General features: G+C 74.8%; 55 protein-coding genes, 1 pseudogene and 1 riboswitch (1 of these 57 running past the window's edge). Of the genes and pseudogenes, 34 read left to right on the top strand and 22 right to left on the bottom strand.

Annotated elements, in window-relative coordinates; all coding sequences use genetic code 11:
* Positions 1 to 397, top strand: the end of a protein-coding gene (locus tag ACIBH3_RS07855) for a hypothetical protein (RefSeq protein ID WP_396311030.1). Its footprint begins 1106 nt before the window's first position; only the last 397 of its 1503 coding nucleotides appear in the window; the start codon falls outside the window, past its left edge; the stop codon is at positions 395 to 397.
* Between the two features lie 106 nt (positions 398 to 503).
* The gene (locus ACIBH3_RS07850) at positions 504 to 1187 is read left to right on the top strand and encodes an AAA family ATPase (protein WP_396311029.1); all 684 of its coding nucleotides are present in this window, start codon (positions 504 to 506) and stop codon (positions 1185 to 1187) included.
* Positions 1188 to 1239: 52 nt separating this feature from the next.
* Here ACIBH3_RS07850 and ACIBH3_RS07845 read toward each other — a convergent pair whose 3' ends face one another.
* From ACIBH3_RS07845 to ACIBH3_RS07835, 3 genes and pseudogenes are all read right to left on the bottom strand, one after another.
* Positions 1240 to 2055 (bottom strand): methyltransferase domain-containing protein, encoded by an 816-nt coding sequence (locus ACIBH3_RS07845; RefSeq protein WP_396311028.1) that lies wholly within the window; start codon positions 2053 to 2055, stop codon positions 1240 to 1242.
* Positions 2052 to 2822 (bottom strand): DUF2064 domain-containing protein, encoded by a 771-nt coding sequence (locus ACIBH3_RS07840; protein ID WP_396311305.1) that lies wholly within the window; start codon positions 2820 to 2822, stop codon positions 2052 to 2054. Before ACIBH3_RS07840 ends, ACIBH3_RS07845 begins: the two co-directional genes overlap by 4 nt.
* A pseudogene (locus tag ACIBH3_RS07835) lies at positions 2796 to 3485 on the bottom strand (glycosyltransferase family 2 protein); the annotation flags it as partial. The pseudogene ACIBH3_RS07835 and the gene ACIBH3_RS07840, both read right to left, overlap by 27 nt.
* Before the next feature lie 222 nt (positions 3486 to 3707).
* Between ACIBH3_RS07835 and ACIBH3_RS07830 the strand changes: the two are divergent.
* Positions 3708 to 4505, top strand: a complete 798-nt coding sequence (locus tag ACIBH3_RS07830; protein WP_396311304.1) for a response regulator transcription factor — start codon at positions 3708 to 3710, stop codon at positions 4503 to 4505.
* Positions 4502 to 5659, top strand: coding sequence for a sensor histidine kinase (locus ACIBH3_RS07825; protein WP_396311027.1), 1158 nt, complete (start codon positions 4502 to 4504; stop codon positions 5657 to 5659). The genes ACIBH3_RS07830 and ACIBH3_RS07825 overlap by 4 nt, the downstream gene beginning before the upstream one ends.
* 506 nt (positions 5660 to 6165) lie before the next feature.
* On the opposite strand, the gene ACIBH3_RS07820 is transcribed toward ACIBH3_RS07825, so the two are convergent.
* Both ACIBH3_RS07820 and ACIBH3_RS07815 read right to left on the bottom strand, forming a co-directional pair.
* Positions 6166 to 7236, bottom strand: a complete 1071-nt coding sequence (locus ACIBH3_RS07820) for an NAD-dependent epimerase/dehydratase family protein (protein WP_396311026.1) — start codon at positions 7234 to 7236, stop codon at positions 6166 to 6168.
* A gap of 53 nt (positions 7237 to 7289) precedes the next feature.
* Entirely contained in the window at positions 7290 to 8909 is a 1620-nt protein-coding gene (locus ACIBH3_RS07815; protein WP_396311025.1) for an alpha/beta hydrolase, read from the bottom strand.
* Positions 8910 to 9021: 112 nt separating this feature from the next.
* Between ACIBH3_RS07815 and ACIBH3_RS07810 the strand changes: the two genes are divergently transcribed.
* Positions 9022 to 9849: a DNA-formamidopyrimidine glycosylase family protein gene (locus ACIBH3_RS07810; protein ID WP_396311024.1), complete on the top strand. Its 828-nt coding sequence runs from the start codon at positions 9022 to 9024 to the stop codon at positions 9847 to 9849.
* Between the two features lie 121 nt (positions 9850 to 9970).
* Here the strand turns inward: ACIBH3_RS07810 and ACIBH3_RS07805 are convergent, their stop codons facing one another.
* Both ACIBH3_RS07805 and ACIBH3_RS07800 read right to left on the bottom strand, forming a co-directional pair.
* The gene (locus ACIBH3_RS07805; protein ID WP_396311023.1) at positions 9971 to 10642 is read right to left on the bottom strand and encodes a uridine kinase; all 672 of its coding nucleotides are present in this window, start codon (positions 10640 to 10642) and stop codon (positions 9971 to 9973) included.
* Between the two features lie 152 nt (positions 10643 to 10794).
* Positions 10795 to 12075, bottom strand: a complete 1281-nt coding sequence (locus tag ACIBH3_RS07800; protein ID WP_396311022.1) for a PucR family transcriptional regulator — start codon at positions 12073 to 12075, stop codon at positions 10795 to 10797.
* A gap of 262 nt (positions 12076 to 12337) precedes the next feature.
* Between ACIBH3_RS07800 and ACIBH3_RS07795 the strand changes: the two genes are divergently transcribed.
* Positions 12338 to 13186, top strand: coding sequence for an esterase/lipase family protein (locus tag ACIBH3_RS07795; RefSeq protein ID WP_396311303.1), 849 nt, complete (start codon positions 12338 to 12340; stop codon positions 13184 to 13186).
* Positions 13187 to 13221: 35 nt separating this feature from the next.
* Here the strand turns inward: ACIBH3_RS07795 and ACIBH3_RS07790 are convergent, their stop codons facing one another.
* Both ACIBH3_RS07790 and ACIBH3_RS07785 read right to left on the bottom strand, forming a co-directional pair.
* A complete protein-coding gene (locus ACIBH3_RS07790) occupies positions 13222 to 13542 on the bottom strand; it encodes a DUF4326 domain-containing protein (RefSeq protein ID WP_396311021.1) in 321 nt (106 codons plus the stop codon).
* 22 nt (positions 13543 to 13564) lie between these two features.
* Positions 13565 to 14002, bottom strand: coding sequence for an RDD family protein (locus tag ACIBH3_RS07785; RefSeq protein WP_396311020.1), 438 nt, complete (start codon positions 14000 to 14002; stop codon positions 13565 to 13567).
* A 170-nt stretch (positions 14003 to 14172) separates the two neighbouring features.
* On the opposite strand from ACIBH3_RS07785, the gene ACIBH3_RS07780 reads away from it, so the two are divergent.
* The 7 genes from ACIBH3_RS07780 (at position 14173) to ACIBH3_RS07750 (ending at position 25097) form a co-directional block, all read left to right on the top strand.
* Positions 14173 to 16752, top strand: a complete 2580-nt coding sequence (locus tag ACIBH3_RS07780) for a SpoIIE family protein phosphatase (protein WP_396311019.1) — start codon at positions 14173 to 14175, stop codon at positions 16750 to 16752.
* Positions 16753 to 16761: 9 nt separating this feature from the next.
* Positions 16762 to 18441 (top strand): sensor histidine kinase, encoded by a 1680-nt coding sequence (locus ACIBH3_RS07775; protein WP_396311018.1) that lies wholly within the window; start codon positions 16762 to 16764, stop codon positions 18439 to 18441.
* Between the two features lie 36 nt (positions 18442 to 18477).
* Positions 18478 to 19146 (top strand): response regulator, encoded by a 669-nt coding sequence (locus tag ACIBH3_RS07770; RefSeq protein ID WP_396311017.1) that lies wholly within the window; start codon positions 18478 to 18480, stop codon positions 19144 to 19146.
* A gap of 258 nt (positions 19147 to 19404) precedes the next feature.
* Entirely contained in the window at positions 19405 to 20022 is a 618-nt protein-coding gene (locus ACIBH3_RS07765) for a TIGR03086 family metal-binding protein (protein ID WP_396311016.1), read from the top strand.
* Positions 20023 to 20241: 219 nt separating this feature from the next.
* Positions 20242 to 21240 (top strand): carbohydrate kinase family protein, encoded by a 999-nt coding sequence (locus ACIBH3_RS07760; protein ID WP_396311015.1) that lies wholly within the window; start codon positions 20242 to 20244, stop codon positions 21238 to 21240.
* Between the two features lie 191 nt (positions 21241 to 21431).
* Positions 21432 to 23648 (top strand): HAD-IIB family hydrolase, encoded by a 2217-nt coding sequence (locus tag ACIBH3_RS07755; RefSeq protein WP_396311014.1) that lies wholly within the window; start codon positions 21432 to 21434, stop codon positions 23646 to 23648.
* Positions 23649 to 23843: 195 nt separating this feature from the next.
* Complete coding sequence (locus tag ACIBH3_RS07750) at positions 23844 to 25097, top strand: MFS transporter (protein WP_396311013.1); 1254 nt, start codon at positions 23844 to 23846, stop codon at positions 25095 to 25097.
* Positions 25098 to 25355: 258 nt separating this feature from the next.
* Here ACIBH3_RS07750 and ACIBH3_RS07745 read toward each other — a convergent pair whose 3' ends face one another.
* Positions 25356 to 25631, bottom strand: coding sequence for a helix-turn-helix domain-containing protein (locus ACIBH3_RS07745; RefSeq protein ID WP_396311012.1), 276 nt, complete (start codon positions 25629 to 25631; stop codon positions 25356 to 25358).
* Between the two features lie 62 nt (positions 25632 to 25693).
* On the opposite strand from ACIBH3_RS07745, the gene map reads away from it, so the two are divergent.
* Together map and ACIBH3_RS07735 are read left to right on the top strand one after the other, a co-directional pair.
* A complete protein-coding gene (gene map / locus ACIBH3_RS07740) occupies positions 25694 to 26461 on the top strand; it encodes a type I methionyl aminopeptidase (protein ID WP_396311011.1) in 768 nt (255 codons plus the stop codon).
* A gap of 296 nt (positions 26462 to 26757) precedes the next feature.
* Positions 26758 to 27578, top strand: a protein-coding gene (locus tag ACIBH3_RS07735) for an IS5 family transposase (protein ID WP_396311010.1) whose coding sequence is annotated in 2 segments (ribosomal slippage) — positions 26758 to 27097 and positions 27097 to 27578 — 822 coding nt in all. Because the reading frame shifts where the segments join, the coding sequence is not laid out codon by codon here.
* 29 nt (positions 27579 to 27607) lie between these two features.
* Here ACIBH3_RS07735 and ACIBH3_RS07730 read toward each other — a convergent pair.
* The 3 genes from ACIBH3_RS07730 to ACIBH3_RS07720 form a co-directional block, all read right to left on the bottom strand.
* Positions 27608 to 28006, bottom strand: a complete 399-nt coding sequence (locus ACIBH3_RS07730) for a barstar family protein (RefSeq protein ID WP_396311009.1) — start codon at positions 28004 to 28006, stop codon at positions 27608 to 27610.
* 549 nt (positions 28007 to 28555) lie between these two features.
* Complete coding sequence (locus ACIBH3_RS07725; protein WP_396311008.1) at positions 28556 to 29788, bottom strand: MFS transporter; 1233 nt, start codon at positions 29786 to 29788, stop codon at positions 28556 to 28558.
* A 157-nt stretch (positions 29789 to 29945) separates the two neighbouring features.
* Positions 29946 to 30527 carry a TetR/AcrR family transcriptional regulator gene (locus ACIBH3_RS07720; protein ID WP_396311007.1) on the bottom strand — a complete coding sequence of 194 codons (582 nt, stop codon included), beginning with the start codon at positions 30525 to 30527 and terminating at the stop codon, positions 29946 to 29948.
* 165 nt (positions 30528 to 30692) lie between these two features.
* Between ACIBH3_RS07720 and ACIBH3_RS07715 the strand changes: the two genes are divergently transcribed.
* Together ACIBH3_RS07715 and ACIBH3_RS07710 are read left to right on the top strand one after the other, a co-directional pair.
* On the top strand, positions 30693 to 31619 hold the full coding sequence (locus ACIBH3_RS07715; protein ID WP_396311302.1) for an alpha/beta hydrolase: 927 nt from the start codon (positions 30693 to 30695) through the stop codon (positions 31617 to 31619).
* Positions 31620 to 32009: 390 nt separating this feature from the next.
* Complete coding sequence (locus tag ACIBH3_RS07710; RefSeq protein ID WP_396311006.1) at positions 32010 to 33065, top strand: IS630 family transposase; 1056 nt, start codon at positions 32010 to 32012, stop codon at positions 33063 to 33065.
* Between the two features lie 31 nt (positions 33066 to 33096).
* Here the strand turns inward: ACIBH3_RS07710 and ACIBH3_RS07705 are convergent, their stop codons facing one another.
* The 4 genes from ACIBH3_RS07705 to ACIBH3_RS07690 all read right to left on the bottom strand — a co-directional run bounded on the left by ACIBH3_RS07705 (position 33097) and on the right by ACIBH3_RS07690 (position 36567).
* Positions 33097 to 34341, bottom strand: coding sequence for an NAD(P)/FAD-dependent oxidoreductase (locus tag ACIBH3_RS07705; protein ID WP_396311005.1), 1245 nt, complete (start codon positions 34339 to 34341; stop codon positions 33097 to 33099).
* Positions 34342 to 34531: 190 nt separating this feature from the next.
* Complete coding sequence (locus tag ACIBH3_RS07700) at positions 34532 to 35335, bottom strand: MBL fold metallo-hydrolase (protein WP_396311004.1); 804 nt, start codon at positions 35333 to 35335, stop codon at positions 34532 to 34534.
* A gap of 10 nt (positions 35336 to 35345) precedes the next feature.
* Positions 35346 to 35774, bottom strand: coding sequence for a hypothetical protein (locus ACIBH3_RS07695; protein WP_396311003.1), 429 nt, complete (start codon positions 35772 to 35774; stop codon positions 35346 to 35348).
* A gap of 277 nt (positions 35775 to 36051) precedes the next feature.
* Positions 36052 to 36567 carry a MarR family winged helix-turn-helix transcriptional regulator gene (locus tag ACIBH3_RS07690; RefSeq protein WP_396311002.1) on the bottom strand — a complete coding sequence of 172 codons (516 nt, stop codon included), beginning with the start codon at positions 36565 to 36567 and terminating at the stop codon, positions 36052 to 36054.
* Positions 36568 to 36668: 101 nt separating this feature from the next.
* On the opposite strand from ACIBH3_RS07690, the gene ACIBH3_RS07685 reads away from it, so the two are divergent.
* The 5 genes from ACIBH3_RS07685 to ACIBH3_RS07665 all read left to right on the top strand — a co-directional run bounded on the left by ACIBH3_RS07685 (position 36669) and on the right by ACIBH3_RS07665 (position 40691).
* Entirely contained in the window at positions 36669 to 37043 is a 375-nt protein-coding gene (locus tag ACIBH3_RS07685) for a VOC family protein (protein ID WP_396311001.1), read from the top strand.
* Positions 37044 to 37099: 56 nt separating this feature from the next.
* Positions 37100 to 37984, top strand: a complete 885-nt coding sequence (locus ACIBH3_RS07680) for a PhzF family phenazine biosynthesis protein (RefSeq protein ID WP_396311000.1) — start codon at positions 37100 to 37102, stop codon at positions 37982 to 37984.
* Between the two features lie 42 nt (positions 37985 to 38026).
* Positions 38027 to 38779 carry a DUF427 domain-containing protein gene (locus tag ACIBH3_RS07675; RefSeq protein ID WP_396310999.1) on the top strand — a complete coding sequence of 251 codons (753 nt, stop codon included), beginning with the start codon at positions 38027 to 38029 and terminating at the stop codon, positions 38777 to 38779.
* Positions 38780 to 38868: 89 nt separating this feature from the next.
* A complete protein-coding gene (locus tag ACIBH3_RS07670; protein ID WP_396310998.1) occupies positions 38869 to 40137 on the top strand; it encodes an aminoglycoside phosphotransferase family protein in 1269 nt (422 codons plus the stop codon).
* Positions 40128 to 40691, top strand: a complete 564-nt coding sequence (locus ACIBH3_RS07665) for a GNAT family N-acetyltransferase (protein ID WP_396310997.1) — start codon at positions 40128 to 40130, stop codon at positions 40689 to 40691. The genes ACIBH3_RS07670 and ACIBH3_RS07665 overlap by 10 nt, the downstream gene beginning before the upstream one ends.
* A 63-nt stretch (positions 40692 to 40754) precedes the next feature.
* Here ACIBH3_RS07665 and ACIBH3_RS07660 read toward each other — a convergent pair whose 3' ends face one another.
* Together ACIBH3_RS07660 and ACIBH3_RS07655 are read right to left on the bottom strand one after the other, a co-directional pair.
* Positions 40755 to 40982, bottom strand: a complete 228-nt coding sequence (locus ACIBH3_RS07660) for a ferredoxin (RefSeq protein ID WP_396310996.1) — start codon at positions 40980 to 40982, stop codon at positions 40755 to 40757.
* Entirely contained in the window at positions 40979 to 42199 is a 1221-nt protein-coding gene (locus tag ACIBH3_RS07655) for a cytochrome P450 (protein WP_396310995.1), read from the bottom strand. Before ACIBH3_RS07655 ends, ACIBH3_RS07660 begins: the two co-directional genes overlap by 4 nt.
* 291 nt (positions 42200 to 42490) lie before the next feature.
* On the opposite strand from ACIBH3_RS07655, the gene ACIBH3_RS07650 reads away from it, so the two are divergent.
* The 7 genes from ACIBH3_RS07650 to ACIBH3_RS07620 all read left to right on the top strand — a co-directional run bounded on the left by ACIBH3_RS07650 (position 42491) and on the right by ACIBH3_RS07620 (position 47895).
* Complete coding sequence (locus ACIBH3_RS07650; RefSeq protein ID WP_396310994.1) at positions 42491 to 43576, top strand: S-(hydroxymethyl)mycothiol dehydrogenase; 1086 nt, start codon at positions 42491 to 42493, stop codon at positions 43574 to 43576.
* Entirely contained in the window at positions 43576 to 44205 is a 630-nt protein-coding gene (locus tag ACIBH3_RS07645; RefSeq protein WP_396311301.1) for an MBL fold metallo-hydrolase, read from the top strand. The genes ACIBH3_RS07650 and ACIBH3_RS07645 overlap by 1 nt, the downstream gene beginning before the upstream one ends.
* 103 nt (positions 44206 to 44308) lie before the next feature.
* Positions 44309 to 44710, top strand: a complete 402-nt coding sequence (locus ACIBH3_RS07640) for a pyridoxamine 5'-phosphate oxidase family protein (RefSeq protein ID WP_396310993.1) — start codon at positions 44309 to 44311, stop codon at positions 44708 to 44710.
* A 119-nt stretch (positions 44711 to 44829) separates the two neighbouring features.
* Entirely contained in the window at positions 44830 to 45042 is a 213-nt protein-coding gene (locus ACIBH3_RS07635) for a hypothetical protein (RefSeq protein ID WP_396310992.1), read from the top strand.
* Positions 45043 to 45306: 264 nt separating this feature from the next.
* Complete coding sequence (locus tag ACIBH3_RS07630; RefSeq protein ID WP_396310991.1) at positions 45307 to 45987, top strand: DUF6445 family protein; 681 nt, start codon at positions 45307 to 45309, stop codon at positions 45985 to 45987.
* Positions 45988 to 46142: 155 nt separating this feature from the next.
* Positions 46143 to 47114 (top strand): ATP-binding cassette domain-containing protein, encoded by a 972-nt coding sequence (locus ACIBH3_RS07625; RefSeq protein WP_396310990.1) that lies wholly within the window; start codon positions 46143 to 46145, stop codon positions 47112 to 47114.
* On the top strand, positions 47107 to 47895 hold the full coding sequence (locus tag ACIBH3_RS07620) for an ABC transporter permease (RefSeq protein WP_396310989.1): 789 nt from the start codon (positions 47107 to 47109) through the stop codon (positions 47893 to 47895). The genes ACIBH3_RS07625 and ACIBH3_RS07620 overlap by 8 nt, the downstream gene beginning before the upstream one ends.
* 77 nt (positions 47896 to 47972) lie before the next feature.
* On the opposite strand, the gene ACIBH3_RS07615 is transcribed toward ACIBH3_RS07620, so the two are convergent.
* The gene (locus tag ACIBH3_RS07615; RefSeq protein WP_396310988.1) at positions 47973 to 49196 is read right to left on the bottom strand and encodes a DUF5685 family protein; all 1224 of its coding nucleotides are present in this window, start codon (positions 49194 to 49196) and stop codon (positions 47973 to 47975) included.
* A gap of 254 nt (positions 49197 to 49450) precedes the next feature.
* Here ACIBH3_RS07615 and ACIBH3_RS07610 point away from each other — a divergent pair, with 254 nt between their 5' ends.
* Positions 49451 to 50179, top strand: coding sequence for an alpha/beta fold hydrolase (locus ACIBH3_RS07610; protein ID WP_396310987.1), 729 nt, complete (start codon positions 49451 to 49453; stop codon positions 50177 to 50179).
* A gap of 111 nt (positions 50180 to 50290) precedes the next feature.
* On the opposite strand, the gene ACIBH3_RS07605 is transcribed toward ACIBH3_RS07610, so the two are convergent.
* On the bottom strand, positions 50291 to 51772 hold the full coding sequence (locus tag ACIBH3_RS07605) for a DUF2252 domain-containing protein (RefSeq protein WP_396310986.1): 1482 nt from the start codon (positions 51770 to 51772) through the stop codon (positions 50291 to 50293).
* Positions 51773 to 52023: 251 nt separating this feature from the next.
* Between ACIBH3_RS07605 and ACIBH3_RS07600 the strand changes: the two genes are divergently transcribed.
* Entirely contained in the window at positions 52024 to 52425 is a 402-nt protein-coding gene (locus ACIBH3_RS07600) for a DUF2809 domain-containing protein (protein WP_396310985.1), read from the top strand.
* 197 nt (positions 52426 to 52622) lie between these two features.
* Entirely contained in the window at positions 52623 to 53480 is an 858-nt protein-coding gene (locus ACIBH3_RS07595; protein WP_396310984.1) for a hypothetical protein, read from the top strand.
* Between the two features lie 76 nt (positions 53481 to 53556).
* Here ACIBH3_RS07595 and ACIBH3_RS07590 read toward each other — a convergent pair whose 3' ends face one another.
* Entirely contained in the window at positions 53557 to 54132 is a 576-nt protein-coding gene (locus ACIBH3_RS07590; protein ID WP_396310983.1) for a histidine phosphatase family protein, read from the bottom strand.
* A 117-nt stretch (positions 54133 to 54249) separates the two neighbouring features.
* Positions 54250 to 54417, top strand: a riboswitch (cobalamin riboswitch).
* 29 nt (positions 54418 to 54446) lie between these two features.
* Between ACIBH3_RS07590 and ACIBH3_RS07585 the strand changes: the two genes are divergently transcribed.
* Positions 54447 to 54662 carry a CbtB domain-containing protein gene (locus ACIBH3_RS07585; protein ID WP_396310982.1) on the top strand — a complete coding sequence of 72 codons (216 nt, stop codon included), beginning with the start codon at positions 54447 to 54449 and terminating at the stop codon, positions 54660 to 54662.
* Between the two features lie 18 nt (positions 54663 to 54680).
* A complete protein-coding gene (locus tag ACIBH3_RS07580) occupies positions 54681 to 55451 on the top strand; it encodes a CbtA family protein (protein ID WP_396310981.1) in 771 nt (256 codons plus the stop codon).
* Positions 55452 to 55619 lie beyond the last annotated feature (168 nt).

Below are 55619 nucleotides of genomic sequence, written 5' to 3'. Positions count from 1 at the left end.
CCAGCAGCACATCACCCGCTTCGCCCTGCTGCGCCTGCTGCTGCCCGACCACCTGGCCCCGTACGCCGCGGCGGTGGTGCTGCTCGCGGTGGTGCTGTACGTGCTGCGCGCGGGGGACCCGCAGCGGCCGTGGCAGGGAGCGCTGCTGGTCACCGGTAGCGCGCTGCTGGTGACCTCGCCCGGCTACCCCTGGTACGGGCTGCTGGTGGTGGCGCTGGTCGCGCTGGACGGCCGCTGGGAGTGGCTAGCGGTGCCCGCCGCCGCGCAGGTGGTCTACCTGGGCCACGGTCAGGTGCTCCAGGGCGCCTACGCCGCCGCGCTCGCGCTCGTCCTGACGGCGGTGGTGCTGCGCCGCTCCGGGAACCGGCCGGGTGGTCCGCACCGTCCCGTTCTGTGAAAAGGAGTACGGCGGTACCCGTGCTGACCACTACTCTTTACTGTCTCTTTGAGCAGGCGGAGCAGGCCCGGGTAGTCAGCCGCACCGGGCTCCGGAGGGAGTGCTGGTGTCCGAGAGGACAGAGGTCGAGGCGTCGTCACCGCCGCGGGTGCCGCCCCGGGTCCCCACGCCCGGGCGGGCTCCCGCGGCGCCGGGCGCACCCCCGCTGCGCCCGCACGCGCTGCACGATCTACGGCGTGGCCGCGGCCCGGCGGTGCTGAACTACCCGCCGGGGGACGTGCTGGTGGTCGCGGGCCTGCCCGGCAGCGGCAAGAGCACCCTGCTGCGGCGGTGCGTGCAGGCCGCCCGGGTGATCGACTCCCAGCAGGTCCGCGCGGAGTACGCCGCCCGGGTGCCGGCCTGGCTGCCGTACGCCGTCTACCGGCCGTTCGTCAGGCTCGACCACTACCGGCGGCTGCGGCGGGCGCTGCTGGCCGGGGGCTCGCTGGCGGTGCACGACTGCGGGGCGCTGCCCTGGGTGCGGCAGTGGCTGGCCCGCACCGCGGCGCGGCAGGGGCGGCGGCTGCACCTGGTGCTGCTGGAGGCGAGCCCGCTGGAGGCGCGCGAAGGCCAGCTGGCCCGCGGACAGACCGTTTCGGCGTACGCCTTCGCCCGGCACCGCTCGGCGGCCCGCGCGCTGCGCCACCGGCTGGCGGGCAGCGGCGCGCCGCCGGACGGCTGCGCGTCCGCGGTGGTGCTCGACCGGGCCGGCGCCCGGGCGCTGCGCGAGATAGCGTTCCGCGCGGCCTGAGGGGCCGGCCCCATGGGCGGATCCGTCCGGCGAAGGCTCGGCCGGCGGAGGGTCAGCCCGGCGACTGCCGCTGGACGGCAGCGAACGGGACTGCGCCTGCGGTGCCGCTGCGGCACGCGACATCCCGGCCGCCGGACGGGAGCGGGAAGGCTCCGCACCCGGCCTCGGGCCGCCGTGGCCGGCCAGGGCGGCCCGGCCGGCCGGAGCGGCGCAGGGCGAGGAAGTGGCGGCCGTGGGCCGTCCAGCGGTCGGACTCGGTGAGGCCGGCCGGGGCCGCGTGGCGGGCGGTGGCGTCGGCGCCCAGCCGGGCCCAGGCGAAGGGCGGCCCCGAGCGGCCGGTGGCGTCCTCGATCCGGACCGTCAGCCGTTCGTCCACGTCCTGCGGTTCGACCTCCGCGAGCAGCAGGCCACCGGGTGCCAGCAGTTGGGCGATCCGGTGCAGCAGGGCGGACGGGTCGCCGCCGATGCCCAGGTTGCCGTCCGCGAGCAGGGCGCCGCCCCAGCGGCCCTCGCCGGGCAGTCGCTCGAAGACGGAACGGCACAGGGCCGGGCCGCCCAGCCCCCGGGTGCGGGTGACCGCCGCGTGGGTGACGTCCACGCCCAGCGCTGGCACGCCGAGAGCGAGCAGCCCGGCGACCAGCCGGCCGGGCCCGCAGCCGACGTCCAGCACCGGGTGGCCGAGCCGGACGCAGCGCTCCAGCAGGCTCAGGTCGGCGGCGTCCGGCGGGGCGCACCAGCGGTTGACGTCAAGGTGGTGGCGGTGCCCGTCCGGCCCGCGCAGCCAGAGCGGGCCCCGGCCGGAGCGGATCGCCTCGGTGAACGGATCGTCGATCCAGGGGCGGGCCGGCGTCCGGGCGAGGCCGCTCACCGGGCCTCCACCACCGGATCGGTGCGCCCCGGCGCGGCCGGCGCCGGGGCCGCCGACGCCTGCGGGCGCTGCGCCCGCGGTGCCGCCTGCGGCGCCGCCCGCAGGCCGGCGCCGAGGCTCCGCCAGCGGGCCGCGAAGGCGCCGGCCGGGGCCAGCGCGGCCGCGGCCGCCGCGTCCGGCGCGGTGTCCACATCGGTCAGCACCGGCAGGTGCCGGACCCGCAGGCCCGCCCCGGACAGCCGGGCGAGCAGCGCCGCGCCGGTGCCCGGGGTCGACATCGGTACGCCGACCAGCACCCGGCGGGCCAGCTCGGGCGTGGGCCGGGCCAGGCCCAGCGCCCAGAAGCCGCCGTCCGAGGCCGGGCCGTACCAGGCGTCCGTACCCGCTCTGGCGGCAGGGGCGAGCGGAGCGGCGAGGGTGGCGGCGCTCAGCTGCGGGGTGTCCATCCCGACCAGCAACGCCGGCACCTCGGCCGGGGCGTGCGCGAAGGCGGCGGCGAGGCGTACGTCCAGACCGCCGGCCACCTGCGGCAGGACCTCCCAGCCGGCCGGCAGCCAGCGCCCGGGAGCGCCGTCCAGTACCAGCAGCCGCCGGCCGGCGGGCACCGTGCCGAGCGTGCGCAGGGTGTCGGCGAGCGCGGCCTCGGCCAGTTCGGCGGCCTCCTCGGGGGTGTACGGCGGGGTCAGCCGGGTCTTGACCCGCCCGGGCACCGGCGACTTGGCGATCACCAGCAGGGTCGGCGGCGGCGACGCCAGCACGGCCCGCATGTCCTGCACCGCCTGCCGGGTGCCGCGCAGGGTGCCCGTCACCTTGGAGCGCCCGGCCCGCGGCCGGTAGTCGACGTCCCGCTCGGCGATCCGCATGCCCGCGGCGGACGCGGCGAGCACCATCTCCAGCGGGTAGCCCGAGCGGCGGTCGCCGAGGCCGAGCGCCAGCAGCCGCTCCCGCCGGGCCGCCCGCATCGGGCCCAGGTCGTGCAGCGGCGCGCCCGTCCTGGCGCGCAGCCTCCGGGCCAGCGCCCGGTTGGCGAGCCGGGCGTGGGCGGGCCAGGCGCCACGCGTGGTCGGCCGGCGCCGGCCGAGCACCAGATCGGCGGTGCCGTCCAGCACCGGCCCCACCACGTGGTGGAGCTGGGCGGGGTCGAGCGAGCCGTCGCAGTCCAGGAAGCAGACCGTCTCGGCCGTGGCGGCCAGCAGCCCGGCGTGGCAGGCGGCGCCGAAGCCGCGGCGCGGCTCCTCGACGACCAGCGCGCCCAGCCGGCGGGCCAGGTCGGTGGAGCCGTCGGTGGAGCCGTTGTCCACGACGATCGCGCGCCAGCCGGGCGGGATCCGGCCCAGCACCCAGGGCAGCGCGCGGGCCTCGTCAAGGCAGGGCAGCACCACGTCGACGGAGGGGAGAAGAGGAGGGGGAGTGGTGGTCACCCGCTGCACGCTACCCAGTGGAACCGGGACAAACAGGGCATCGCCACCTTACGGAAGTCATACGCGCGGCGCCTGGCGCCCGGATCACCCGCGGACCTTCCTATCCTCGAAGGCGTGACAGCCCCCGATCCCGGCCCCGCCCCGGCTCCAGCCCGCGGTGCCGCCCCAGCCCGCGCGTCCGGCCCCACCCCGGCGCCCGCGCCGGCCCCCGCCTCCGCCCCGGCGGCGGGCGTGCCCGCCGGCCGCATCCTGGTCGTCGACGACGACCCCACCGTCGCCGAGGTCGTCGCCGGCTACCTGCTGCGCGCCGGCTACCGCGTCGACCGCGCCGCCGACGGCCCGCAGGCCCTGGCCCGCGCCGCCGAGACCCGCCCCGACCTGGTGGTGCTCGACCTGATGCTGCCCGGAATCGACGGTCTGGAGGTCTGCCGGAGGCTGCGCGCCACCGAGGGCGGGGAGCGGCTCCCGGTGGTGATGCTCACCGCCAGGGGCGACGAGTCCGACCGGATCCTCGGCCTGGAGCTCGGGGCCGACGACTACGTCACCAAGCCCTTCAGCCCGCGTGAACTCGTCCTGCGGGTCCAGTCGGTGCTGCGCCGCTCCACGGCCACGGCCGCGGCCGCTGCCTCCGCCGCACCGGCCGCGCCCTCCGGCCTGCTGGCGGCGGGCGATCTCACCCTGGACCCGACGGCCCGCCGCGCCTTCCGCTCGGGGCGTGAACTCTCCCTCACCCTGAGGGAGTTCGACCTGCTGGCGTTCCTGCTGCGGCACCCCGGCACGGTGCTCGGACGGGAGGAGCTGATGCAGCGCGTCTGGGGCTGGGAGTTCGGCGACCTCTCGACCGTCACCGTGCACGTGCGGCGGCTTCGCGAGAAGGTCGAGGACGACCCCGCCGCGCCCGCCCTGATCACCACCGTCTGGGGCGTCGGCTACCGCTTCGACCCGGCCTCCCCACAGCCCCCCGCCGCGGGCCGCGCCGCCACCACCCCTCCCGGCCCCACCCCGCTCCAGGAAGGCCCGACCCTGTGAAGAGCCTGCTGCTCATCGCCGCCTTCGCCGCCCTGGGCGCGGGCGCGGCCGGACTGCTCGGCTGGCCGGCCGTACGGCTGCTGCGCCGCCGCTCGGTCGCGCTGTCGCTGTTCTGCGTCGCCGTCGTCACCGTCCTCGCCATGACGGCGGGGACGGTCTCGGTCGCGCAGGCGATGTTCCTCTCCAGCCACGACTTCGGCGTGGTGATCACGGTGACCTGCATGGCGGCCGTGGTCTCGCTGGTGATGGCCGCGCTGCTGGGCCGGCAGGTGGTGGCCGGCAGCCGGGCGCTCGCCGTGGCGGCGCGGACGGTCGGCAGCGACGACGGCTTCGCCGCGCCGGCCCAGCCGCTCGGCTCGGAGCTCGCCGCACTCAGCGCCGAACTCGCCGCCACCAGCGCCCGGCTCGCCGAGTCCCGCACGCGTGAGCAGACCCTGGAGGCGTCCAGGCGCGAGCTGATCGCCTGGATCTCGCACGACCTGCGCACCCCGCTGGCCGGCCTGCGCGCGATGGCGGAGGCGCTGGAGGACGGCGTCGCCGACGACCCGGGCCGCTACCACGCCCAGATCCGTACCGAGGTCGACCGCCTCACGGGCATGGTCGACGACCTCTTCGAGCTCTCCCGCATCCAGGCCGGCGCGCTCACCCTCTCGCTCTCCAGGGTCTCCGTCTACGACCTGGTCGGCGACGCCATCGCCGGCGCCGATCCGCTGGCGCGCGAGCGGGGGGTCCGCCTGTTCGGCGGCCAGGTCGAGCCCGCCCCCGTGGAGGTGGACGGCCGGGAGATGACCCGCGTACTGGGGAACCTGCTGGTCAACGCGATCCGCTGCACGCCGGCGGACGGAGTGGTGGCGGTGGCCGCGCGCCGCTCGGAGGACGAGGTGGTGCTCTCGGTGACCGACGGCTGCGGCGGGATCCCCGAGCCGGACCTGCCGCGGGTGTTCGAGACCGGCTGGCGCGGCGTCAGCGCCCGCACGCCGCAGGCCCCCGCCGGGGGCGGCTCGGACGGCCGACACGGCGACAGCGGCGCGGGCCTGGGCCTGGCCATCGTCCGGGGGATCGTCGAGGCCCACGCGGGCCGGGCGAGCGTGTACAACGTCAACGGCGGTTGCTGCTTCGAGATCGCCCTGCCGGCGGCCGCGGTGCTCGCCTAGCCCGGCGGTGCGGGCGGCCCGGCGGCCCGGCGCGCGGGGCGGGTGGCTCAGCAGTACACCTCGATGTACAGCAGGGCGCGCCCGTCCTCGCCGTGGAACTCGAACGCCTCGTGGAACGGCAGGTCGTGTGCGCCGAACCGGCTCTTGGCCTCCAGCCAGGCGGGGCCGGCCGGTCGGCCTCGGGGACGAACCGGGGGAGCCAGGTGTCCCGGTCCTCGTCGTAGGACATCTCGCCGGCGGACATCAGGTCCGCCGTGACCGCCAGCCGCTTGGCCCGCCGGGGGTCCAGCGGCCCGCGTACCAGCCGCCACTCGTGGCCCTCGCCGTCGGTGAACCCGCCCGCGGCGACCGGCGGCAGCACCGCCGGGCCCGACACCCCGCGGTCGGGCGGATCGCCCAGGGCCGCCACCACCTCGGCGAAGGTGGTCCGTTGCTGCTGCTTCTTCGCCATCGGGACAGGATGCCATGCGCGCCGCGGGCGGCTCCCGCCCCTCGTGGGAGGCCCGCTACCCGCGCTCGCCGCCGCGCAGCGGTGCCTTCGCGAACTCGGCCATCCCGGCGGCGAAGGAGACCTCCGGCCGCCAGGCCGACTCCGCCCGCAGCCGCGAGGAGTCGGCCGTGATGTGCCGGACGTCCCCGAGCCGGTACCGGCCCGTCACCACGGGTGCCGGCCCGCCGTACGCGGCCGCGAGCGCGACCGCCATCTCGCCGACCGTCCGGACCTCCCCGCTGCCGACGTTGTAGGCCCGGGCGCTGCCCGGCGGGCGGGCCGCCAGCGCGTCCAGCGCCGCCGTGTTGGCCGCCGCGACGTCCTCGACGTGCACGAAGTCCCGCCGCTGGCCGCCGTCCTCGTACACCCGGGGCGCCTCGCCCCTGGCCAGCGCCGATCGGAACAGCGAGGCGACCCCCGCGTACGGTGTGTCGCGCGGCATCCCCGGCCCGTACACGTTGTGATAGCGCAGCGTCAGCACCCGGCCGCCGCAGGCCCGCGCCCAGGCCGATGCCAGGTGCTCCTGGGCGAGCTTGGTCGCCGCGTACACGTTGCGCGGGTCCGCCGGGGCCTGCTCGCGGACCAGCCCGGGGGTCAGCGCGGCGCCGCACAGCGGGCAGGGCGGTTCGAACCGCCCGGCGTCCAGGTCGGCCGCCAGCCGCGGGCCCGGGGAGACCTCGCCGTGCTGCGCGCAGCGGTAGCGCCCCTCGCCGTACACCACCATCGAGCCCGCCAGCACCAGCTCCCGGACGCCGGCCCGGGCCATCGCGGCGAGCAGGACGGCGGTGCCCAGGTCGTTGCAGCCGACGTAGTCGGGCGCGTCGTCCAGGTCCAGGCCGAGGCCGACCATCGCCGCCTGGTGGCAGACCGCGTCGACGCCGCGCAGGGCACGCTCGACGCTCTCCCCGTCGCGGACGTCGCCGTGCACGAAGTCCACGCCGTCCGGCAGCCGGACGTCCCCGCGCCCGCCGGGGTGGACGGCGGGCAGCAGGGCGTCCAGCACCCGGACCCGGTGTCCGGCCCGGACGAGGCGGGCGGCGACGGCGGACCCGATGAACCCGGCACCGCCGGTGAGCAGAATCTCCATGCCCGCGACGCTAGCGCCGGCGCGACCCCGGGCGGGCCTGCTGCGGCGCACCGTCAGGACTCCGTAACACCCGGGCGGCCCGGCTCGGCGGGGCAGCTCACGTCGTGCCGCGGGCGGGCTCCGGTGACCAGGAAGTCGGTGACCAGCCGGTCGCCGCAGGCGTTGCCGTTGGCGCGGTACGCGTCGTGCCCGCCGGAGTCCACGGCGACCATCGTGGCCCGCTGCCCGAAGGCCTGGCGGAGCTTCAGGGCCCCGCTGTACGGGGTGGCCGGGTCACGGAGGTTCTGGATCAGCAGCACGTTGGACGGCCCGTCCGGGGTGATCCGCACCGGCGGCTCGGCCGGCCGGGCCGGCCAGTACGCGCACGGCATGACGTTCACCGGCATGCCCGCCGTGAGCGGGTACCGGGCCCGGTCGGCGGCGACGTCCTTGCGGAGCGCGGGGACGGAGCCGGGCCAGGTCACGTCGTTGCACAGGGTCGCGGCCGACACCGCGACGGTGTTCTGCAGCACGGCGTCGGGGACCGCGGGGGCCGCCGGCAGCGGCGCGGAGCCGCGCGCGGCGAGGACGAGCTGCGCCAGAGCGGGGAACCGCTGGTCGGAGTAGAGGCTGTCCAGCAGCGTCTGGCGCAGCACGTTGCCGTTCAGCACCGCCGGGTTGGCGCCCTCCCACGGGATCGGCTCGCGGTCCAGCCGTGCGGCGAGGTCCAGGAACATCGGGCGCACCTCGTCGGCGGTCCGGGCCAGCCGCAGCGGGTTGCCCGGCTCGGCCGCCCAGCGGGCGAAGTCGGGGAAGCGGTCCTCGACGCCCACCGAGAAGTTCGCCATCCAGCCGCGTGCCACCCGGGTGGGATCCGGGTCGTCGTTGCTGTCCAGCACCACCCGGTCGGTCCTCCCGGGGAACATCTGGGCGTACACGGCGCCCGCGTACGTCCCGTACGACACGCCCCAGGTGGAGATCCGTGTCTCGCCGAGCGCCCGGCGGATCCGGTCGATGTCCCGGGCCTCGTTGGCGGTGCTGATGCTGCGCAGCACCGGGCCGCCGTTGCGGGCGCAGGCGTCGGCGATCCGCCGGGCGGTGGCCAGATTGCCGTCGATGGAGCCGTCCGGCGCGGGCCACGGGCGGAGGTTCACCAGCGCCAGGTCCTCGTGCGCCAGCCCGCAGCTGACCGGGGTGCTGCGGCCCATGCCCCGGGGGTCGAAGCCGACCACGTCGTAGCGGTCGAGCACCTCCCCGGGGAGCTTCTTCGCCGCCGAGCTCGGCCCGTTGAGGCCGGAGCCGCCCGGGCCGCCCGGGATCATCAGCAGCACGCCCCGGCGGGCGCCGGGCTGCTGGCTACGGATCCGGGAGACCGCCAGGGTGATCTGCGGGCCGTGCGGGTCCTCGTGGTCCAGCGGGACGGCGACCGTCGCGCACTGCTGTCGCGGGTCGGCGCCCGGGCCGCAGTCCGTCCAGCGCAGCGCGGTGGGGCGGGAGGCGGCGGTGTCCGCCGAGGCGGAGGCGGTGAGCGGGGCGGTCACCGCCAGCGCGGCGGCCAGGGCCGCCGCGCCGAGCACGGTCCGGCCCCGCAGGGGCGCGTGCCGGGCGGAGCTACCCGCGGTGGAGTGCTGGGCGGTGCCGTGGCCCTGCCGGGTGCCGTGCTGCGGGCCGCTGCTGTGCTCGGGATTCGTCATGCCGTCAGTCTTGTCGGCGGGCAGGCGCGTTCCCATCCGGCCAGCAGGCCGGCCCCGGGTGGGGTTTGCCCCACCGCAGGCGGTCGGCCGGCCACCGGAGCAGGATGGAGACATGCCAGAGGGTGACTCCGTCTACCGCGCCGCGGCCCGCCTGCACGACACGCTCGCCGGTCGGGTACTGACCGTCGCCGACCTGCGGGTCCCCGCCCACGCCACCGCCGCCCTCACCGGCCTGCGGGTGCTGGACGTCACCCCGCGCGGCAAGCACCTGCTGACCCGGCTGGAGGGCGGCCTGACCCTGCACACCCACCTGCGGATGGACGGCCGCTGGGAGGTCGACCGCCCCGGCGAGCGCTGGTCGGGCGGCCCGGCCTGGCAGATCCGGGCCGTGCTCGGCACCGACGACGGCACGGCCGTCGGCTACCGCCTGCCCGTCGTCGAGCTGCTGCGCACCGCCGACGAGGGACGGGCGGTCGGCCATCTCGGCCCCGACCTGCTCGGCCCGGACTGGGACCCGGCCGAGGCGGTGCGCCGACTGGCCACGGACCCCGGCCGGCCACTCGCCGAGGCCCTGCTCGACCAGCGCAACCTGGCCGGGATCGGCAACGTCTACGCCAACGAGCTCTGCTTCCTGGCGGGTGTCACGCCCTGGACGCCGGTCGGTGACCTCCCCGCCCTGGACCGCCTGGTCGGGCGCGCCCGGCAGGTGCTGGAGGCCAACAAGCTGCGCGCCGGCCATGTCACCACCGGTGACACCCGGCCCGGGCGCGGCACCTGGGTGTACGGCCGGGCGGGCCGCCCCTGCGCTCGCTGCGGCACCCGGGTGCTGACGGCGAGCCAGGGCCGCCCGCCGCAGGACCGGGTGGCCTTCTGGTGCCCGTACTGCCAGCGCGGCCCGGCGCCCGAGGGTGCCACGGGCCGTCGCGCCGGCCGCCGCTGAGGGGCACACCGGGCGCCGGTGGCGCCGGGCCTCGCGCGCCCGAACGGCTGAGCGGGCGGCACGGCCCGTACGCGTCGGGCCCCGGCGGGTTGGCTCCGCCGGGGCCCCGGGGCCGCCCGGCTCAGCGCTCGACCAGGGCCGGGTGGCGGGGGTCGTCGACCCGGACGGTGAGGTCGGCGCCGTCGGCCGGCCCGGTCTCGGTCTCGTAGCGGGCGAAGGCCGGCAGGGTCCACTGCTCGTCGGGCGGTGTACGGCGGGCGAGCGCGGCCGGGGTCATCGCCAGATGGACGGTCAGGTCCACTGGCAGCCAGCGGCCGAGCAGCAGCGCGCCGTCCAGCAACAGCACCCCGCCGGGCGGCAGTTCGGTGTACGCGGCGCGGGTCGCGCGGTCGGCGTCGGCGTCCCAGAACGTCGGCAGCACCCGGCCGGTGCCGCCGGGCTCCAGCGGGTCGAGTACCTCGCGGGTCAGCGCGCCGTCGTCGAGCCAGAGGTCGTGGAAGGCGTCCGGGTCGTGCTTCCCGTACTCCAGCCGTACGGAGGCGGGGCGCAGGAAGTCGGCGGCGGACACCCGCAGTGCGGGCCGCCCGCGTAGCCGCAGCGGTTCGACCAGCGCGTCCGCGAGGGCGCCCGGCCGGGCGGCGGGCGCGCCGTCCACGGCGACGCGCAGCCGGCGGGCGCCCGCCGCCGGGGCGCCGGGGTGGGGCGCGGAGCCCGGGGTTTCGGCGGCGAGGTCCAGGACACGGTCGGCGATCAACTCGGCGAGCCGCTCGGGCGAGATGGGACGTATCTGCACAGGGCCATCCTGCCGTGCCGGCGGCCGGGCGGTCGTCCGGGTTGACAGGTTGGGCCGGAGCTCCCACCGGCCACGGCCGCCGAACGGCACGCGCCGGTACCGGCGCGGCGCCGGCCCGGCTCGACCCGGGCCCCGCCCGGGCCCGGCGCCGGTCAGCCGACGGCGGTGCCCTCGCGGGCCGCGAGCGCCGCGGTGATCCGCAGCAGGTCGCCCGGGCGGCCCGGGTCGAGCCCGGTGAGGGCGGCGATGCGGCGCAGCCGGTAGTCGACGGTGTTGGGGTGCAGGTGCAGTGCGCGCGCGGTGTGCCGGCGGTCGAGGCCGCCGGCCAGGTGGGTGCGCAGCGTGGTGAGCAGTTCGGCGTTGCCCTCCAGCGGTGTGAGCAGCGCGGCCAGCGGCCCGCGTGCCTGGCTGGGCCGGGAGAGCTGGTACTCCAGCAGCAGGTCCTCCAGCCGGTACAGTCCGGCCGGGCGTCCGCAGGCCCGGGCCACCTCGCCGATCTCATGGGCGAGCGCCGCGGCGGCGGGCACCCCGGCGGGTTCGGCGGCTCCGGCGCCGGCCCAGACGGCCACCCCGACGGCCTGCGCGGTGCGCGCGACGAGGTCGGCGAGCCGTTGCCAGTCGGTTGGGGTGAGGTCGCCGGGCCGACTGCCGGAGGGGATCAGGATCAGGCCGCCGGCGGGGTTCAGTGTGCTGAGCGCACTGCCCCGGAACTGGTGCTCCACCTCCAGCCGCAGCCGGCGCAGCTTGCGGCGGCCGGCGATCGCCGGGTCCACGCCCGGTACGGCCTCGTCCGGGTGCTCGGCCATCGCGAGGCTGAGCACCAGGTAGCCGCCGGGCGGCCGCAGCCCCGCCCGGGCGGCGGCCTCAGCGCAGGGGGCGCCGTCCAGCAGGGCGGTGAGCAGGGTCTGGCGGGCCGCGTGCCGGTCGTCGGTGAGGGACCGGCGTTCCTCGAAGTAGCCGGCGGTCGCGGCGGCGGTGATGTGGCCCAGGTGGTCGAGGAGGAGGCCGCCGACGGCGCGCAGGGCCTCGACGTCGCCCGGTCCTGCGGGTGCCGTGACCGCGGCCCAGCAGATCCGCGCGCCCAGGTGGTAGGCCGTCAGGACGGACTCCAGCGGGATGCCCTCGTCGGCCCGCCGGGCGGCCGACTCGCGGACGGCGTCAAGTCCGCGTCCGCCGGGGTTGCCGCCCGTCCGGAGGATCTGCCCGAAGCCTCTGACGCTGTGTTCGACGGCTCTGGCGATGTCCCCGGACAGCTGCTCGGCGGGCAGCCGCCGGTACAGCGGGACGTGGGCGCGCAGGGCCGCCAGCACGGCCCGGACCAGCTCGGGGACGGCCCGCAGCAGGCGTTGGTCGGCCGTGGTGCCGGCGATCACCGGTGGCTGCCAGCTGCCGGGCGGCCCGGCCGGATCGGCTTCCGCTTTGTGACCGGTCACAGAAATCACCGTCCAGGTCTGGTGAACGCCCAGGGTCCGGCGGCGCTGCGGCGACCGCATCATGGAGGCCCCTCGGTTACCTGTTGGTAACAAACTCCTCGTGCGGAGGCAACAGTTGAGACACCGAATTCTGCGGAGCACCGCCGGCCCGGGATCCACCGCCGGCCCAAGAGCCACCGCAGGCCACACGCCCGCCGCAGGCCACACGCCCGCCGCCGGCCACCGGCCCGCCCGCTCCCCGCGCGCCGTCCTCGGCGCGGCCCTGCTCGCGGTCGCCCTGCTGACCGGCGCGCCCGCGGCCACCGCCGCCCCGGCGCCGCCCGACAACGACTCGGTCGCCTCCCCGCCCGGTGCCAACGACTGGTCCTGCCGCCCGACGGCCGCCCACCCCGACCCGGTCGTCCTGGTGCACGGCACCTTCGCCAACCGGTACGAGAACTGGCTGGCCCTGTCGCCGCTGCTGAAGGGCCACGGGTACTGCGTCTTCGCACTGGACTACGGCATGGTGCCCGGCATCACCTCCGCCGGCAGCGGCCTGCTGCTCCCGATCGGCGGGCTCGGCCCGGCCGCGGAGTCGGCGGCGCAGCTGGGCCGCTTCGTCGATCTGGTGCGCGGCGCGACCGGCGCGGCCAAGGTCGACATCGTCGGCCACTCCCAGGGCGGGATGATCCCGAACTACTACCTGAAGTTCCTGGGCGGCGCGGCCAAGGTCGACAAGGTGATCGGGCTGGCGCCCTCCAACCACGGCACCACGCTGGCCGGCCTGGCCAACCTGGCGCCGTACCTGCCGCGGGTCACCGAGCTGCTCTACACCGCCTGCCCGGCCTGCCGGGACCAGGTCGCGGGCTCGGCGTTCAACCAGAAGCTCGCCTCCCTGCCCGACACCGTGCCCGGCGTCCACTACACGGTGATCGCCACCCGCTACGACGAGGTGGTCACCCCGTACCGGACACAGTTCCTGTCCGGGCCGGAGGTCCGGAACATCACGGTCCAGGACAGCTGCCTGCTGGACCTCACCGAGCACGCCCTGATCGCCTTCGACCCGACGGCGCTGCACCACGTCACCAACGCCCTCGATCCGGCGCACGCGACCCCCGTCGGCTGCGGCTGAGCCGGGACCGGCCCCCGGCTCCCGCCCCACCCGCGTCAGCGGTCCTCGTCGGCCAGTTCGGCGAGGACCTGGGCGTGACAGGGCAGCGGCACGCACCAGCAGCCCAGGCGCCGCCCGCGCAGCCCGGGCAGCAGGGAGAGCAGCTCGGGGCGCTCCAGCAGCCAGGCGCGGTACTGCGCGACCACCTCCTCGCGGGTGCCGTCCCGCCCCGGACGGAACGGGCAGGCCAGCGGGGAGCCGGCCAGCTGCCAGCCGCCGCGGTGCATCGGCCGGCCCACGTACACGACATCGGCGTAGTCCGGGTCACCCAGATGGCCCTTCAGATTGACCACGGCCGTCGGTCGGCGGGCGCTCATCGCGGATCAGGCCGGTCGCGGATCAGGCCGTGGTCGGCCACTGCGGCTGGACCGGCTCGGGCAGCGGGGTCTCGACCGGGGTGACCACGGTGCTCATGATCTTGTCGGCGAAGGTCTGCCGGCGGTCGTCCCAGATCGGCCACAGGAAGCCCAGATAGCAGGGCAGCGCGTCCAGGATGTGGCACAGGTCCCGCAGGAAGGCTTTGAAGGTGCCGATCGGCCGGCCGGTGGCCTCGCTGTGCAGGTGGGTGCCGAGCGCCATCTTGCCCCAGCTCTGCCCCTTCCCGGCCAGGTAGCAGCGGTTGTAGACCCAGAGGGCGAACGAGACCAGGCCGAGGGCGATCTGCAGGGCGGCGTTCCCCGGGTCGATCAGGTCGGCGATGGACGTGGGGATGCCCACCAGGATCCAGTCGATCAGGTAGGACAGCACACGGGACCACCACGGGGTGAACTGCTGCATCGGGGCCGCCGTTCTCGCGTCGGATGAGGGGTCGGTACGGCCATGCTGACGCAGCGCGGTGGCGCCGCAACTCGGCGCAACCGCCCCGCGCCCTCGTACCAGGGCCCGCCCCGGTGCCCGCGCGGCCGCCTCGCCTTGACAGGTACCTACCCCCGGCGTAGCAAGAAGAGATGCGCCAGGGTGTGCCGGCGGACGAGACCGGTCCGCGCGTGACCGGCGGTACCGAGGCGGCGAGCACCAATGTGCACCGCCCCTGGCCCGGCGATGCCGCCGACGAGTACCGGGCCCGCGACGCACTCCTGGCCAACGCCGTCCGCAAGGCCCTGACCAGCACCGACGCCTACGGCGCGATGGTCTACCTGCGCTCGCACGACCGCCGCTCGCTGGTGCTGAGCACCCTCGGCGGCGTGCCGTTGTCGCTGCTCGGCGCCTTCCGCCGGATCGCCGTCGCCGGGCCGATGCCCGTCGCCGTCTGCTACCGCACCGGCCGCACGATCATGCTCGCCGACGCAGAGGACACCATGCGGCGCTTCCCCCAGCTGGCGGTCGGCCTGCCGTACGACATCGGTTCCGCCTGCGTTCCGGTCCGGTCGGGGGAGCAGACCTTCGGGGTGCTCAGTGTGCTGTGGCCCGTCGTGCGGGACATGCCCGACGGCGTACGCCGGCACCTGCGGACGGTCGGCAGCCGGCTCGGCGCGGCACTGGCCGAACTGGAGGCGGCCGGCCAGCCGGTGGAGTCCGCGCGCGAGGCCGCCGTCGTCGAACTGCCCTCCGCGGCCCCGCCGGCCGCCCGGGTCGGCCTCTTCGACTGGAACCTCGCCACCGGCGCGTTCCTGGCCGACGAGACGCTGTGCGCGATCTTCGGCGTGCCCGCGGCGGACTTCGACGGCCGCGCCGCCACCCTGTTCGCCCGGATCACCCCCGCCGACCTGCCCGAGCTCAGGGCCGCCGCCCGGGCCGCGCTCGACGACGGCCGGGTGCTCGCCGCCCGGGTCCGGGTGCTCGACCACGAGGGCCACCTGTACCCCGTCGAACTCTGGGGGCGCGTCCCGGTGACCGCGGGCCCCGCCGGGCGCGCCCACCTCACCGGCGCCGTCCTGGACACCCGCACCGGCACCGCGGCCGCGGCCGCCGTCGAGCGCCTGCGCGACGGCGTCTTCTCGCTCGACCCCGACGGCTTGATCACCTACGCCAACCGCAGCGTCGAGCTGCTGCTGCACGCCCGCCGCGAGGAGATGCTCGGCCACCACCCCTGGGACGTGCTGCCCTGGCTGTCCGACCCGACGTACGAGGACCGCTACCGCGCCGCGATGCTCTCCCAGCAGCCCACCGCCTTCCTCGCGCACCGCCCGCCCGACGGCTGGCTCGCCTTCTCGCTCTACCCCGACGCGCACGGCGTCACCGGCCGGGTGGTCGCCGCCGAACCACCGCCGGGCCTGGAGCCCCGGCCGGTGGCCGGCCCGCCCGCCGCCCGGGCCAGCCTCGGCGTGATGTACCACCTGCTCCAGCTGGCCAGTGCGCTCAGCGAGGCCGTCACCGTCCAGGATGTCTGCCGGGCCGTCGGCGAGCAGATCCTGCCGGCCTTCGGCGGCCAGGAGCTCGCCATCTACGTCGTCCGCGACAAGCGCCTGCACCTGGTCTCCCAGACCGGCTACCCCGAAGGCTTCCTGGACCGCTTCGAAGGCACCCCGATGCGCGCCCGGCTGCCCGGCGTGGAGGCGCTCAGCTCGGGCACCCCGATCTTCTTCGAGTCCGTCCACCAGCTGGCCGCCGCCTACCCCGGCATCCCGCTCGACGAGATGGGCGCCTGGGCCTTCCTGCCCCTGATCGCCTCCGGCCACCCGGTCGGCAGCTGCATCATCGGCTTCGACGAACCGAGGCCCTTCACCAACGAGGAGCGCGGCCTGCTCACCGGCCTCGGCGGCTTCATCGCCCAGGCCCTGGAGCGCGCCCGCCTGTACGACGCCGAGTTCGCTCTCGCCCGCGGCCTCCAGCAGGCCCTGCTGCCGCACCGGCTGCCCGAGATCGAGGGGGTGCGGATCGTCGCCCGTTACCTGCCCGGCACCCAGGGCATGGAGATCGGCGGCGACTGGTACGACGCGATCGTCACCGGCGGCCTGGTCAGCCTGGTCATCGGCGACGTCGAGGGCCACAGCGTCGGCGCCGCCGCCACCATGGGCCAGCTGCGCAGCGCCGTCCGGGCGTTCGCCACCGGCGGCCAACCGCCCGACGAGGTGCTCGCCCGCACCAACCACCTGCTCGTCGACCTCGACCCCGGCCTGCTCGCCAGCTGCTTCCTGCTCCGTCTCGACCCCGCCACCGGCCGCGCCCACGCCGCCAGGGCCGGCCACCTGCCGCCGCTGCTGCGCCGGCCGGACGGACCGACCGAACTGCTCGAGGTGGCGGGCGGCCCGCTGCTGGGCATCGAGCACCGCGCCGAGTACCCCGTCACCGAGCTGCGGCTCGACCCCGGCTCCGTCCTCGCGCTCTACACCGACGGCCTGGTCGAGGAGCCCGGCACCGGGATCGACGAGGGCATCGACCGGCTGCGCGGGGTACTCGCCCATGCCGGGGCCACCGGCCTCGACCAGCTCGCCGACCGCCTGCTGCGCGACGCCCGGGGCTCCACCCACCGCGCCGACGACGTCGCGCTGCTGCTGACCGCGTACCGGCCCGGCCCGGCGGACGAGACTTTCGTCGCCGCCTCCCGCGACGAAGGGAGACGGCGCGGCGAGCGGCGCTCCGGCTAACCTCCCGGCGTGGAAGCGATAGCGAAGGCCTGGCCCGGGTGGCCCGCGGCAGCCCGTACCCTCTCCCTGCGACGGCTGTTCCCCGGGCCCTGGGGGGCCGGCCTCGCGATCCGGGAGGGCCTGATGGCCCTGCTGCTCGGCGGGCTGTGCGTACCGGGGGAGCTGCTCGACCACGCCGGTGGCCTGCGGCTGGTGCTGGTGCCCAGCGGGGTGGCGCTGCTCTACCTGCTGCGGCGGGCGCTGCCGGGCACGTCCTTCGTGCTCGTCGCGACGGCCGGCGGCGCCCTGCTCGGCCTGATGCCCGCGATGATCTGCGCCGCGTGGTCCGCCGGGTACCGGATGACCCGCGCCCGGCCGCTGATCGGTGCCTTCGCCGCTGCCTTCCTGCTCTCCACGCTGACCTCCTTCCTGAGCGACGGCAACGTGATGCCGGCCAAGGGACTCCTCGGGGTCACCCTGGCGGCCTTCCTGCTGCTGGCCGTCCTGCCCGCGCTGGCCGGCCGCTACCGCGCCCAGCGCCGCACCCTGCTCACCGCTCTGCGGGAGCGCAACGAGCAGCTGCTGCGCGAACGCACCATGGTCGCGCACCAGGCCAGGCTCCGGGAACGGCACCGGATCGCCCAGGACATGCACGACAGCCTCGGCCACCAGCTCGCGCTGGTCGCCGTCCACTCCGGCGCGCTGGAGGTGGACCGCACGCTCACCGACCCCCAGCGGGAGGCCGTCGGGGTGCTGCGGCAGGCGGCCGTCGCCGCGATGCGCGAACTGCGCGAGGTGGTCGGCGTCCTGCACGACGAGTCCGCGCCCGCCGTCACCGGCGGCGTCGACGGCATCGACCGGCTCGCCGACACCTCCAGGGCGGCGGGCGCCGCCGTGGCCCTGAGCCGTAGCGGCGAGGGCCGCACCCTGCCGGCCGCCACCGGCCACGCCGCGTTCCGGATCGTCCAGGAGGCGCTGACCAACGCCCACAAGCACGCCCCGGCCGCGCCGATCTCCGTGGCGCTGCGCTACGAACCCGACGCGCTGGTCGTCGAGGTCGCCAACGGGCCCGCTCCCGGTGCGGCCGGCGCCGAACCCGGGGTGAGCGGCGGCCAGGGCCTGACCGGGCTGCGCGAGCGGGCCAGGCTGGTCGGCGGCATGGTGCACGCCGGGCCGACTCCCGACGGCGGCTACCGGCTGGCGGCCGTCCTGCCGTACGACGGCGCGGCCGCCGGTGGGGAGAGCGGCGCGGACGACGACGAGGGGTTCGGCGAGCTGTACGGCGAGGCCGGCCTCGGGCTGACCGGCGCCGACCCGCTGCGGGACGCCCTCACCGGCAAGCGCCGGCGCAGCCCCGCCGTGGGCTGCGCGATAGGCGCGGTGCTGGTCGTGCTGGCGATCCTCGGCCTGACCGCCTGGGGCGTGGTCGCGATGGTCGACTCGTTCGGCAAGGCGACCGTCGGCCGGAGCACGTACGACGCGCTGGAGCTCGGCACCCCCGAGGCCGAGGCGCGGGCCAAGCTGCCCGAGGGCGCCCGCTTCCTCACCCAGGACTACGAGGGCACCGGCCCGACCCCGCCGACGGGCGCCGGCTGTGAGTACTTCATCTCCAGCGGCTTCAAGGAGGACGCCGTCGACGACTACGTCCTGCGGTTCTGCTTCAAGGACGGCCGCCTGGTGGACAAGCAGCACTACCGTGCGAAGGTATAGCGAGCCGTCAGCCCGCTACCACCAGGAGAAACACCGGTGATCCGCGTCCTCGTCGCCGACGACGAGCCACTCATCAGGGCCGGGATCAGGATGATCCTCTCCTCCGCCGACGACATCGACGTGGTCGCCGAGGCCGCCGACGGGCGCGAGGCGCTGGAGCTGGCCCGCTCGCACCGGGTGGACGTGGTGCTGCTGGACATCCAGATGCCCGTGATGGACGGCCTCACCGCGCTCACCGAGCTGCCCCGGGCCGCACCCGGAGCACGGGCGCTGATCCTCACCACCTTCGGCGAGCGCGAGAACGTGCTGCGCGCCGTCACCGCGGGCGGCGCCGGCTTCCTGCTCAAGGACACCGCGCCGGGCGAGCTGATCCAGGCCGTCCGCGCGGCCGCCGGCGGCAACGCCTTCCTGTCGCCCGCCGCGACCCGGCACATCGTCGACAGCCTGGCCTCCGGCCCGGCGGGCTCCGCCACGGCGCGCGGCGAGGCGGCGCGCCGGCGGCTGGAGGTGCTGACGGCGCGCGAACGCGAGGTGCTCGCGCTGTTGGGGGAGGGCCTGTCCAACGCGGACGCGGGCACGCGCATCCACATGAGCGAGGCGACGGTGAAGACGTACGTCAGCCGCATCCTGGCCAAGCTGGGCTGCGACAACCGGGTGCAGGCCGCCCTGCTCGCACGCGACGCCGGGTTGGACGCGACGGGCTGACGGCGGCGTCGGGGTGGTCCGGGACGTGTTCGTCGGGGCGCGCTGTGGCGGGGCCACGTCCGCGCCGAGCGGGGCATCGGGGTGTCCGGCGGGAGACGCGGACGGCGGTACGGGTGACTGACCCGTCCGGGTTCGGCCGGGCGCGACGGGGCCGGGAGGCTTTGCCGAGCCCCGGGTGTTGGGTAGCGTCGGCCGGGCCCGCGCCCCGCCCGTCCCCGTCCTTCCTGGTCCGTCCCGGTCCGTCCCCGAGAGGTGCCGATGTCCGTGCCCGAGCCCGAGTCCGCACCCGCGTCCGCCGACCCGGTCGACCTGCTCGCCCGTTCCCTCGCCCAGACCGGCGCGCTCATCGCGGGTGTCAGGGGCGACCAGGGCGCGCTCCCCACGCCGTGCCCGTCCTGGAGCGTGTCCGAGCTGCTCGGCCATCTCGTCCATGACCTGCGGCAGTTCACCATCCGGGCGGGCGGCGGGCAGCCCGAGTGGTCCGACCCGGTCGAGCGGATCGAGGGCAGTGCGCGGCAGGCGTTCGAGCACGGCGCCGCCGCGCTGCTCACCGCCTGGCGGCGGGCCGGCGATCTGACGGGCGTGCTGGAGGTGCCGGGGATGGGGGAGCTGCCCGCCCGCTTCCCGGTGGACCAGCAGGTGGCCGAGTTCGCGGTCCACGCCTGGGACCTGGCCCGCGCCACCGGGCAGTCCACCGAGCTGGACGAGGAGGTCGGCCGGTCCTCCCTGGAGTGGGCGAGGCGTGCGCTGCGCCCGGAGCACCGGGGCACCGAGGCCGAGGGCCATGTGTTCGGGCCGGAGGTGCCGGTGCCCTCGGACGCCCCGCTGTACGACCGGCTCGCCGCCTGGTTCGGCCGCGACCCCGGTCGCCACTGACGTCGCGGCGGGCCTCAGCGAATCAGTGGCCGGCCGCCTTCCTGATCGCCTCGCGGATGCGCGGGTACGTCCCGCAGCGGCAGATGTTCGAGTGTCACCGGCGGGTCAACATGGCCATGGCGAGTCAGCCGGGCGGGTGCCGGCCGATGCTTCGGGGGCCACCGATCCGGGGAGTGTGGGTCGGTGGTCCACCATCACCGAGGTCGAAGGGGCGGGCAGATGACGTGGGACAGTGGCGAGGGCGGGCAGGCCGGCCGGCCGCTCCGGTGGGCGCGGGCCGAGGGCGGGTCGTCGCGCGGGCGCGAGGTCCTCGTCGTCGGGGCGTACTTCGCGGACCTGGTCTTCCGGGACCTCTCCCGGCCCGTCCGGCCGGGCACCGAGGTCTTCGCCGGGGCCCTGGACCTGCTGCCCGGCGGGGCGTTCACGCCGGCGATGGCCATGCACCGGCTGGGGCATGACGTGCTCTGGGCCACCGACTTCGGCACCGACCTGTTCAGCGCGCAGGTCCTGGCCGCCGCCCGGGCGGAGGGTCTGGACGAGAGCGGGTTCCGGCACCACCCCGTGCCGCTGCGCAGCGTCACGGTGGCGTTGTCACTGCCCGCGGACCGGGCCATGGTCAGCTATCAGGACCCGGTCGTCGCGCCGTCGGCCGCACCGCCGTCGCTCGCCACCCTGCTGCGCGAGCACCGCCCGGCGCTGCTGATGCTGCCTCAACTCCACCACGGCGCCGATGTCAGGGACGCCTTACGGGTCGCCCGTCAGCTCGGGACGCAGGTGTTCATGGACTGCCAGGACGTGCCGGCCACGCTCGACACCCCCACGGTGCGGGAGGTTCTCGCCGAGGTGGACGTCTTCGCGCCCAACGCCGACGAGGCGCTGCGGCTCACCGGCGCCGGCACGGTCGACGAGGCGCTGGACCTGCTGGCCGGGCTCGCGGGCACGGTCCTCGTCAAGCGCGGCGGCGACGGGGCCAGCGCCGTCCGGGGCGGGAAGCGGTACGACATCGCGGCTGTCCCGGTCGACGTCGTGGACACCACGGGCGCGGGCGACTGCTTCAACGCGGGCTTCCTGCACGCCCACCTGGCGGGCAGGCAGCTTCCCGACTGCCTGGCGGCCGCGGTCGCCTGCGGTGCGGCGGCCGCCACCGGCCCGGGCTCCGGGCAGGCGCCCGACCTCGCCGGGCTGCGGCGCTGGCTCGACCGGGTGCCCCACCGCTGAGCGGCCGGCCGGGTCGCGGGGTGCCGCAGGCGCCCCCGCATCGCTCAAAGTGGCATGTCCAATTCACGCCGTGATCGGTTCGTGTTAGCGTTCCGGTGATCCTGATCCGAGCCGCACCTCGGCCCAACGGCCCGGGTCCGGCGCTGTGTTGACGATGGACCGAGGGCGGCGTCGTGGCGGAGTCGATAGCGGTGTCGGAGCCGGATTCGGTATCGGAGTGGGAGTCGGGAGCGAAGGGGCGGGCGGCCGGCCCGCAGCCCCCGAGGAGGCCCTCGAAGGTCCTCGTCACCGATCTGGACGGCACGCTGCTCGGCGGCGACCGCACCGACCGCCGCCGGCTACGGGACGCGCTGGCCCGCCACCCCGAGGTGACGGTGGTCTTCGCCACCGGTCGCGCTCTGTCCTCGGTGCGTGAGCTGCTGCGGGATCCACTGGTGCCCAGGCCGCGCTGGATCATCGCGGACGTGGGTGCCAGCGTCATCGACGGCGCCACCCTGACCCCGGTCGAGCCCCTGCAGAGCAGGCTGAGGGCCGGCTGGCCCGGCGCGGAGCGGGTGCGCGCCGCGTTGCGTCACATCCCGGGCCCGGCGTACCAGCGCGGGGTGGCCCAGGACGGCCGCTGCTCGTTCCACCTGCGGCCCGAGCAGCTGACCCGGCAGCTCACCGATGCCGTCCGGGCGCTGGGATGCGGCTGGCTGTACTCCGCGGACCGCTACTTCGACGTGCTGCCGGCCGGTGCCGACAAGGGCGCCGCGACGGCGGCCCTGGCCGCTGAGCAGGGGTGGCCGATGTCCTCCGTCCTGGTCGCCGGCGACTCGCTCAACGACCTGTCGCTGTTCGGGCTCGGCGCGCACGGCGTGATCGTCGCGGGCGCGGAGCCGGCCCTGCTCGATGCCGTACCCGAGGCCGACACCGTCCACCGCCCCGACCGGCCCGGAGCGGCCGGCATCCTGTCGGCCCTTCAGGAACTGGGCTGGACGGAACGCACCCACCCGCTCGTGGTCGGCTACCACCGGCCACCGGTGCACTGGACCCCCGACGGATGGCGGCCGCCCGCGAGCCCCAACGGCATCCTGCCCACCCTGCGCAGCCTCTTCGCCGCGAACCCGCAGGCCCTCTGGGCCACCTCCGCCGTCCTCGAACCCGCCGCGCGGCCGGCTCCGCCGCAGGAGCACGACACCGGACTGCCGCTGTCCTTCGTCGCGTTGAGCCCCGCCGAGTGGGCCGGCTACTTCCACCGGGCCTGCAAGGAGACCCTCTGGCCGGTACTGATGTCCCAGCCCGAGCGGATGAGCTTCGACCCCGCCGCCTGGGCCCACTACCGCGAGGTGAACGCCCGCTTCGCCCGGCACATCAGCGCCCACGCGGCGCCCGGCGCCACCGTCTGGCTGCACGACTACAACCTGTGGCTGGTGCCCGGACTGCTCCGCCCCGCCCGCCCCGACCTGCGGGTCGGCCTGTTCCACCACACCCCCTTCCCGCCGCCCGAGGTCTTCGCCGCCCTGCCCACCGCGCCGGAGGTGCTCGCCTCCCTGGGCTGCCTGGACTGGGCCGGCTTCCACACGGACGCCTTCGCCGAGCACTTCCGCCGGGTCCTGGCCGAGACCTCCGGCGCGCCCCGCGCGCGCCTGCCCCGGGTGGGCGTGCACCCGCTGGGCATCGACCGCGACGCCGTCGCGGCGCTGGCCCGCGCCCGCCGCTCCCGGGCCGGGCGGGCAGCGGGGCCGCTGGTGCTCTCCGTCGAACGCCTCGACTACGCCAAGGCCCCGGTGGAGAAGGTCGACGCCGTCGCCGCTCTGCTCACCCGCCGCCCCGAACTGCGCGGGCGGCTGCGGTTCCGCCTGGTGTGCCCGCCACCGGAGGCCGGCATCACCTCCTACGACACGACCCGCCGGCTGCTGGAGCGCCGGATCGCCGAGGTCAACCGGGCCTGGGGGGACGGCGGCTGGCAGCCCGTCGAGTACCTGCCGCACAGCCTGCTGCTCGCCGAGGTCGTCGACCACTACCTCGCCGCCGACGTCTTCTGGGTGACATCCCTCCAGGACGGCATGAACCTGGCCGCGAAGGAGTTCATCGCCGCCCAGCACGCCGCCGGCCGCTGTGGCGCGCTGGTGCTCTCCCGGCACGCCGGCGCCGCCGCACAGCTGGGCGCCGCGGCCCTGCTCACCGATCCCCACTCACCCGAGGACCTGGTCGACACCCTGCACCGGGCCCTGACCCTGGCCCCCGAGGACCGCCGGATCCGGCTGGACCACCTCGCCGAGCTGCTCGGGCACCGGCACCCCGCGGACTGGGCCGCCGACATCACCGCCGCCATCCGCGGCCATGACGCCCCCCGGCCACGCGACCGTCGCCGCGGTCGGAGCCACCCGACGGACGTCAACACGCTGGTCACCGGCCCTCGGTGACCTCGCCCCGCACCTGCCGCCGCCCGGCGCCCGCAGCCCGTCCGTACCCGCCCGCACCCCGTCCGTGCCCGTCCGCGCCGGCAAGTGGCCCACTCCGACGGGACGTCACTGGTCCTTTCGAGTGGCACACTCCGTCCCTAGGGTGGAGGAGTCGATGCGAACGAAGGCCCCCGGGCCGCCGCAGCCGGGAGTGCCGTGCCGATCCGTCCCGTCCCGCCCGCCGGAGCCCGGCGGACGCTCGCCGCCGCCCAGTTGACCAGCGCCATCGGTGACGGCGCGTACTACACCTGCTCGGCGCTCTACTTCACCCACGTCATCGGCATGTCCGCCACCCGGCTCGCCCTCGGCCTCGCCGTGGCCTGGGGCCTGGGCTCGCTGGCCGGGGTCCCGCTCGGTCACCTCGCCGACCGGCGCGGGCCGCGCGGCACGGCGGTGCTGCTCGCGCTCGCCACCGCGGCGGTGGTCGCCTCCTTCCTCGCCGTCCGCTCCTTCGCGTCGTTCCTGGCCGCCGTCTGCCTGTACGCCACCGCCCAGTCGGGGCTCACGGCGGCCCGCCAGGCGCTGCTCGGCGGCCTCATCGCGTCGTCGGAGCGCACCGGGGCGCTCGCCCAGCTCCAGTCGACGCTCAACGCGGGCCTGGCTCTCGGCGCGGCACTGGGCGGTGTCGCGCTGAGCAGCGGGAGCCGTACGGGATTCCTGGTCGTCTTCGCCGTCGACGCGCTCGGCTTCGTGGCCTGCGGGCTGATCCTGCTCCGGCTGCCGGCGGTCGCCCCCGCCCGTGGCCGCCCCGGCGCCGGGCCCAGGCTCGCGGTGCTGTCCGACCGGCGGTACGCCGTCGTGACACTGCTCAACACGGTGCTGCTGCTGCGCATGCCGCTGCTCAGCCTGGTGATCCCGCTGTGGATCGCGGCCCGTTCGCCGGGGCTCGGCTGGCTGGGGTCGGTGCTGTTCGTCCTCAACACCGCCATGGTGATGGCGTTCCAGGTCCGCGCGGCCCGCGTCGTCACCGGACTGCGCTCCGCCTCGCGGGCCGTGCGCGAGGCCGGTGTGATCCTGCTCCTCTCGTGCGTGGTCTTCGCCCTGTCTGCCGCCGACCTTCCGCGGTGGGGCACGGCAGCGCTCCTCGTCGGGGCCGCCACGCTCCAGGTCGTCGGCGAGATGAAGCAGTCCGCCGGCTCCTGGCAGATCAGCTTCGACCTGGCCCCCTCCCACCAGACCGGTCAGTACCAGGGCTTCTTCGGCACGGGGGTGGCGGTGGCGCGCACCGTCGGACCGCTGCTGCTGACGGCGCTGCTGCTGACCTGGGGTGTACCCGGCTGGCTGCTGCTGGGCGGCCTGTTCCTGGCGGCCGGTTGCGCGATGGGGCCGGCCGTCCGGTGGGCGGAGCAGAACCGCCGCCACATGCCGCCGGAGACCGCCGCCCCGGGAGAGGTCCCGGCCCGGATCTGAGCCGCGGTGCGGTGCGTGGGCCGAGGGTGCCTCGGGCAGCAGCCCGGCCCGCCGGTGCCCGGTGCGGCCTCGGCGGCCCGGCGCGGCCTCGGCGGCTCGGGGCCGCTGCGCGAGCGGCTGACCGAACCGCTCCCTGGGCCCTGACCGGCATCGGCCTAAGTGGTCGGCTCTCGAACTCCTTCGGGGGTTGACGTAAGAGTCCGAATCGTGCCGCGTCAGGAACATCCGTTTCTCAGCCGGATGGCGCGTGCCTGACGGTCACGCCGACATCGCCTGCTCGTCGCCTTCGGCGTCTTCCGCGCAGGCGGCGGCGAGGTCGTCCAGGGACAGGTTCAGCGCGTGGGCCAGGGCTGCCACGGTGAAGAAGGCCGGGGTCGGGGCCCGACCGGTCTCGATCTTGCGAAGTGTTTCAGCGGACACCCCGGCTGCTGCTGCCACGTCGACCATGCTGCGGTCACCGCGGGCCTGGCGGAGCAGCATCCCGAAGCGCTCTCCGCGTTGCCGCTCTTGCGGACTCAAAGGAACTCTCACCATACCCGTGATACTAATACCGGTATAAGTATTGGATGGCGTCGCATCGCAGGGAGTCACAACACATGGTGGAGATCAAGACCGACACGGCACTGGAGACGATGCGAGAAGCCGGACGCGTCGTGGCCCACGCACTCGCAGCCGCCCGGGCGGCGGCAGCTGTGGGAGTTCGCCTGCGCGAGCTCGACGAAGCCGCCCGCGCCGTTCTCACCGAGGCCGGAGCACGTTCTCCGTTCCTGGGCTACCAGCCCTCCTTCGCCCCGATCCCCTTCCCCGCCGTGATCTGCGCGTCCGTCAACGACGCCGTCGCGCACGGCATCCCCGACGACTACCGCCTGCGCGACGGCGACCTGGTCAGCATCGACTGCGGAGCCGAACTCGACGGCTGGACCGGCGACGCCGCGATCAGCTTCACCGTCGGCACCCCCCGCCCCGCCGACCTCGAACTCATCGCCGCCACCCAGCAGGCCCTGGACGCCGGCATCGCCGCCGCCACCACCGGCCACCGCATCGGCGACATCTCCCATGCCATCAGCACGGTCGCCCGCAAGGCCGACTGCGGCATGCCCGCCGACTTCGGCGGCCACGGCATCGGCCGCCAGATGCACGAAGACCCCCACGTCCCCAACCACGGACGACCCGGCCGCGGCTTGCCCCTGCGCCACGGCCTCACCCTCGCCCTCGAACCCATGCTCATGGCCGGAGGACGCAACGACTACTACACCGCCCCCGACGGCTGGACCCTGCGCACGATCGACGGCAGCCGCGCCGCCCACATCGAACACACCATCGCCATCACCGAGGACGGCCCCCGCATCCTTACCCTGCCCTGACCCCGAATCCGCTCACACCCGGCAGCCGGACCCGTCGGCCACTCGCGGATAGCACCGACCAGCGCCACGGCCCCTGCTGGCACAGAGCCCTGGTCGGCAGTACGAGCAACCTTTGAACGCGGAGCGGACGGCGCGTCGGCGCAGGGTGGTTGACCGTCCCGAACCATTCCCCCCGAGATTGGCCGTTCCCCGTCCATGCCTGTGGCCCGAGCCGTGTCGCTCACCTTACTGATCGTTTCAGAATGAGTTGAGCCGCTGGTCGTGTCCTGGTTGATCTTGTTCGGCATGGTGTCCGGGTGCGTGCTGATCTTGTTCCGGACGACCTGTGGGAGCGTGTGGCTCCGTTGTTGCCGCCCGCTCCTGAGCGGCGCCACCGTCACCCCGGACGGCTGCGCGTTCCCGACCGGGCCGCTCTCGCCGGCGTCCTGTACTTGCTGCGGACCGGTGTTGCCTGGCGCGATGTCCCGGCCGAGACAGTGGGCTGCTCCGGGGTGACGGCCTGGCGCCGACTGCGGGACTGGACCGAGGCCGGCGTCTGGCCCCGCCTGCACGCCGCCCTGCTGGCCGAGCTGCGCCGCGCCGACCTGCTGGGTCTGGACGACTGCGCCGTGGACGGCTCGCACATCCGAGCTCTCAAAGGGGGGCCCACGTCGGCCCCTCGCCGGTCGACCGCGCCCGCCCCGGCTCCAAGCACCACCTGATAGTCGACCGCCACGGAACGCCGCTCGCCGTCACGCTCACCGGCGGCAACCGCCACGACGTCACCCAGCTCCTGCCGCTGCTGGACGCGGTTCCGCCGATCCGGGGACTGCGCGGACGCCCCCGCCGCAAGCCGCGGCGCCTGTACGCCGACCGGGGCTACGACTTCGACAAGTACCGCCGCCTGCTGCGCAAGCGCGGCATCACGCCGTTGATCGCCCGCCGAGGCGTCGCCCACGGCTCTGGGCTCGGCAAGGTGCGTTGGGTCGTCGAGCGCGCCTTCGCCTGGCTGCACCAGTTCAAACGGCTCCGCATCCGGTACGAGCGACGCGCCGACCTCCACCAGGGGCTACTTGAACTCGCGTGCTCGATCATCTGCCTGCGGCGTCTTCGAACGGCTGCCCCAAGCCGGCAGTAGACGCCAGGTGCCGCCCTCGGTGTCCGCGCCTACAGCAGCAGCGAATTGAAGGACTTGCCCGGATGGTCCAGGCTGTGGCCCCAATGCCGACCTGCCCTCTCAAGGATCTTGAGAACTGTCTCGCGATCCTCGGCGCACTCCTGCAGCATGAGGGCCGACCGCTCGATGACGATCAGGTAATGGTCAGCGGGCGCCCACCCCATGTCGCGAAGGCAGTCCGAGAGGGCGTTCCAGTTCCAACCGAAGTAGACCGGAAACCGCAGACGGGCACTCATCTGTTCGAAGAGTCCCTGCTCGTCGCCCATCTCGGCACCATCCAGCCAAGCCACGTAGCTGGTCCCTGACGGCGGCAAGAGGAACGAAGAGCGCCGGGCGCCCTCCTCCAGGATGTGCACCCAAGGCGCCTCGCCGGTCCAGTAGTGGTCCACTTTCCCCCGTCCAAGGCATCCAGATTGCATTTGCCACGATAGCTGGACCGCGACGATCAACCGCATCGCCGAGGCGAGCGTTCCGAGCCCGCCAACGAGAATGAGGGCTAACCGCACCGCTGCCCCATGAGTCCCGCACCCCGCCGTCCCTTCCAGCCGGCCACCACGTCATTCTGAAACGATCAGTTAACCGCCTCCGAGCGCCACCGGCTCAAAAACTGGCTGCTCTGCGGAGGGAGAACGCCCAGCTGATCGTCCCTCGGTGGGAGGAGCCGTTGTTGATGATCCCGGCTCGACCGACACACACTCGGCTGGCAGGAGAATCCTCCTCCCGTCCCGCCGCATGATCAACCCCCGAAGGACTTCGAGCGTCGACCGCTAAGTGTAAGTGGTCGGTTCCGGAAGTCCTTCTGGGGTTGACTCCGGATGGCTGCGCGACGTCGCGCAGCCGGCGTCTTGACCGGCGGCGGGGGAGATGGTGTCTGTTGCCGCGCTGGCGTACGGCGATGCAACGTTGTCGATGTTCGAGCTGGACTTCGTCGAGGTTGGTCAGCGTCGCGGGCTGGGTGCAGCCGCCGGCTTGGTCGACCTGCGCTCCGTTGATGCGCGACGTTTCGGTGACCGGGCCGACTCCGGTGTCACCCGAAGATGCAGTGCGGCGAGCAGTAGGCAGAACGCGGCCATTGCCGACCACAGTGCGGTGGTCCCCGCGTGGGCGAGCAGCTGGGTGCCGAGGACGGGTGCGAGCGTCGCGGCGATCCCCCAGCTGGTACCGAAGACGGCCAGGTAGCGGCCGCTTGCGCCGGGTGGCGCGAGGTCGGTGACGAGCGCGTAGACGCGGCCCATGACCAGGAGATCGCCGAGGCTCTTCACGGCGGCTGAGGCGAGCAGTGCCGGCAGGGTGCGGGTGAGGGCGAGGCCGGTCAGTCCCGCGGCCAGGAGGAGATGGGCGAGGGCGAGGGCGACGGGCGTGGTGAGCCGGGTCGCGCAGGGCAGGCGGATCAGCGGCTGGGCGAGCACGGTGGTGGCCGCGGCGGCGGTGAACAACAGCCCGGCGTCGGCGGCGGGCAGGCCCTGCCGCGCGAGTGCGAGCGGCAGGATGATCACGGTCTGTTGGTTGATCAGGGCGTAGGCGGTTCCGGTGGCCAGGACGCTCAGCAGGGCTCGGTCGCGCAGCGGTCGTACGGCGGTGTCGTCCTGGTCCGCTGCGGGTGGTTCGGCGCGGTCGCGGGGCAGGGCCAGGTGGATCAGCAGCGCGCAGGCCAGGCAGGTGGCGGCGTCGGTGACGAAGAGCCAGCGCAGGTCCCAGCGTCCGAGGAGGGCGGCGAGCAGTCCGGCGCCCATGGCGCCCGCCGCGAGCGCGGCGCTGAACAGACTGAATGCGCGCACCCGTTGCTGCTCCGGCACGGAGTCGCCGATGATCGCCTGGCTCGGGGGCTCGTAGAGCTCGAAGGCCAGCCCGAGCAGCACCGCTCCCGCGACTGCGCAGGTGAGCGACGTGGAGGCCGCGATCGCCAGCTGTGCGACGGCGCATCCGCATAGCCCGAGGACGATGGTCGTGCGCCGGCCGATTCGGTCGGCCAGGTGTCCTCCGGCCAGTCGCGAGGGGATCGTCGCGAGCCCGAAGGCGGCGCTGACCAGCCCGGCGGTGGTCAGGCTCGCGCCGTGGTCGGTGCTGATCAGCGCGGTGAGAAAGGGCAGTGAGAAGGCCCCGAGTCGGTTGACGACCCGGGCGAGTAACAGCAGGCGGACGGTGCGGGGCAGTGGTTCGGAGCGCGGCACGGCGCCTCCCATGGCTCGTGGATCGTGAATGTCGGTGATCAGCGGGCGGTACGTGAGCGGAGGTCCGTCTCGTCGTCGTGTGACCTCCGAGCCCTGCTCGGCGCCGTCGGCGCCGCCCGCCGTATCGGTCTGCGCTACCGGGGTCGGCGATCTGCCGTCAGGTCGGACCGGTGCCGTCGGTGAAGTGCGGCAGCACCATCGCGACCAGGGCGTCGACGTCGGCGTCGACCATCGGTTCGCCGGTCATGCCCATCCGGTGGAGCAGGGTGCCGACGACGACGTCGATGAAGAACAGGACCCTGTGCTCGGGTTCGTCGAGCGCGTCCTGGAGCGCGAGGCGGTAGGGGTCCTGCAACCGTGCGGAGAGGATCTCGCGCAGGACCGGGTCGCTGACGGCGTCGCTGAACACGCCGGCGAACGCGTCGCCCACCCCGCGCTCGCCGATCGTCGCTGCGATCCAGCGGATGGTCGAGGCCATGAGCTCGGCCCGGTCGGCGCCCTCCTTCAGCGGCACCGGGCCGAACGCGTCGAGGAGGCAGTCCACGATGAGTGCGCCCTTCGACGGCCAGCGGCGGTAGATCGTCGTCTTCGCGATGCCGGCCGCGGCGGCGATGCGCTCGACCGTGGCGCGCGCGTAGCCGAGTTCGTGGACCGTGTTCAGGGTGGCGGTGAAGACCTCGGCGTCGAGGCCGGCGCGCGGGCGTCCGGGCGGTCGGGCGGGAGGAGGTGTTCGAGTCATTCCCTCACCATAGCTAGTTCCGCTACCTTAGGTATCGATACCTAAGGTAGCGGAACCATTCGGGGAGGAGAAGGCATGAGCGGGGACAGCGGTGCGCGGCAGCCGTCGGCGAGTAGCAGCGGGTTGCGACAGCAGGCGTTGGGGGGCGAGCCGGACTGGGCGGCGATGACCGCCGAGGAACTGGCCGCCTACCGCGAGGCGGAGAACCGCCGGCGGGCGTCGCCTGCGATGCGGGCGATCACCGGGATGCCGGACCCCGGTGCCGCGATCGACTGGCAGTCGCTGGCGCTGCCCGGCCGCCGCCTGCCGGTCCGGGTCCACCGGCCGGTGCGCGAATGCGGCGCCGGCTCCGCCGACCGGGCGGCGGCCCTGCCCCTCGTACTCCACGTCCACGGCGGCGGGTTCGTGGGCACGGCGGTTCAGAGCGACTGGATCAACAGCCATCTCGCCGCCCAGTTGCCGGCCCTCGTCGTCTCGGTCGAGCACCGCCTCCTCGCCCCGGACACTCCGCTGTCGGCCGCCGCCGACGACGGCTGGGACGCACTCGACCACCTGGTGCGGCACGCCGCCGACTGGGGCATCGACCCGGCGCGCATAGCTGTGTTCGGCGAGAGCTGCGGCGCACTGATAACCGCCCTGGCCGCCATCCGCGCCAGGCAGGCCGACCTGCAACTGCGGGCGCAGGTGCTGGTCAACCCCGTCGCGGACGTGACCGGGACGATGTTCGACCACCCCTCGGTCACCGAGCACGCCCACAGCCCGACCCTGACCGTTCCCCAACTGCGGCTGTTGCACCGGCTCGCCGTCCCCTCGGGAACCGATCCCCGTGCGCTGTCTCCGCTGCACGCCGGCAGTCTCACCGGGCTCGCCCCGGCGCTGGTGGTGGTGCCGAGCCATGACCCGCTGGCCGACCACGGCCGCCGCTACGCCGAGCGCCTGCGCGCGGCCGGGACGCCCGCGCGGCTGACCGAGTTCCCCGAGGCCACACACGCTTTCGTCAGCATGCCGGCCGTAGTGCCGCAGGCCGAGGCGGCACGGGCGGAGATCACCGAGTTCCTCCGCGACGCCCTCGGCCGCCCCGGCGGCCGCTGACCAAGCGAGTCCGACGGACGGGTCGCGGCGTCCGCAGGCGACCCGCGCCCCGAGCCGAGCGGTCAACGTCACCTGTCAAACGGTCAAGATCACCTGTCAGAGGACAATCGGTATCCCAGACGGACACAACCTGTGGGCCCTCGCGGCATGCAGGAATCGAGTGCAGGTACTCGCCTGCGGCCAAGCGGTGCGGGCGTGCCCACATCCTGTCGGACGGGCCGGAAGGAGGACGCGGCAGGCTGTGGCCTGTCGTGATCCACTTCTTCCGACCGGCCCTTGCCCATGCCCGTTGCCCCGGTCCGATAGCCCCAACTGCCGCCGAGCGCGAGCGGCTGAAGAAGTCGGCCTACGGCCAAGACCGAGTACCGGCTGCGGGTCCGGGCGCAGGTCGTGCTGCACGCGTCGCGCGGGCGCTCCAACGCGCGCATCGCCCGCGAGACGGGGCTGCATCTGGACACGGTGCGCAAGTGGCGGGGGCGGTTCGCCGAACTGGGTCTTGCGGGCCTGGCCGATCGAAAACGCACCGGCCGCCCGGCTTCCTTCACCGCACTGCGGGCCGCCTGGGTCAAGGCGCTGGCCTGCCGACTGCCCGCCGAGACCGGGGCGCCGCTGTCGCGCTGGTCGTGCCCGGAGCTGGCCCGCGAAGCCATGGTCCAGGGCATCGCCACGTCCGTGTCGGCCTCCACCGTGCGCCGATGGCTGGCCGAGGACGCGCTCAAGCCCTGGCAGCACCATTCCTGGATCTTCATCACCGACCCGGGTTTCCAACCCAAGGCCGCGCGTGTTCTGGACCTGTACGCCCGCGCCTGGGGCGGCGTCCCGCTCGGGGAGGATGAGTATGTCGTCAGCGCCGACGAGAAGACCTCCATACAGGCCCGCTGCCGCCGCCACCCCACCCTCGCCCCGGGCCGGGCGAGAGCGATGCGCGTGAACCACACCTACGGACGTGGCGGAGCACTGGCCTACCTGGCCGCCTACGACGTCCACGCCGCGAAGGTGTTCGGCCGCACCGAACCGCGCACCGGCATCGACCCGTTCATGAACCTGGTCACCCAGGTCATGAGCACCGAACCCTACGCCAGCGCCAAGCGGGTGTTCCGGATCGTCGACAACGGCTCCTCACACCGAGGCAAGAAGGCCGCCGCCGATCGGCTGACCACCGCCTTCCCGAACGCCGTCATGGTCCACACCCCTATCCACGCCTCCTGGTTGAACCAGGTGGAGATCTACTTCTCCGTCGTCCAGCGCAAGGTCGTCTCACCCAACGACTTCACCGACCTCGTCCAGGTCGGGGACCGGCTCCGAGCCTTCGAAGACCGATACAACGCCACGTCACAGCTGTTCCAGTGGAAGTTCACCACCTCCGACCTGGACGATCTGCTGGCCAGGCTCAACCGGCAGACCGCCGATCATCAGGAAGAATCCTCGTTCCGCCTCGTCGCATGATCAACCCCCGAAGGACTTCCGGAGTCGACCACTAAGCCTGGTGCAGCTGGGCCAACGGGACGGCCGGGTCGGCCAGCTTCACCGGGTCGACGGGCCGGCGGGAGCGGACCAGGGCCCGGATCGCGTCGGTGACGTCCCAGACGTTGACGTTCATCCCGGCGAGCACCCGGCCGTCGGCGTCCAGCCAGAAGGCGAGGAACTCACGGGCGGCGACATCACCCCGGAAGACCACCCGGTCGTACCCGCCCGGCTCCACGTACCCGGTGTACTCCATGCCCAGGTCGTACTGGTCGGTGAAGAAGTACGGCAGCCGGTCGTACACGGCGTCCTCGCCGAGCATCGCCCGGGCGGCCGCCTTGGGCTGGTGAAGCGCGTTCGCCCAGTGCTCGACCCTGATGTGGCGGCCCAGCAGCGGGTGGAAGGCGTTGGCGACGTCCCCGGCGGCGTAGATGTCGGAGTCGGAGGTGCGCAGGCGCTCGTCCGTCCGTACGCCGTTGTCGATCATCAGGCCGGCGGCCTCGGCGAGCTTGGTGTTGGGGGTGATGCCGATGCCGACGATGACGGCGTCCGCCGCGACGATGCCTCCGCCGTCGCCCAGCCGTACGCCCGTGACGCCGTCGGTGCCGCCGGTCAGCGACTCGATCGTGACCCCGAACCGCAGGTCGACGCCGTGCGCGCGGTGCAGGTCGGCGAAGACCTGAGCCGTCTCCCGGCCGAGCACCCGCAGCAGCGGCAGCTCGGCGGCCTCCAGGACGGTCACCGAAGCGCCGGCCGTGCGCGCGGCGGCCGCCGTCTCCAGGCCGATCCAGCCGGCGCCGATCACCACGACCCTGGCGCCGGGCCGAAGGACGTTCCTGATCCGCTCGCTGTCCTCGACCCGGCGAAGGTAGAACACGCCCGCGCGGTCCGACCCGGGCACGGGCAGCCGGCGCGGGGAGGCGCCGGTGGCCAGCAGCAGCCTGGCGTAGTCCAGCCGGCCGTCGTCGGCCAGGGTCACGGTGTGCGCGGCCGGGTCGATCGCGGTGACGGCGGTGCCCAGCCGCAGCGTGACGTCGTGGTCGGCGTACCACTGCGGCGGGTGGACGTAGATCTTCTCCCGGGCGGAGGTGCCGAGCAGGTAGCTCTTGGACAGCGGCGGCCGCTCGTACGGCCGCTCGTGCTCGTCGCCGAGCAGCACCAGCGGCCCCTCGTAGCCGGCCTCGCGCAGCGCCTCGGCGGCCTTGGCCCCGGCCAGGCTCGCCCCGACGATGATGTACGGCCTGTCCGTCGTGCTCATGGCTCAGTTCTCCTCGTCGTCCGTCGGCGGCACCCGCCAGCCTGCCCCGGTGCGGCGGGGGAGTCGAGGCCCGAGGGCGCGCGGCGGGGCGGACTCCCCCGAACGGGTGAACGAGGGTCAGGTGCCCGTCGCCGGCCGGACCGGCGGGGTGTCCGTCCGGCGCGGGTTGCCCGGGTGGGTCCGGCAGTGCTCAACCCCAGACCAGTTCGCCCTTGGCCACCTTGGTGCCGAGGTCGACGGCGATCTTCAGGCCCGCGTCCGGGTAGAGGCGTTCCAGTGCGGCCCTGGCGGTGGCCGCGTCGGGGGCCTTCTCCACCTGGGTCTCGAAAGAGCGCAGGTAGTCCCGGGTGTGGCGGATCGCGGTGGTGTCGGTGGGCGCGCCGGCCGTCCGGTGGCCGGCCACCACGAACTGCGGCTCCAGCGCCTCCATGCCGTCCAGCAGGTCGATCCATCCGGTGCGCTGCTCGATGGTCGGCGTGTCGGCCGTCCACACGTGCAGGCCCTCGAAGAGCAGCACACCGCCGAGGACGGTGCGGTGGTGGTGCTGCCAGAGGTAGTGGCGGTCCGGGAGGCGGAAGTCGGCCCCGCGCAGCTCGAAGCGGTGGCCCTCGAAGACCACCTCGTCACCGGGCAGCACCTGCGGCTCCACCAGCCGGGTGGGCAGTTCCTCGCCGAGCTGCGCCCACGCCTGGAGCTTGGCCGGGTAGGTCTCCCGGATGTGCTCCACGACCGGGTGCGGGGCGAGGAACCGCGCGTCGGGGAAGGCCTGCTGGATCTCCTCGGCGCCGAAGTAGAAGTCCGGGTCCCCGTGGCTGATGAAGACGGTGGTCAGCGGCTTGCCCGTGGCCCGCACCGCCTCCGCCAGCCGGCGGCCGTCGGAGCGGGTGAACCCGGCGTCCACCAGCATGGCGTGACGCGGCCCGGTCACCAGGACGGAGGTCTTGTTGAGCGAGCTGTCGGGGCTGTCGATGACCTGGAAGTCGAGGGAGCTCATGGCGGGGTCCTTACCTCGGGGAGTGGAGTGCGGCGAGCCCGGCTTCGAGCCGTCGAGCCGTCGCGTGCCCGGTGGCCAGTACGGTGGTGCGCCCGCCGCCGTCGACGGCGAGGAGCGTGGGGTAGCCGTCGACGCCGAGCTCGCGGGCACGGCGGAAGTCCGCGCGGGCGGCGGCCGCGGAGTCCATCACGCACGAGCCGTCGGCGATCAGCCGCTCGTACGCCTCGCCGAACGGGACACCGGTCAGCTCGGTGATCCGCGCGTCGGCGCCCTGGACCTGGCCGAACTCCCTGACCGGCACCCGTCGCGCGCCGGTGAACGGCCCGCCGGAGACCACCTCCACGGGCAGCCGCGGGTGCCGGGCCGAGAGGGCGGCCAGGGTCCGGGCGGAGCCGTACGACCGGCCGCAGTAGGCGTCGTAGACGTAGGTGAGCTGCATCGGGCGGGACCTCCGGGAACGCGGCGCCCGCACGGGGCGGGCGACCGGACCGGCCGGACTGTTGGCTGATTCACCAGTAACTGACCAGTCAGGCATTCCCGCCGTCGTGCACTTTCCGCCCAGCCTCTGCGGCCGGGCCCGCGCCCGCACCCGAGACTGGGCCGATCAGGGCAGCCCGCCGGGCCGGTGTGGCGGAGCGCGGGTGCGCGGGTGGCGGGCGTGCGGGTGGCGAGGTGACGGCGCAGCCGGTGGCGGCCGGTCGGTCGGTCGGGCCGGCTCAGCGCAGCCGCGGCAGCGACCGCCCGGCGCTCAGGCTGAGCATCCGCAGGTTCGCCACGAACCGCTCGCGCTCGCCGGCCGGCAGCGGATCGAGGAAGTACCGCTGCACGTTGTCCGCATGCACCCGCGCGGCCCGCACACAGGTCTGCCCGCCCAGCTCGGTCAGCGTCACCAGCTGCACCCGGCGGTCCTGCGGGTGCTGGGTCCGCCGGACCAGGCCGGCCGCCTCCATCCGGTCCACCAGCCTGGTCACCCCACCCGTGGTGAGCACCCGCTCCCGGCCGATCTCGCGCATCGGCAGGCCCGGCTCCCCGGCCCGGCCGAGCACCAGCAGCACCTCGAACATCGAGTGGCTGATCCCGCACTCCTCCTCGATCGCCCGCCCGAGGATCAGCTCCAGCCGCCCGGCCGCACCCAGCAGCTGCCCGAAGGCCAGCACCCGCCCGTCACCCGCCGCCTGCGCCGCGGTCGTGATCTCCCTGCCGTCCGCCGCCGCGTCTGCCAGCTCTGCCACCGGACACCGCCCGCCTCTCCACCTGCTCCGATACGCCCGAGCCGTTCCCGATACGCCCGAGTGCCCAGCATCGCCCATCCCGGCCCGGTGATACTCGGGGCATGAGCATTCGGAGAGCAGTCCCCAACCTCCCGGCCGAGGACCCGGCCGGCTGCCGCGAGTTCTACGAGCAGGTGCTGGGCTTCGAGGTCGCGATGGACCAGGGCTGGATCGTCACGTTCGTCTCGCCGTCCAACCCGACGGCCCAGATCAGCGTGCTGCGCCAGGACGCCACCGCGGCCGTGCCCGCCGACGTCTCGGTCGAGGTGGACGATGTGGACGCCGTCCACGCGGCCGCGGTGGCCCGCGGCCTGGAGATCGTCCACCCGCTCACCGACGAGAGCTGGGGCGTGCGCCGATTCTTCGTCAGAGGCCCGGGCGGAGTCGTCGTCAACGTCGTGAGCCATCACGGTGGGGAGGGCCCCGCGGGCGGCTGAGCGGGCGGCCGGGCGGACGGCGGAACATCGCGCCTGGGTAGGGCGTTAGACGCGGCATGACGAGCCCTTCCACAGTCCTCCCGCCCGCCGCCGTCCTGCGCTACGCCGCCTTCGCCACCGACCCGGCCGGCGGCAACCCCGCCGGCGTCGTCCTGGACGCCACCGGGCTCTCCGCCGGGCAGATGCTCGCCGTGGCGGCCGAGGTCGGCTACTCCGAGACGGCGTTCCTCACTCCCGTCGCCGCCGACACCGCCCCCGCCGAGGGCGTCTACACCGTCCGGTACTACAGCCCGCTGATGGAGGTGCCGTTCTGCGGACACGCCACGGTCGCGGCGGCCGTGGCCGTGGCCGAGCAGCACGGCCCCGGGCAGTACGTCTTCAGCACCGCCGTGGGTGAGGTGCCGATCGAGGTCGGCCGGGACGAGGACGGCGCGCTGCGCGCCACCCTCACCAGCGTGCCGCCGCACACCGAGGAGGCCACGGCCGCCGACGTGGCGCAGGCGCTGGCCCTGCTCGGGTGGGCCGCCGAGGACCTCGACCCGGCCCTGCCGCCGCGCTTCGCCTACGCGGGCTCCCGCCACCTGGTGCTGGCCGCCGCCACCCGGGCCCGCCTCGCCGACCTGGCGTACGACTTCGACGGCCTCGCCGCGTTCATGACGGAACGGAACCTGATCACCCTTCAGCTGGTCTGGCGCGAGGACGCCCACACCTTCCACGTCCGCGACCCGTTCCCGGTCGGCGGCGTGGTCGAGGACCCGGCGACCGGTGCGGCCGCCGCCGCCCTCGGCGCCTACCTGCGCGAGCTCGGCGCCGTCGCCCCGCCCGCCGTACTCACCCTCCACCAGGGCGTCGACCTCGGGCGCCCCGGCGTGCTGCTGGTCGAGCTGCGCGAGGGCGACCCGCGGGTACGCGTCAGCGGCGCGGCGGTGGCCATCCCGTAGGCCCGCTGAAATGGACGGGAGCCCGCCGTGGTTGCACGAGGTATGGACACCACCGGAAGCAAGCCCCGCATCGAGCCGTGCGCCAAGCGGGTACGGGCCTTCCTCGGTGGCCGGCCCGTCGCGGACACGGTGCGCCCCGTCCTGGTCTGGGAGCACCCGGGATTCCCGGCGTACTACCTGCCCGCCGCCGACGTCCGCACCGAGCTCCTGACCGCCACCGGCCGTACCGAGCACTGGCCCGGCCTCGGGGAGGCCAGGCTGTTCACCCTCACCTGCGGCGACCGGACGGCGGTGGACGCCGTCCGGTCGTTCGAGGGCTCACCGGTCGCGGAGCTGCGCGGGCTGATCCGGCTCAGCTGGCGCGCGATGGACGCCTGGTTCGAGGAGGACGAGGAGGTCTTCACCCACCCCCGCAGCCCGTACACCCGCATCGACGTCCTGGCCTCCTCGCGCCACGTCCGGGTGGAGGTCGCCGGGGTCACCCTGGCCGAGTCGCGCAGCCCCCGGCTGCTCTTCGAGACCGGCCTGCCCGTGCGCTTCTACCTGCCCAGGACGGACCTGCGACTGGACCTCCTCACGGCCAGCCCGCTGATCACCCACTGCCCGTACAAGGGGGACGCGGAGCACCTCTCGGCCGACCTCGACGGGCGCCGGTACCCCGAGATCGCCTGGTCGTACCGGACCCCGCTGCCGGAGAGTCAGAAGATCACCGGTCTGGTGGCGTTCTACAACGAGAAGGTGGACCTCTACGTCGACGGGGAGCTCCAGGAGCGCCCGCACACCGTCTTCGGCTGACATGCCCCGTCCGCCCGCCCGCGCGGCGTGGAGGGGCGTGGCGCCAAAACCGGTGGCGGACCAACCGGCGGGCGGTGCACGCTGCCCCGATGGAGCAACCGAACGGCCGCGTCGTCAGTGTCCACCTCACCCACCTCGGCGACTACCTGGGCCTGATCGGGCCGTTCGACGTGGACGTCGAGTGGTGGTCGGTCGTCGCCCCCGTCACCGCCCGCCTCGAAGCCGAGCTCGGCGTGCCGGTCGGGGTGCTGCGCCTGGTCTCGGTGAGCGGTGGTGAGGGCGGCAGCGGGGGCCACACCGTCTACCACGCCGAGGCGCTGGCGAGGCCCGAGGCTCCCCCGCCGGGCCGCGCCCCGGCGGGGGCCGGGCCGGACGGGGCGGTCGCGGCACTGCTCGCCCCGCACGCCCGGCGCTCGCCCTGGGCCACCGCGCCCGGCCTGCGCTCGGCGCTCGACTGGGCCGCGCTCTCGCTGCACGCCGCCGGACGCGCCTGCGAGGGCCCCGCCGAGCAGGTGCGCGCGTGGAACCTCTCCGGGATCCTCAAGTTCCCCACCCCTCACGGCCCGGTCTGGCTGAAGGCCACCGACCCGGCGTTCAACACCCCCGAGGGTGACGTGATCGCGCTGTTGCGCGACCAGGACGCCACGCTCGTCCCGGCGGTGATCGCGGCGGACCGCGCACGCGGCCGGGTGCTGCTCGACCATGTGCCGGGTGAGGACTGCTGGGGCCCGTCGGCGGAGATCGTCGACGATGTGGTCCCCCGGCTGGTGGCCGCCCAGGCCGCGCTCGCCGCCGCCGACGCCGCGGCCGTCACCGGGGCGGGCCTGGCCGACCGCACACCGCGCGCCCTGATCGGCCGGGTCCCCGCGCTGCTGGACGGCGAGGCCGGGCGCGAGCTGACCCCGGACGAACTCGCCCAAGCCGGGGACCTGGCCGCCCGGCTGCCCGCACTGGTCGCCGAGCTGGAGTCCTGCGGCCTGCCGAACACCCTGGTGCACGGTGACTTCCACCCGGGCAACTGGCGCTTCGACGGGCAGCGGACGGTCCTCGTCGACTTCGCCGACAGCTGCTACGGCCACCCCGCCCTGGACGGCCTGCGCCCGCGCGGCTTCGTCTCCGGGGAGCGCTGGAAGCAGATCGCCGACACCTGGACCAGGGCGTGGTCCGCCCACGCCCCGGGCTCCGACCCGGCCCGCGCGCTCGCCCTGGCCGAGCCGCTGGCCCACCTCTCCTACGCCGTCCGCTACCAGGAGTTCCTGGCCCACATCGAGCCCAGCGAGCGCGTCTACCACGAGGGCGACCCGGCCGCCGAACTCCGCGCCGCCCTGGCCGCGGTGCAGGAGCCGGCATGCGACTGAGTACGCCGGCCGGTGTCCCGGTGCGACGCTTCGGTGCGGGGGACTCGGTGGAGGAGCTGACCCGGCTGCTCCACCGCGCCTACGCGGACCACGCGGCGGCCGGGCGGGTCTTCTTCGCCTCGTACCAGTCCGTGCGGGACACGGAGTACCGGCTGAGCAGGGGCGAGTGCTGGGTGGCCGTCAGCGGGGGCGAACTGCTCGGCACGGTGACCGTGTCGGCCCCGCACGCCCTGCCGGACGGGTACCCGGGTCCCGCGCCGGCGGGCTCGTTCTGGCAGCTGGCCGTGGAGCCCTCGCAGCGAGGAGCGGGCCTGGGCCACTCGTTGCTCGCTCTCGCGGAGTCCCGGAGCGCGGCGCTCGGCTCCACCCGGGTCGTCATCGACACCTCCGAGCAGGCGACCGACCTCGTCGGCTGGTACCGCAGGCGCGGCTACACACCGATCGGGACCTGGCGATGGGACGTCACCAACTACGACAGCACGGTCCTGCTGAAGGAGCTGACCGGGGCACGCGCCGCCGACGGCCGCGGCGGGGATGCCGCTGCCGGCGGCTGACCGGTCGGTGAGCGCTGCCCGCCCCGCCGGGCCGGGCCGGGGCGGGGGCGGACAGCGCCGGGGTCAGGGGGCGAGCCGGCGGCCGTCGGCGGCGGAGAACAGCGTGATCGCCTCGACGGGGCAGAGCTCGGCGGCCTCGGTGAGATCGTCCCCCGCGCTGCTGGTCGCGCGGCGGGCCTCGGCCCGGCCGTCCGCGCCGAGGGCGAGGTCCCCGGGCGCGGTGGCGGCGCACAGGCCGGTGCCCACGCAGCGCCCCCGGTCGACCCGGACGACGACGTCCCCGGCGCTCACCAGGCGACCCGCAGGCTGAGCGGACTGCGGGTCAGCAGCCCCTGGCGCCAGTCGATCTCCTCGACGGGATCGGCCAGCCGCAGGCCGGGCAGCCGCCTCGCCAGCCGGTGCAGCGCGAGTTCCAGCTCCATCCGGGCCAGCCAGGCGCCCAGACAGTGGTGCGGCCCGGCGCCGAAGGTCAGGCCGGGCGCGGCGAGCGGAGCGAAGAGGTCCGCGGGGAGCGAGTGCGGGTACACCTGCGGGTCGTGGTTGGCCGCGCCGACGTCGGCGGCGACCACACCGCCGGCCGGGATCAGGACGCCACCGATCTCGACGTCCTCGGCGGCCCTGCGCAGCAGGCCCGGCAGGGCGGCGGTGTCGCCGAGCGGGATGGCGCGCAGCAGCTGCTCGGTCGCGGCGCAGGCGTTCTCCTCGTCGGTGGCCAGTCTCAGCCAGGCCTCGCGGCCGTCGGCGAGTAGGTAGACCAGGGCGTTGCCGAGGGTGGTCATGGTGGTCTCGTGGCCGGCCACCACCAGTCCGACGACCAGCGAGACGAGCTGCGTCTGCGCGATGGCGCCCTCGCCGTCGCGGGCCTCGTCGGCGGCCAGGAGCAGGCCGCTGACCAGGTCGTCGCCCGGGTCGGCGCGGCGTTCGGCGATCAGCTCGGCGGCGAACCGGCCGAACTCCGCCATCGCCTCGCGGATCGCCTCGGCAGAGTACGCGGTGGCGGACAGGGCGTGGTCGCTCCAGTGGCCGAGCCGCTTGAGGTCGAGCCCGTCCAGGCCCATCAGCCGGCTGATCACCGCGACGGGCAGCGGCCGGGTGTACCCGGAGACCACGTCGGCCGGGGAGCCGCGGTCGATCAGCTCGTCCAGCAGCCCGTCGACGACCGAGGCGACCCAGGGCCGCCACCGGGCGATCGCCCGCGGCGTGAACGCCCGCTGGACGGTGCGGCGCAGACGCTGGTGCTCCGTGCCGTCCAGGTTCAGCATGCTGCCCGGGTCGTCCAGCAGATTGGGGATCTCCGAGATGGGCGGGGCGTCGGCGGCGTACAGCAGGGAACGGTTCAGCCGGGGGTCGGTGAGCACCTGGCGGACGTCGGCGTGCCGGGTGACCAGCCAGACCGGGGTACCGGTGGGCAGGGCCGCCGGCCGGGGCGGCCCCGGCTCGGCGTGCCGCAGACAGTGCAGGGGGACGAGCGGTGATTCGGACGCTCGGTGGCTGTGCTCGACGGACATTCCGTCCTCCTGGCGGGTCGGCCTCGGAAGAGGTCTGCGGGGGCGGCAGAGCTCCTATCGACCGTATGTGTGCGATGTGGTGCAGGGCAGGGCAGATCCAGCCATCGACTCCACCCGTCGACTCCACCCGTGGGCGCCGGCCATCGGCGGGGGCCGGCCCGGGCGGGCGAGGGCGGGGCGAGGGGCCGGCTCACCGGCGTGCGCAGCCCCGGGCGCTACCCTTCGTGGGCAGGCGAATCACGGCAGGCCCCCGGCGCAGAGTCGCACCGGGGCGACGGAGGTGGAGTTCTGATGGCCCAGCAGGTCAAGGCAGTCATCGCGCGCGGCAAGGGCGCGCCGGTGGAGCTGACGACGATCGTGGTACCCGACCCGGGGCCCGGCGAGGCGGTGGTCCGGGTGCAGGCCTGCGGGGTCTGCCACACGGACCTGCACTACCGCGAGGGCGGGATCAACGACGAGTTCCCGTTCCTGCTCGGGCACGAGGCGGCCGGCGTGGTGGAGGCCGTCGGGGAGGGGGTGAGCGAGGTCGCGCCGGGTGACTTCGTCATCCTCAACTGGCGTGCGGTGTGCGGCCAGTGCCGGTCCTGTCGGCGTGGACGCCCGCAGTACTGCTTCGACACCCACAACGCCCGGCAGAAGATGACCCTGCTGGACGGCACCGAGCTGTCGCCCGCACTGGGCATCGGCGCGTTCGCCGAGAAGACCCTGGTCGCTGCGGGGCAGTGCACCAAGGTCGATCCGGCGGTCGACCCCGCGGTGGCCGGGCTGCTGGGCTGCGGTGTGATGGCGGGCCTCGGTGCGGCGATCAACACCGGCGGGGTCGGCCGGGGCGACTCGGTCGCGGTGATCGGCTGTGGCGGCGTCGGTGGCGCGGCCGTGATGGGCTCCCGGCTGGCCGGTGCGGCGCGGATCATCGCCGTCGACATCGACGACCGCAAGCTGGAGACCGCCAAGCGGCTCGGCGCCACCCACACCGTCAACTCCCGTACCACCGACCCCGTCGAGGCGATCCGGGAGCTGACCGGTGGCAACGGTGCGGACGTGGTGGTGGAGGCGGTGGGCCGCCCCGAGACGTACAAGCAGGCGTTCTACGCCCGCGACCTGGCCGGCACGGTGGTGCTGGTCGGCGTCCCGACGCCGGAGATGACCCTCGAACTGCCGTTGCTGGACGTGTTCGGCCGCGGTGGCGCGCTGAAGTCCTCCTGGTACGGCGACTGCCTGCCCTCGCGGGACTTCCCGCTGCTGGTCGACCTCCACCTCCAGGGCCGGCTGGACCTCGGTGCGTTCGTCACCGAGACCATCGGCCTGGAAGCCGTGGAGCAGGCCTTCGAGCGCATGCACCACGGTGACGTGCTCCGCTCGGTGGTGGTCCTGTGATCGCCGCGCGCATCGAACACCTCGTCACCTCCGGCACCTTCGAGCTGGACGGCGGCAGCTGGGACGTCGACAACAACGTCTGGATCGTCGGCGACGACAGCGAGGCGGTGGTGATCGACGCGGCGCACGACGCCGACGCAATCGCCGAGGCGCTCGGCGGGCGCCGGCTGGTCGCGATCGTCTGCACGCACGCCCACAACGACCACGTCGACGCCGCCCCCGCCCTGGCGGACCGCACCGGCGCGCCGATCCTGCTGCACCCCGACGATCTGCCGCTGTGGAAGCTCACCCACCCCGAGCGCCGCCCCGACGGCGAGCTCGCGGACGGTCAGGTGATCCGGGTCGCGGGGACGGAGCTGACGGTGCTGCACACCCCCGGCCACGCCCCGGGCGCGGTCTGCCTGTACGCGCCCGGGCTGGACACCGTCTTCACCGGTGACACGCTCTTCCACGGCGGCCCGGGCGCCACCGGCCGCTCCTTCTCGCACTTCCCGACCATCATCGACTCGATCCGTGACCGCCTGCTCACCCTGCCCCCGGCGACGGTGGTCCGTACCGGCCACGGCGACGCCACCACGGTCGGCGCGGAGGCGCCGGCGCTGGCGGACTGGATCGCCCGGGGGCACTGAGGTTCCGGGGCCCTGAGGCGCCGGGTGCGGTCCTCGGGCCGCCGTACGACCCCGGCCGGAACCGGCTGCCACCGGCTCCGGCCGGGGTCGTACGATCGCCTGCATGGCCCATGACCCGCGCAAGCTCGACGAAGCCCTGCTCGCCTTCTGGCGCGAGCGGCACCTGTCCACCCTGACCACCCGGCGCCCGGACGGCTCGCCGCACGTGGTGCCGGTCGGTGTCACCTACGAGCCCGAGGCCGCCCTCGCCCGGGTGATCACCAACCGCACCAGCCGCAAGGCCCGCAACGTGCTGGCCGCCGGCCCGGACGGCCTGCGGGTGGCGCTCTGCCAGGTGGACTGGGCGCGCTGGTCGACGCTGGAGGGCATCGCTGTGGTCAAGGACGAGCCGGAGGCCGTCGCGGAGGCCGTGCGCCGCTACGCCGGGCGCTACCGCGAGCCGCGCGTCAACCCGGACCGGGTGGTCATCGAGATCTCGGTCGACCGGGTGCTCGGGCGGGTCTGACCCCGGCGCGGGCCCGTCCGTCCGCTGTTTATCGGACGTTGATCGCCGGCGCCTACCGTCGCGGCATATCCTCCCCCGCACGGGTCGCCCGTGCGCGCCGCAGAGACGAGACGCCCGGCATGAGCCACCCGACCGCACCCGTGATCACCCACCCGTCGGCCGACCCGCCGGCCGGGCCGCCGCCGGCGCCCGCCGGTCGACACGGCGGGCCGGGCGGGCCGGGCCGGCTCACGGCGCAGGACACCGACAACTTCCGCACCCTGCTGGCCCGGCTGGAGAGCTCGCTGGAGGCCGACCGGCGGGCCGCCGCGCAGCAGGGCGGGCCGCGATGACCGACCGTGGCCCGCTCCTGCGGCCGGGTGCGGTGCTGGTCCTGCCGCTGTGGCAGCGCGAGAGCCGGCCGGGCGGCAGACCCGCCGGCGCCGCCGCCCTCGTGTCGCCCGGGCCAGTTCGGCCGGCCGGGGCGAGCCCGTGGACCGCCTCCGGTCCGCCCGGTGGCGAGCCGATGGCGAAGCCGCCCCTCGGGGAGCCGATTTGACGCAAGGTTGACCTCCTCCTGGGAGAGTCCTGGCCGAGGCCGCCGATATGGTCTGCGCATGCCAGCCCCCCTGCAGAGAACCCCGGCGCTGCCCGTCCTGCCGTACCGCAAGCCCACCCCCGGCCGGGACTACTGGGTCCTGGACGACGTGCTGCCCGACCCCGATGCCGTCCGGGCCCGCTGTCTCGCCGGCGACGACTGGATCGAGGGCTACCCCCACAAGCCCGAGAGCTGGCCGGGCCTGCGCACCATGCCCGGTCTCGCACCGGACGAGCTGGCCCGGGTCGAGGCCCTGGTCAGGAAGGCGACCGGCGCGCGGAGGATCTGGCCGGAAACCACCGCGGGCGGCGCCACCCTCAACCACAACTGCATCCAGGTGGTCGGCGAGGGCGAGTGCGAACCGCGCCCCCACACCGACTCCCGGGCCCTGTGCCGCTACGCCGCGGTGCTCTACCTCAGCCCGTACGCGCCCAAGGACTGCGGGACCAGCTTCTACCGGCAGAGCCTGCCCGGCGGCGTCCTCGGCGGGAACCTGGTCACGGCGCCCCACAACAACCTGGTCGACGCGCTCGGCACCCGCTACGTGCCGGCCGACGCCTTCACCGAGGACGTCCGGGTGCCGTACCGCTACAACCGGCTGCTGCTCTACTCCGCCAGCCTGATCCACACCGCCACCGGCTACTCGGGCAGCACGCTGGAGGACAAGCGCATGACGGCGGTCTTCTTCTGGATGGCCTGAGCCCGGCGTGAGTCCCGGCCGAACGGGGCCCGGCCGGCCTCCCCGCGCGGCAGCGCCCCGGGCGGCGTTGACTGGAGGAGGAAGCAGGGCCCGGCCCCGCCCCGCAGCGGGCGGCGGTGCTCGGGCCGCCCTCCTCACCCAGCCCAGGGGGCGCCGTGTCCGACGCGAACACGCGAAGAACCGGCTTCGACGGCGGTGGTGGTGGCGGCGACGGCCTGGCCATCAGGGTCCGGGGCCTGCGCAAGCGGTACGGGGAGTACGAGGCCGTGCGTGGCATCGACCTCGACGTGCGGGCCGGGGAGGTCTTCGGCTTCCTCGGCGCCAACGGGGCCGGCAAGACGACCACGATCGAGATCCTGGAGGGCTACCGCGGGCGCAACGCGGGTGAGGTCCGGGTGCTCGGGATCGACCCCGCGACCCCCACCTCCGCCTGGCGCGACCGGATCGGCCTGGTGCTCCAGGACTGCCGCCTCAACCCCGCGCTGACCGTCCGGGAGACCCTGGACCTGTTCGCCTCGTTCTACGCACACCCCCGGCGGATCGGGGAGGTGATCGAGCTGGTGGGACTCGCCGACAAGGCCGAGGCCCGGCTCGGCACCCTGTCCGGTGGCCAGCAGCGGCGCGCCGACGTAGCCCTCGCGCTGATCGGCGACCCGGACCTCGTCTTCCTGGACGAGCCGACGACCGGGTTCGACCCCAGCGCGCGGCGCGAGGCCTGGCGGATGATCGAGGGCCTGCGCGATCTGGGCAAGACGGTGCTGCTGACCACCCACTACATGGACGAGGCCCAGTACCTCTCCGACCGGGTGTCGATCATGCGGGAGGGCCGGATCGTGGCCACCGGCACACCCAAGGAGCTGGCCGGCGGCCAGGCCCGCGCCACCCGCGTCACCTTCCGGCTCCCGGAGGGCGCCGACCCGGGCGCGCTGCCGCTGGACCCGGACACCGGCGTCCGGCACGACGGCGGGCACGTCACCCTGGAGACCGCCGACGCCCAGCGGCTGCTGTACCGGTTACTGGACTGGGCCGAGCGGGAACGGCTGGACCTCGGCGGGCTGGAGGTCCGCCGGCCCTCACTGGAGGACATCTTCCTCGACCTGACCGGAGGCGGTGACGGTGGTGAATGACCTCAGGGTCCTGCTCACCCAGACGCGCTACTCGCTGACCAGCACCCTGCGCACCTCGCGGGCGGTCGTTTTCGGCATCGTCTTCCCGGTGTTCCTGCTGGTGCTCTTCAATTCGGCGTTCACCTCGGGCGCCGACAGCACCATCGAGTTCGCCGGCGGCACCATGTCCACCAAGGCCTACTTCACCGCGGGAATGGCCGCCTACGCGATCACCATGCAGTCCTTCTCCTTCCTGATGATCTCGATCACCGACCAGCGCGAGAGCGGCCAGCTCAAACGCCTGCGCGGCACCCCGATGCGCACCTGGACGTTCATCGGCGCACTGCTGCTGCGCGCGCTGATCCTGAGCGTCGTGATGGTGGTGATCATGTTCGCCGTCGGGGTGCTGGCGTACGGGCTGGACCTGACGCCGGGCGGGGTGGTCGGCATCGCGGTGTACACCGTGCTGGGCACCGCCGCGCTCAGCATCCTCGGCATCGCCGCCACCACCCTGGCCAGGACGCCGGAGGCGGCCGCGACCATCGGCCCGTTCTCCGCGGTGATCCTGTCCTTCATCTCCGGGATCTTCATCCCGATCAACACACTGCCGGAGTGGCTGCGCGCGGTCGGCCGGGTCTTCCCGCTGTACCACCTGGCGGAGGGGCTCCAGCGTTCGACCGCGGCCACCAGCGGCACGGGACTGAACGGTGCGGACGTCCTGGTCCTGCTGGTGTGGACGGCGGTGGGCCTGCAGGTCGCCGTCCGCCGGATGCGGTGGGAGCCGCAGGCCGCCCGCGCCTGAGCGGCCGACGGGTGACCGGGCGGGGGTGACCGCGAGGCAGTCCGGCCGGGCGGTCACCCACCGGGTGTGAGGTCCGGTCAGCAGTCGCACCCGCAGTCACAGCAGTCGCAGCCGTCACAGCATCCGCAGTCGTTACAGCAGTCACACCCGTCGCAGCTGCAGTCGCAGCAGTCGTCGCAGTGCCGCTCGCACCAGCTCTTGCGCTTCTCCCGGCTCCACGGGTCGTCGTGCTCGCAGCACAGCAGCTGGCACGTACAGGCCATCAGCGCCCAGACCGCGCAGCCCGCCAGCAGGTTGCGGCGCGGGGGCCGCTTCTCGCCCGGCGGCTCCCAGAGCGGGGGAGCGTCGTGGCCGGGCGGCTGCTGGTACGGGTTGTTCAGCGCCGGCGGGGTCGACGGGGAGGAACGCCGGCTGGTGTCGGCGTTCGCGCAGGTCGCGGCGTGCGGACGGCCGAAGACCCGCTCGACCGCCCGTCCGCTCTCGTGCGCCAGCAGGACGTGGACCAGCGCCCGGTCGGCGAACTCCACCTCCTTGAGTGCCAGCCGGATGCCGTGGACGGCGTCGCGGCAGAGCCGCTCGGCCTCGGCCCGGTCGGTGCCGGTCGCGGTGAGCGGGTTCCAGGCGCCGCTCGCGGCGTCCGCGCGCTGGTCCTCGGCAGCGTCCAGCAGGTGGGCGAGGCGCCCGAAGAGCCGGCCCGCCTCGGCGAGCGGCGTCGCGTTGGCGGGGCGTCCGGCCAGGACGGCGGTGTGGGCGAACGCGGCGGCGGTGGCGGTCTCGGTCGGCTCGGTCACCAGCAGCACCGAGCCGCCGGGCAGCGCGGCGCGCTCCAGCCCGCCCTGCCGGGCGGCGGCGGTGAGCAGCACGGCGGTGTCGAAGCCCACCAGCGTGCCACTGCCGGCGCTCTGCCGGTCCCAGCGCCGGCTCACCGCGCGGGCCCCGGCGGCGACCGGCCGGCGGGCGAACACGCCGTCCCGGTCCTCGACGTGGTCCCGGACCTTCACGGAGGCGAGCGCCAGCGACACCGCGGCGGCCAGCCGGGCGCCCTCACCCTTGGCCACCTCGGCCGTCCGCATGCCGCGCAGCGGGCAGGGGCCGGCCGTCCGGCGCCAGGAGGCGTCCGTGCGCGCGCTCTGCGCCTCCACCAGGACGGAGATGATCAGACCGTCGTAGTTCGTCGCCGTCCGGGCCAGCTGCCCGTGGTCGTCGCGCAGCGCGAGGCAGAGCCCGCACAGGTGTGCCATCCAGGACGACTGCAGCCGCTCCGAGAGGCCGTGCCGACATGGCCTGATGATCCCGAACATGATCCCCCTTGTGCCCGGCGGCCCGGCCGGCCGCGCTGGTCGCGGGCAATTGTACGATCAGCGGCCCGAGGGCCTCTGACGTGCTGTCGAAGGGATTGCCGCCGCTGCGGCCGCCCCGCGGCCGGCCCGGCGTGGGGCGGCTTCCGGCGGCTCGCGTGGGCTGCCGGCGGCTTCGCGCGGGCTCGGGCGGGCTCGCTTCGGCCGAGCGCGAACGGGTGGCCGCGCGCCGGTGCCGCGACGGTAGCGTGACGGCCATGGCTGACCATCAGATCATCGAGCTCGGTGCGGTACGGCTGGCCTACCGCAGCTACGGCGACCCGGCCGCCCCGCCCCTGGTGCTGCTGCACGCCCTGGGGGAGAGCGGCGCGGACTGGGCCGAGGTGGCGCCCGCGCTGGCCCGCCACCGGCGGGTCCTCGCGCCGGACCTGCGCGGTCACGGGCGCAGCGACTGGCCCGGCGCGTACTCGCTCGAACTGATGCGGGACGACGTGCTCGCCTTCCTGGACGCGCTCGGCCTGGCCGGGGTGGAGCTGGTCGGTCACTCGATGGGCGGGGTGGTGGCGTACCTGCTGGCCCAGGCGCAGCCGGAGCGGGTCGTCCGGCTGGTGCTGGAGGACGTCCCGCCGCCGTTCCCGCGCGAGCGGAGCGTGACGGGCGAGCCGGCGGAGCCGGTGGCGTTCGACTGGGCGGTGGTGGCGGCACTCAAGGCGCAGCTGGACGAGCCGGACCCGTCCTGGCGGGCCCGGCTCGGCGGGATCACCGCGCCCACCCTGATGGTCGCGGGCGGGCCCGCCAGCCATGTGCCGCAGGACCGGATCGCCGAGATGGCCCGGCGGATCCCGGACTGCCGCTCCGTCACCATCCCGGCCGGGCATCTGGTGCACGCCGCCCGGCCCGCCGAGTTCATCCGGGCGGTGGAGCACTTCCTGCTGGTGGAGACACCGACGCCGCCGCACGCGCCGCACGCGCCGGACACCCGCTGACCGCCGCGCCCGCGCCGGGGCCGGGTTCCGGTCCGGGTTCCGGTCCGGGGCCGGGTGACGGATCGCGCCGCCGGGGGTCCACGGACGGGCCGAGGACCCCCGGGGCGTCCGTCAGATCCCGCTCTCGGCCGCCAGGCGCCCGGCCCGGATGGCCGCCGTCACCTCGGCGTGGTCCGCCTCGGTACGGTCGGCGTACGCGACGGCGAAGGCCGAGACCGCCTCGTCCAGTGCCTCGCTCTTGCCGCAGTACCCCGTGACCAGCTCCGGGTCGGCGGTGTGCGCGTGCGCCCTGGCGAGCAGCGCGCCCGTCATCCGGGCGTAGTCGTCCAGCTGCGAGGGCAGCAGCGCGGCCGGGTCGACGCTGCCCTTGCGGTTGCGGAACTGGCGTACCTGGTACGGCAGTCCGTCCACGGTGGTCCACCCGAGCAGGGTGTCGCTGACGACCTGCATCCGCTTCTGTCCGAGGACCACCCGGCGTCCCTCGTGCTGTCCGGCCGCCTGCGCGACGGGGTGGCCCGCGCGGGCCAGGTGCGGCAGCAGCACGGACGGCCGGGCCTCCTTCACCTGGAGCACCAGCGGCCGGTCCCGGTGGTCCGTCAGCAGGACGACGTACGAGCGGGTGCCGACACTGCCGGTGCCGACCACGCGGAACGCCACATCCTGCACGTGGTAGCGGGAGAGCAGCGGGTGCAGGTCCGCCGGCACCGTCCGCACGTACGTCGCGAGCGCCCCGGCGACCGCCGCCGCCAGCGGGCGCGGCACCTCGCTGAGGACCGGCGGAGCCGCCGTGAACCGCCGGTGCCCGTCCGCCTCCCGCACGGTGGACTTGGCGGCGAACTTCGCGCTGGTGTTGCCCAGTGCCTTCGCCTCGACCCGCTGGAGCACCTCGGTCAGGTCGTGCGCCTGTGCGAAGGCGACCAGCTGCTCGTCCGCGACGGCGTTCCAGGCGTCCAGGGTGGGCAGCTTGGCGAGCACCCGCATCGTGCGGCGGTACGAGCCCGCGGCGTCGAAGGCGGCCTGCCGGGCGGTGTGCTCGTCGGCACCGGCCTCCCGGGCGGCGAGCACCAGGCTGGCGGCCAGCCGCTTGAGGTCCCACTCCCACGGGCCGGGCACGGTCTCGTCGAAGTCGTTGATGTCCATCACCAGCCGGCCCCTGGCGTCCCCGTACAGGCCGAAGTTGGCGGCGTGCGCGTCACCGCAGAGCTGCGCCAGGATGCCGCAGTCCGGGGTCGCCGCCAGGTCGGCGGCCATCAGACCGGCCGAGCCGCGCAGGAACGCGAACGGCGAGGCGGCCATCCGGCCCACCCGCAGCGGCACCAGGTGGCCGAGCCGGCCCGCGTTCGAACTCTCTATGGCCTCAACGGCGGTGGGCCGCCCGCCGGCCGGGGCGAACTCGGCGTGCCGCTCCCGCGCCCTCCGCTCACGCAGCGCCTTGCCCCGGCGTCTCGCCGAGCCGTCGGGCCCCGGCGCGAAGCCGTCCACCACGAAGCCGCCACCGGGCGCCTGAGCCGCCGGCTCGGCCTGCTCCGCGCCCCCGTCGCCCGCCTCGCTGCGGCTCGCCTCGATCCAGCTCGCCTCGGTCAGTTCCACCACGTCGCCCCGTTCCCTCCGTCGTACCGCCGCCCTGTGCGGCCCGCCCCTGGCGGTCGCGTTGCAGGCTATCGAGCCACGACCGGCCGCGGACAACCGGAGGTGGCGGGTGTGGCGCGACGCCTAGGGTGTTCGGCATGGGGGATCTTGACACGACGGACCGGCGGGCCGGCCGACACACGGCTCGTACGGCTCGTACGGCTCGTACGGCTCGTACGGCTCGTACGGCGGTCCGGAGGGGCCGGGGGGATCCGGTGGCCGGGACGGTCCGCGCGGCCGCGCTGGCCGGGGCGGTACTGACGGTGGCGGCCGGCCTCGCCGTGCGTGCCGCCGCGGACGGCGAGCTCGCCAAGTACGCCGGGGACGCGCTCTACACCGTGCTCGTCCAGGCCCTCGTGCTGCTGGCGCTGCCCCGCGCCAGGCCCGCGAGGGCCGCCGCGGCCGCCCTCGCGTTCAGCTGCGCGGTCGAGTTCGCCCAGCTCGGGGACCTGCCCGCAGAGCTCTCCCGGCGCAGCACGCTCGCCCGCCTGGTGCTCGGCTCGACCTTCAATCCGCCCGACCTGCTCTGCTACGCGGTGGGCGCCGCGTTCGGGCTGCTGATCCACACGGCGCTGCTGCGCGCTGCCAGGCGGGCCAGGCGGGCCCGCCTGGCCTGACGGCTCCGGGCTTGACGGCTCCGGGCCCGGCCGCTCCGGGCCGCCCAGTCGTTGCGGCCTCCCCACCCCTGCCCGCCCGCCTGGCTGGCGGCGCCGCAGCCCGGGCCGCCCGCCGAGTCCGCGCAGGTCACCCGTACATTGGTCGCCTGACCGAGTCGGGACGAGCCCACCCGACACGACCCGCCCGGAGGACCGGTATGCGCCGCGCCAAGCCCAGGATCCTCTACGTCACCGACCTGACCTACCAGGCCCGGGGCCGCCGCTACTGCGACGAGGACATCCGGCTCTCGGCGGACCTGGCCGAGGAGTTCGACGTCGCCCTGTGCCACCCGGCGCACGCGGCCGTCCTGCTGGAGTCGTTCGACGCCACCGTGGTCCGCAACAGCGGCCCGGTACTGTACCACCGCGAGCAGTACGACGCCTTCCGCGCCGAGGCACTGGTGCGCGGCGCCCGGGTCTTCAACCCGCTGACCGGCCGGGCCGACATGGCCGGCAAGCAGTACCTGGTCGACCTGAGCGTCGCCGGTTACCCGGTCATCCCCACCGTGGACCGCCGCGAGGACCTCGGCCGGCTGCCCGCCGCCGCCCGGTACGTGGTCAAGCCCAAGCTCGGCGCGGACTCGATAGGCCTGGAGGTCCTCGATGCCGGGCAACTGGAGACGGCGGCCCTCGGCGACGTCCTGGTCCAGCCGCTGATCCCGTTCCGGTACGAGGTGTCGTTCTACTTCGTCGGCCGCAGCTTCCAGTACGCGTTGTACGCGCCGCGCCCGCACGAGCGCTGGGCTTTGGAGCCGTACACCCCGACCGCCGAGGACCTGGCCTTCGCCCAGCTCTTCGTGGACTGGAACAGCCTGGCGCACGGCATCCAGCGGGTGGACGCCTGCCGGGCCCCGGACGGGGAGCTGCTCCTCGTCGAGCTGGAGGACCTCAACCCGTACCTGTCCCTGGACCTGATCGACCCCGCCACCCGGGAGGCCTTCGTCGCCGCGATGAAGGCGTCGATCCGCGGCCTGCTGGCCGAGGGCCCGGGCTCGGACCCGGCCACGACGGGCTGAGACCCCGCCGGGCTACGGACCGGGACCGCGTCGCGCCCCCTGCCCCTGCCCCTGCGCGTGCCGCGAGCGGCGTCCGCTACACCGGCCGGCCCCAGCGGACGTTCCAGCGGCCGGCGCGTCCGCTCAGCTCGGTGACGGTCAGCGGCGGTACGTCCAGGCGCCAGAACGCCGGGCCGGCCGCGCCCAGCGCGTGCAGGGCGGCGGCGCGCACCACGTCCGGCTCGGCCACCACGACCACCGGTCCGCGCTCGCCGGGCGGCTCCGCCGGCAGCGCGTCCAGCCAGCCGCCGACCCGGGCGAACAGCTCCAGCAGGCTCTCCCCGCCGTGCGGCGCGGCGGCCGGGTCCGTCAGCCAGCGTGTCAGCGCCTCGCCCTCGGCGGCGGCGACCTGGTCCAGGGTCAGGCCCGTCCAGCGGCCCATCGCGCAGCCGGCCAGCGCGGGCTCCGGCCGGGCCTTCAACCCGAGCGCCTCGGCCGTCCCACCGCAGCGCGGCGACGGGGAGGCGAACGCCCGCCCCGCGGGCGGGAAGCCCTCGGCGGCCTCCCGTGCCCGCCGAAGCCCGGCTTCCTCCAGCGGGCCGCCGTCGTCGAAGCGCGCGGCCCGCAGGGCCGTACTCATCGCCGCTGAGACCAAGGTCACGCGTACCGTCAAAGCCCTCGCCGTCCTGTCCCAACTCCACTGGCACGATCCGTAATCGCTCCGTCCACCGGGCGTTCGCGGCGGGCTGCCGGCGGACCTGGCGCGAAGTGCGCCCCATCCACGCCCTTGGCTAGCCTGCCGGTTGACGATACCTTCAACCCCGATACGACGACGGTATGACGGAAGTCCGGTGAGAATCCGGCACGGTCGCGCCACTGTAAGCCCGGCAGCACAGCCCCACGGGGAGGTCGCTGGCGGGGAGTCAGACCCGATGCTGTCGTCAGTGCACCATCTAGCGGGACGCGAGTTCCCGAGGAGGTCCTGTCATGGCACAGTCCGCTGCTCCCGCAGCCATTCCCGCCGGCCCCGTGACCCTGCCCGTCAAGGCGATCATGCCGTGGGCGGTCTTCTTCGGCATCCTGATGCTGGCCCTGATCTACTTCGTCGGCGCCGAGCAGGGCGCCACCTCCCTCATCTCCGGCGAGGACGTGCACGAGTGGGTGCACGACGGTCGCCACCTGCTCGGCTTCCCCTGCCACTGACCAGGGGGAACCCGCCAAATGAACTCCACAACCGTCAGATCCCTGCTCGTGCGCGGCATGCTCGCGGGCCTCGGCGCGGGCCTCATCGCGCTGGTCGTCGCCTACCTCCTGGGTGAACCCCGGATCGACGCGGCGATCGCCTTCGAGGAGGCCCACGCGCCCGCGCACGAGCATGAGATGGAGCTCGTCAGCCGTGCCCTGCAGTCCACTGCGGGGCTGGCCACGGGTGTGCTCGTCTACGGCGTGTCGCTGGGTGGCATCGCCGCCCTCGGGTTCTGCTTCGCGCTCGGCCGGATCGGCCGCTTCAGCCCGCGCGCCACGGCGGCCCTGCTGTCGGGCGCCGCGCTGGTCGCGGTCTACGTCGTGCCGTTCCTCAAGTACCCGGCCAATCCGCCGTCGATCGGCGACCCCGAGACGATCGGCGAGCGCACCACGCTGTACTTCCTCATGATGGCGCTCAGCGTGCTGCTGGCGGTCGCCGCGGTGATCCTCGGCAGGCGGCTGGCCCCGCGCCTGGGCAACTGGTACGCGGCGGTGGCCGGGGTGCTCGGCTTCGCCGTGGTGGTCGGCCTCGCCTACGCCTTCCTCCCGGCCGTCAACGAGGTCCCCGAGGACTTCTCGGCGACGCTGCTCTGGCAGTTCCGCCTGGCGGCCCTGGCGATCCAGGTCACCCTCTGGCTCTCCTTCGGCCTCCTGTTCGGTCACCTCGCCGAACGTGTGCTCACCCCCCGCAGTGCTGCGGTCCCCGCCGGGGACACGGCGGCGGAGACGCCGGTGCCCGCGCTCTGACGGGCGCGGCGAAGAACGGCCGAAGGCCGGTGGGGGCGACGTCGAGTCGCCCGCACCGGCCTTTGCCGTACGCGGTGGTGCTGTGGTGCTGCTCGGGTGTTACTTGGTGAGGCCGGCCTTGGCGGAGCAGACGGGCCAGGCGCCGGGGCCCTGGGCGGCGAGGACCTT

It is taken from the genome of Kitasatospora sp. NPDC050543, assembly GCF_044457565.1.
Classification (GTDB): domain Bacteria; phylum Actinomycetota; class Actinomycetes; order Streptomycetales; family Streptomycetaceae; genus Kitasatospora.
The sequence above is the reverse complement of the archived record's forward strand: the minus strand, read 5'-3'. Positions and strand labels throughout refer to the sequence as shown.

Bases quoted from the DNA above. Each gene is read 5' to 3' on its own strand.
- ACIBH3_RS07785 (WP_396311020.1), bottom strand. From the start codon at position 14,002: ATGCAGCAGTTCACCCCGTGGTGGTCCCGTGTGCTGTCCTACCTGATC.
- ACIBH3_RS07675 (WP_396310999.1), top strand. From the start codon at position 38,027: ATGGACACCACCGGAAGCAAGCCCCGCATCGAGCCGTGCGCCAAGCGG.
- ACIBH3_RS07670 (WP_396310998.1), top strand. From the start codon at position 38,869: ATGGAGCAACCGAACGGCCGCGTCGTCAGTGTCCACCTCACCCACCTC.
- ACIBH3_RS07585 (WP_396310982.1), top strand. From the start codon at position 54,447: ATGGCACAGTCCGCTGCTCCCGCAGCCATTCCCGCCGGCCCCGTGACC.
- ACIBH3_RS07695 (WP_396311003.1), bottom strand. From the start codon at position 35,774: ATGCAGCTCACCTACGTCTACGACGCCTACTGCGGCCGGTCGTACGGC.
- ACIBH3_RS07815 (WP_396311025.1), bottom strand. From the start codon at position 8,909: ATGACGAATCCCGAGCACAGCAGCGGCCCGCAGCACGGCACCCGGCAG.
- ACIBH3_RS07840 (WP_396311305.1), bottom strand. From the start codon at position 2,822: ATGCGGGCCGTGCTGGCGTCGCCGCCGCCGACCCTGCTGGTGATCGCC.
- ACIBH3_RS07580 (WP_396310981.1), top strand. From the start codon at position 54,681: ATGAACTCCACAACCGTCAGATCCCTGCTCGTGCGCGGCATGCTCGCG.
- ACIBH3_RS07810 (WP_396311024.1), top strand. From the start codon at position 9,022: ATGCCAGAGGGTGACTCCGTCTACCGCGCCGCGGCCCGCCTGCACGAC.
- ACIBH3_RS07610 (WP_396310987.1), top strand. From the start codon at position 49,451: ATGGCTGACCATCAGATCATCGAGCTCGGTGCGGTACGGCTGGCCTAC.
- ACIBH3_RS07720 (WP_396311007.1), bottom strand. From the start codon at position 30,527: ATGACTCGAACACCTCCTCCCGCCCGACCGCCCGGACGCCCGCGCGCC.
- ACIBH3_RS07595 (WP_396310984.1), top strand. From the start codon at position 52,623: ATGCGCCGCGCCAAGCCCAGGATCCTCTACGTCACCGACCTGACCTAC.
- ACIBH3_RS07765 (WP_396311016.1), top strand. From the start codon at position 19,405: ATGTCCGTGCCCGAGCCCGAGTCCGCACCCGCGTCCGCCGACCCGGTC.
- ACIBH3_RS07780 (WP_396311019.1), top strand. From the start codon at position 14,173: ATGCGCCAGGGTGTGCCGGCGGACGAGACCGGTCCGCGCGTGACCGGC.
- ACIBH3_RS07665 (WP_396310997.1), top strand. From the start codon at position 40,128: ATGCGACTGAGTACGCCGGCCGGTGTCCCGGTGCGACGCTTCGGTGCG.
- ACIBH3_RS07715 (WP_396311302.1), top strand. From the start codon at position 30,693: ATGACCGCCGAGGAACTGGCCGCCTACCGCGAGGCGGAGAACCGCCGG.
- ACIBH3_RS07705 (WP_396311005.1), bottom strand. From the start codon at position 34,341: ATGAGCACGACGGACAGGCCGTACATCATCGTCGGGGCGAGCCTGGCC.
- ACIBH3_RS07630 (WP_396310991.1), top strand. From the start codon at position 45,307: ATGCCAGCCCCCCTGCAGAGAACCCCGGCGCTGCCCGTCCTGCCGTAC.
- ACIBH3_RS07680 (WP_396311000.1), top strand. From the start codon at position 37,100: ATGACGAGCCCTTCCACAGTCCTCCCGCCCGCCGCCGTCCTGCGCTAC.
- ACIBH3_RS07745 (WP_396311012.1), bottom strand. From the start codon at position 25,631: ATGGTGAGAGTTCCTTTGAGTCCGCAAGAGCGGCAACGCGGAGAGCGC.
- ACIBH3_RS07760 (WP_396311015.1), top strand. From the start codon at position 20,242: ATGACGTGGGACAGTGGCGAGGGCGGGCAGGCCGGCCGGCCGCTCCGG.
- ACIBH3_RS07685 (WP_396311001.1), top strand. From the start codon at position 36,669: ATGAGCATTCGGAGAGCAGTCCCCAACCTCCCGGCCGAGGACCCGGCC.
- ACIBH3_RS07635 (WP_396310992.1), top strand. From the start codon at position 44,830: ATGAGCCACCCGACCGCACCCGTGATCACCCACCCGTCGGCCGACCCG.
- ACIBH3_RS07650 (WP_396310994.1), top strand. From the start codon at position 42,491: ATGGCCCAGCAGGTCAAGGCAGTCATCGCGCGCGGCAAGGGCGCGCCG.
- ACIBH3_RS07615 (WP_396310988.1), bottom strand. From the start codon at position 49,196: ATGTTCGGGATCATCAGGCCATGTCGGCACGGCCTCTCGGAGCGGCTG.
- ACIBH3_RS07700 (WP_396311004.1), bottom strand. From the start codon at position 35,335: ATGAGCTCCCTCGACTTCCAGGTCATCGACAGCCCCGACAGCTCGCTC.
- ACIBH3_RS07640 (WP_396310993.1), top strand. From the start codon at position 44,309: ATGGCCCATGACCCGCGCAAGCTCGACGAAGCCCTGCTCGCCTTCTGG.
- ACIBH3_RS07655 (WP_396310995.1), bottom strand. From the start codon at position 42,199: ATGTCCGTCGAGCACAGCCACCGAGCGTCCGAATCACCGCTCGTCCCC.
- map (WP_396311011.1), top strand. From the start codon at position 25,694: ATGGTGGAGATCAAGACCGACACGGCACTGGAGACGATGCGAGAAGCC.
- ACIBH3_RS07820 (WP_396311026.1), bottom strand. From the start codon at position 7,236: ATGGAGATTCTGCTCACCGGCGGTGCCGGGTTCATCGGGTCCGCCGTC.
- ACIBH3_RS07790 (WP_396311021.1), bottom strand. From the start codon at position 13,542: ATGAGCGCCCGCCGACCGACGGCCGTGGTCAATCTGAAGGGCCATCTG.